Source organism: Pseudooceanicola pacificus (genome assembly GCF_009789075.1).
GTDB classification, from domain to species: domain Bacteria; phylum Pseudomonadota; class Alphaproteobacteria; order Rhodobacterales; family Rhodobacteraceae; genus Pseudooceanicola; species Pseudooceanicola pacificus.
This window is the reverse complement of sequence record NZ_WNXQ01000003.1, coordinates 336828-391765: the sequence shown is the minus strand read 5'-3', so window position 1 is coordinate 391765 and position 54938 is coordinate 336828. Positions and strand designations below refer to the sequence as shown.

55 protein-coding genes (2 of these 55 cut by a window edge) are annotated in these 54938 nt (G+C 67.7%); 24 read left to right on the top strand and 31 right to left on the bottom strand.

Annotated elements, in window-relative coordinates; genetic code table 11:
* Positions 1–63 carry the 3' portion of a Hint domain-containing protein gene (locus GLS40_RS07570; protein WP_235905811.1) on the top strand. 417 nt of this gene lie to the left of the window's left edge, so 63 of the gene's 480 nt are visible here — the last part of the coding sequence; its start codon lies beyond the left edge, outside the window; the stop codon is at positions 61–63.
* Positions 64–414: 351 nt separating this feature from the next.
* Here GLS40_RS07570 and GLS40_RS07565 read toward each other — a convergent pair whose 3' ends face one another.
* Complete coding sequence (locus tag GLS40_RS07565) at positions 415–2007, bottom strand: NAD(P)H-hydrate dehydratase (protein WP_160382132.1); 1593 nt, start codon at positions 2005–2007, stop codon at positions 415–417.
* Positions 2008–2174: 167 nt separating this feature from the next.
* Between GLS40_RS07565 and GLS40_RS07560 the strand changes: the two genes are divergently transcribed.
* The 3 genes from GLS40_RS07560 to GLS40_RS07550 all read left to right on the top strand — a co-directional run bounded on the left by GLS40_RS07560 (position 2175) and on the right by GLS40_RS07550 (position 5356).
* Positions 2175–2513 carry a P-II family nitrogen regulator gene (locus GLS40_RS07560; RefSeq protein ID WP_160382131.1) on the top strand — a complete coding sequence of 113 codons (339 nt, stop codon included), beginning with the start codon at positions 2175–2177 and terminating at the stop codon, positions 2511–2513.
* Positions 2514–2543: 30 nt separating this feature from the next.
* Positions 2544–3950 (top strand): type I glutamate--ammonia ligase, encoded by a 1407-nt coding sequence (glnA, locus tag GLS40_RS07555; RefSeq protein ID WP_160382130.1) that lies wholly within the window; start codon positions 2544–2546, stop codon positions 3948–3950.
* Between the two features lie 398 nt (positions 3951–4348).
* Entirely contained in the window at positions 4349–5356 is a 1008-nt protein-coding gene (locus tag GLS40_RS07550; protein ID WP_160382129.1) for a hypothetical protein, read from the top strand.
* A gap of 4 nt (positions 5357–5360) precedes the next feature.
* Here GLS40_RS07550 and GLS40_RS07545 read toward each other — a convergent pair whose 3' ends face one another.
* On the bottom strand, positions 5361–6116 hold the full coding sequence (locus GLS40_RS07545; RefSeq protein ID WP_160382128.1) for a heme-dependent oxidative N-demethylase family protein: 756 nt from the start codon (positions 6114–6116) through the stop codon (positions 5361–5363).
* Positions 6117–6289: 173 nt separating this feature from the next.
* Here GLS40_RS07545 and GLS40_RS07540 point away from each other — a divergent pair, with 173 nt between their 5' ends.
* Positions 6290–7546, top strand: coding sequence for a bifunctional alpha/beta hydrolase/OsmC family protein (locus GLS40_RS07540; protein WP_160382127.1), 1257 nt, complete (start codon positions 6290–6292; stop codon positions 7544–7546).
* On the opposite strand, the gene GLS40_RS07535 is transcribed toward GLS40_RS07540, so the two are convergent.
* A complete protein-coding gene (locus GLS40_RS07535; protein ID WP_160382126.1) occupies positions 7543–8247 on the bottom strand; it encodes a rhomboid family intramembrane serine protease in 705 nt (234 codons plus the stop codon). The two genes, GLS40_RS07540 and GLS40_RS07535, sit on opposite strands and share 4 nt — an antisense overlap.
* Before the next feature lie 113 nt (positions 8248–8360).
* Between GLS40_RS07535 and trpS the strand changes: the two genes are divergently transcribed.
* The 3 genes from trpS to GLS40_RS07520 all read left to right on the top strand — a co-directional run bounded on the left by trpS (position 8361) and on the right by GLS40_RS07520 (position 11647).
* Complete coding sequence (trpS, locus tag GLS40_RS07530) at positions 8361–9401, top strand: tryptophan--tRNA ligase (protein ID WP_160382125.1); 1041 nt, start codon at positions 8361–8363, stop codon at positions 9399–9401.
* A 385-nt stretch (positions 9402–9786) separates the two neighbouring features.
* The gene (locus GLS40_RS07525; protein ID WP_160382124.1) at positions 9787–10278 is read left to right on the top strand and encodes a VOC family protein; all 492 of its coding nucleotides are present in this window, start codon (positions 9787–9789) and stop codon (positions 10276–10278) included.
* Between the two features lie 499 nt (positions 10279–10777).
* Positions 10778–11647, top strand: a complete 870-nt coding sequence (locus GLS40_RS07520) for a branched-chain amino acid aminotransferase (RefSeq protein WP_160382123.1) — start codon at positions 10778–10780, stop codon at positions 11645–11647.
* Between the two features lie 103 nt (positions 11648–11750).
* Here GLS40_RS07520 and GLS40_RS07515 read toward each other — a convergent pair whose 3' ends face one another.
* Entirely contained in the window at positions 11751–12464 is a 714-nt protein-coding gene (locus GLS40_RS07515; protein ID WP_160382122.1) for a GNAT family N-acetyltransferase, read from the bottom strand.
* A gap of 193 nt (positions 12465–12657) precedes the next feature.
* On the opposite strand from GLS40_RS07515, the gene GLS40_RS18100 reads away from it, so the two are divergent.
* Together GLS40_RS18100 and GLS40_RS07510 are read left to right on the top strand one after the other, a co-directional pair.
* Positions 12658–12783 carry a hypothetical protein gene (locus GLS40_RS18100; protein ID WP_268892936.1) on the top strand — a complete coding sequence of 42 codons (126 nt, stop codon included), beginning with the start codon at positions 12658–12660 and terminating at the stop codon, positions 12781–12783.
* Between the two features lie 92 nt (positions 12784–12875).
* The gene (locus tag GLS40_RS07510) at positions 12876–13352 is read left to right on the top strand and encodes a hemerythrin domain-containing protein (RefSeq protein WP_160382121.1); all 477 of its coding nucleotides are present in this window, start codon (positions 12876–12878) and stop codon (positions 13350–13352) included.
* Positions 13353–13433: 81 nt separating this feature from the next.
* Here GLS40_RS07510 and GLS40_RS07505 read toward each other — a convergent pair whose 3' ends face one another.
* Positions 13434–15089 (bottom strand): NAD+ synthase, encoded by a 1656-nt coding sequence (locus tag GLS40_RS07505; RefSeq protein ID WP_160382120.1) that lies wholly within the window; start codon positions 15087–15089, stop codon positions 13434–13436.
* Positions 15090–15265: 176 nt separating this feature from the next.
* Here GLS40_RS07505 and GLS40_RS07500 point away from each other — a divergent pair, with 176 nt between their 5' ends.
* Positions 15266–16741: an MORN repeat-containing protein gene (locus GLS40_RS07500; RefSeq protein ID WP_456238984.1), complete on the top strand. Its 1476-nt coding sequence runs from the start codon at positions 15266–15268 to the stop codon at positions 16739–16741.
* A 277-nt stretch (positions 16742–17018) separates the two neighbouring features.
* Here GLS40_RS07500 and proS read toward each other — a convergent pair whose 3' ends face one another.
* On the bottom strand, positions 17019–18356 hold the full coding sequence (gene proS / locus GLS40_RS07495; protein WP_160382119.1) for a proline--tRNA ligase: 1338 nt from the start codon (positions 18354–18356) through the stop codon (positions 17019–17021).
* A gap of 274 nt (positions 18357–18630) precedes the next feature.
* Here proS and GLS40_RS07490 point away from each other — a divergent pair, with 274 nt between their 5' ends.
* The 3 genes from GLS40_RS07490 to GLS40_RS07480 all read left to right on the top strand — a co-directional run bounded on the left by GLS40_RS07490 (position 18631) and on the right by GLS40_RS07480 (position 22699).
* On the top strand, positions 18631–19776 hold the full coding sequence (locus GLS40_RS07490; RefSeq protein ID WP_160382118.1) for an AI-2E family transporter: 1146 nt from the start codon (positions 18631–18633) through the stop codon (positions 19774–19776).
* Position 19777: 1 nt separating this feature from the next.
* Complete coding sequence (locus tag GLS40_RS07485; RefSeq protein WP_160382117.1) at positions 19778–20452, top strand: DnaA/Hda family protein; 675 nt, start codon at positions 19778–19780, stop codon at positions 20450–20452.
* Between the two features lie 72 nt (positions 20453–20524).
* A complete protein-coding gene (locus GLS40_RS07480; protein WP_160382116.1) occupies positions 20525–22699 on the top strand; it encodes an RNA degradosome polyphosphate kinase in 2175 nt (724 codons plus the stop codon).
* Between the two features lie 65 nt (positions 22700–22764).
* Here GLS40_RS07480 and GLS40_RS07475 read toward each other — a convergent pair whose 3' ends face one another.
* Complete coding sequence (locus tag GLS40_RS07475) at positions 22765–23187, bottom strand: VOC family protein (protein WP_160382115.1); 423 nt, start codon at positions 23185–23187, stop codon at positions 22765–22767.
* A gap of 157 nt (positions 23188–23344) precedes the next feature.
* Here GLS40_RS07475 and GLS40_RS07470 point away from each other — a divergent pair, with 157 nt between their 5' ends.
* On the top strand, positions 23345–24889 hold the full coding sequence (locus GLS40_RS07470) for a Ppx/GppA family phosphatase (protein WP_160382114.1): 1545 nt from the start codon (positions 23345–23347) through the stop codon (positions 24887–24889).
* Here GLS40_RS07470 and GLS40_RS07465 read toward each other — a convergent pair.
* The 5 genes from GLS40_RS07465 to GLS40_RS07445 form a co-directional block, all read right to left on the bottom strand.
* Positions 24886–25248 carry a hypothetical protein gene (locus tag GLS40_RS07465; protein ID WP_160382113.1) on the bottom strand — a complete coding sequence of 121 codons (363 nt, stop codon included), beginning with the start codon at positions 25246–25248 and terminating at the stop codon, positions 24886–24888. The two genes, GLS40_RS07470 and GLS40_RS07465, sit on opposite strands and share 4 nt — an antisense overlap.
* Before the next feature lie 37 nt (positions 25249–25285).
* A complete protein-coding gene (locus GLS40_RS07460) occupies positions 25286–26311 on the bottom strand; it encodes an endonuclease/exonuclease/phosphatase family protein (RefSeq protein ID WP_160382112.1) in 1026 nt (341 codons plus the stop codon).
* On the bottom strand, positions 26311–27006 hold the full coding sequence (locus GLS40_RS07455) for a molecular chaperone DjiA (RefSeq protein WP_160382111.1): 696 nt from the start codon (positions 27004–27006) through the stop codon (positions 26311–26313). Before GLS40_RS07455 ends, GLS40_RS07460 begins: the two co-directional genes overlap by 1 nt.
* Positions 27007–27660: 654 nt before the next feature.
* Positions 27661–29793: a methylmalonyl-CoA mutase gene (gene scpA, locus GLS40_RS07450; protein WP_160382110.1), complete on the bottom strand. Its 2133-nt coding sequence runs from the start codon at positions 29791–29793 to the stop codon at positions 27661–27663.
* Complete coding sequence (locus GLS40_RS07445) at positions 29756–30730, bottom strand: hypothetical protein (RefSeq protein ID WP_160382109.1); 975 nt, start codon at positions 30728–30730, stop codon at positions 29756–29758. The genes scpA and GLS40_RS07445 overlap by 38 nt, the downstream gene beginning before the upstream one ends.
* A gap of 184 nt (positions 30731–30914) precedes the next feature.
* Between GLS40_RS07445 and GLS40_RS07440 the strand changes: the two genes are divergently transcribed.
* Positions 30915–31397 (top strand): DUF4174 domain-containing protein, encoded by a 483-nt coding sequence (locus tag GLS40_RS07440; RefSeq protein ID WP_235905810.1) that lies wholly within the window; start codon positions 30915–30917, stop codon positions 31395–31397.
* Positions 31398–31512: 115 nt separating this feature from the next.
* Here GLS40_RS07440 and GLS40_RS07435 read toward each other — a convergent pair whose 3' ends face one another.
* From GLS40_RS07435 to GLS40_RS07405, 8 genes are all read right to left on the bottom strand, one after another.
* A complete protein-coding gene (locus tag GLS40_RS07435; RefSeq protein ID WP_160382108.1) occupies positions 31513–32304 on the bottom strand; it encodes a hypothetical protein in 792 nt (263 codons plus the stop codon).
* Between the two features lie 3 nt (positions 32305–32307).
* Positions 32308–34308, bottom strand: coding sequence for an acetyl-CoA carboxylase biotin carboxylase subunit (locus GLS40_RS07430; protein WP_160382107.1), 2001 nt, complete (start codon positions 34306–34308; stop codon positions 32308–32310).
* Between the two features lie 153 nt (positions 34309–34461).
* Complete coding sequence (locus GLS40_RS07425; protein WP_160382106.1) at positions 34462–34677, bottom strand: hypothetical protein; 216 nt, start codon at positions 34675–34677, stop codon at positions 34462–34464.
* A gap of 358 nt (positions 34678–35035) precedes the next feature.
* Positions 35036–35392: a hypothetical protein gene (locus GLS40_RS07420; RefSeq protein ID WP_160382105.1), complete on the bottom strand. Its 357-nt coding sequence runs from the start codon at positions 35390–35392 to the stop codon at positions 35036–35038.
* An 84-nt stretch (positions 35393–35476) separates the two neighbouring features.
* The gene (locus GLS40_RS17830; RefSeq protein WP_202075984.1) at positions 35477–35620 is read right to left on the bottom strand and encodes a hypothetical protein; all 144 of its coding nucleotides are present in this window, start codon (positions 35618–35620) and stop codon (positions 35477–35479) included.
* 214 nt (positions 35621–35834) lie between these two features.
* A complete protein-coding gene (locus GLS40_RS07415; RefSeq protein WP_235905809.1) occupies positions 35835–36188 on the bottom strand; it encodes a DUF6497 family protein in 354 nt (117 codons plus the stop codon).
* Positions 36189–36231: 43 nt separating this feature from the next.
* The gene (locus GLS40_RS07410; RefSeq protein ID WP_160382103.1) at positions 36232–36579 is read right to left on the bottom strand and encodes a hypothetical protein; all 348 of its coding nucleotides are present in this window, start codon (positions 36577–36579) and stop codon (positions 36232–36234) included.
* Positions 36580–36589: 10 nt separating this feature from the next.
* Positions 36590–38122 carry an acyl-CoA carboxylase subunit beta gene (locus GLS40_RS07405; protein ID WP_160382102.1) on the bottom strand — a complete coding sequence of 511 codons (1533 nt, stop codon included), beginning with the start codon at positions 38120–38122 and terminating at the stop codon, positions 36590–36592.
* Between the two features lie 186 nt (positions 38123–38308).
* On the opposite strand from GLS40_RS07405, the gene GLS40_RS07400 reads away from it, so the two are divergent.
* Positions 38309–39538, top strand: a complete 1230-nt coding sequence (locus GLS40_RS07400) for a multidrug effflux MFS transporter (protein WP_160382101.1) — start codon at positions 38309–38311, stop codon at positions 39536–39538.
* Between the two features lie 74 nt (positions 39539–39612).
* Positions 39613–41013, top strand: coding sequence for a helix-turn-helix domain-containing protein (locus GLS40_RS07395; protein ID WP_160382100.1), 1401 nt, complete (start codon positions 39613–39615; stop codon positions 41011–41013).
* Here GLS40_RS07395 and GLS40_RS07390 read toward each other — a convergent pair.
* Positions 40998–41249 (bottom strand): YdcH family protein, encoded by a 252-nt coding sequence (locus tag GLS40_RS07390; protein WP_160382099.1) that lies wholly within the window; start codon positions 41247–41249, stop codon positions 40998–41000. The genes GLS40_RS07395 and GLS40_RS07390 overlap by 16 nt on opposite strands.
* A 175-nt stretch (positions 41250–41424) precedes the next feature.
* On the opposite strand from GLS40_RS07390, the gene GLS40_RS07385 reads away from it, so the two are divergent.
* Positions 41425–42537 carry a mandelate racemase/muconate lactonizing enzyme family protein gene (locus GLS40_RS07385; RefSeq protein WP_202075982.1) on the top strand — a complete coding sequence of 371 codons (1113 nt, stop codon included), beginning with the start codon at positions 41425–41427 and terminating at the stop codon, positions 42535–42537.
* A 102-nt stretch (positions 42538–42639) separates the two neighbouring features.
* Positions 42640–43428 carry an SDR family oxidoreductase gene (locus GLS40_RS07380; RefSeq protein ID WP_160382098.1) on the top strand — a complete coding sequence of 263 codons (789 nt, stop codon included), beginning with the start codon at positions 42640–42642 and terminating at the stop codon, positions 43426–43428.
* 175 nt (positions 43429–43603) lie between these two features.
* Here the strand turns inward: GLS40_RS07380 and GLS40_RS07375 are convergent, their stop codons facing one another.
* The 3 genes from GLS40_RS07375 to GLS40_RS07365 all read right to left on the bottom strand — a co-directional run bounded on the left by GLS40_RS07375 (position 43604) and on the right by GLS40_RS07365 (position 45804).
* A complete protein-coding gene (locus GLS40_RS07375; RefSeq protein ID WP_160382097.1) occupies positions 43604–44164 on the bottom strand; it encodes a hemerythrin domain-containing protein in 561 nt (186 codons plus the stop codon).
* A 40-nt stretch (positions 44165–44204) separates the two neighbouring features.
* A complete protein-coding gene (locus GLS40_RS07370) occupies positions 44205–45122 on the bottom strand; it encodes a DMT family transporter (protein WP_160382096.1) in 918 nt (305 codons plus the stop codon).
* A 76-nt stretch (positions 45123–45198) separates the two neighbouring features.
* A complete protein-coding gene (locus GLS40_RS07365) occupies positions 45199–45804 on the bottom strand; it encodes a LysE/ArgO family amino acid transporter (RefSeq protein WP_160382095.1) in 606 nt (201 codons plus the stop codon).
* A 95-nt stretch (positions 45805–45899) separates the two neighbouring features.
* On the opposite strand from GLS40_RS07365, the gene GLS40_RS07360 reads away from it, so the two are divergent.
* The gene (locus GLS40_RS07360; RefSeq protein ID WP_160382094.1) at positions 45900–46820 is read left to right on the top strand and encodes a LysR family transcriptional regulator ArgP; all 921 of its coding nucleotides are present in this window, start codon (positions 45900–45902) and stop codon (positions 46818–46820) included.
* 144 nt (positions 46821–46964) lie between these two features.
* Here GLS40_RS07360 and GLS40_RS07355 read toward each other — a convergent pair whose 3' ends face one another.
* Positions 46965–47705: a YebC/PmpR family DNA-binding transcriptional regulator gene (locus tag GLS40_RS07355; RefSeq protein ID WP_160382093.1), complete on the bottom strand. Its 741-nt coding sequence runs from the start codon at positions 47703–47705 to the stop codon at positions 46965–46967.
* A 228-nt stretch (positions 47706–47933) separates the two neighbouring features.
* Between GLS40_RS07355 and GLS40_RS07350 the strand changes: the two genes are divergently transcribed.
* Positions 47934–48548: a MarC family protein gene (locus GLS40_RS07350; RefSeq protein ID WP_160382092.1), complete on the top strand. Its 615-nt coding sequence runs from the start codon at positions 47934–47936 to the stop codon at positions 48546–48548.
* 170 nt (positions 48549–48718) lie between these two features.
* On the opposite strand, the gene GLS40_RS07345 is transcribed toward GLS40_RS07350, so the two are convergent.
* The 6 genes from GLS40_RS07345 to GLS40_RS07320 form a co-directional block, all read right to left on the bottom strand.
* Entirely contained in the window at positions 48719–49672 is a 954-nt protein-coding gene (locus GLS40_RS07345; RefSeq protein WP_160382091.1) for a 2-hydroxyacid dehydrogenase, read from the bottom strand.
* Positions 49669–50007, bottom strand: a complete 339-nt coding sequence (locus GLS40_RS07340) for a tRNA-binding protein (RefSeq protein WP_160382090.1) — start codon at positions 50005–50007, stop codon at positions 49669–49671. The genes GLS40_RS07345 and GLS40_RS07340 overlap by 4 nt, the downstream gene beginning before the upstream one ends.
* Positions 50000–50815 carry a pyrroline-5-carboxylate reductase gene (gene proC, locus GLS40_RS07335; protein ID WP_160382089.1) on the bottom strand — a complete coding sequence of 272 codons (816 nt, stop codon included), beginning with the start codon at positions 50813–50815 and terminating at the stop codon, positions 50000–50002. Before proC ends, GLS40_RS07340 begins: the two co-directional genes overlap by 8 nt.
* Before the next feature lie 34 nt (positions 50816–50849).
* The gene (locus GLS40_RS07330) at positions 50850–51350 is read right to left on the bottom strand and encodes a type III secretion system chaperone family protein (protein ID WP_160382088.1); all 501 of its coding nucleotides are present in this window, start codon (positions 51348–51350) and stop codon (positions 50850–50852) included.
* A gap of 309 nt (positions 51351–51659) precedes the next feature.
* Entirely contained in the window at positions 51660–52814 is a 1155-nt protein-coding gene (locus GLS40_RS07325) for a diguanylate cyclase (protein WP_160382087.1), read from the bottom strand.
* Positions 52815–53277: 463 nt separating this feature from the next.
* Complete coding sequence (locus GLS40_RS07320) at positions 53278–53523, bottom strand: accessory factor UbiK family protein (RefSeq protein ID WP_160382086.1); 246 nt, start codon at positions 53521–53523, stop codon at positions 53278–53280.
* A 93-nt stretch (positions 53524–53616) separates the two neighbouring features.
* On the opposite strand from GLS40_RS07320, the gene lgt reads away from it, so the two are divergent.
* Together lgt and GLS40_RS07310 are read left to right on the top strand one after the other, a co-directional pair.
* On the top strand, positions 53617–54510 hold the full coding sequence (lgt, locus tag GLS40_RS07315; protein ID WP_160382259.1) for a prolipoprotein diacylglyceryl transferase: 894 nt from the start codon (positions 53617–53619) through the stop codon (positions 54508–54510).
* Positions 54507–54938: the 5' end (the start) of a class I SAM-dependent methyltransferase gene (locus GLS40_RS07310; RefSeq protein ID WP_160382085.1), read on the top strand. Its footprint extends 645 nt past the window's final position; only the first 432 of its 1077 coding nucleotides appear in the window; it begins with the start codon at positions 54507–54509; its stop codon lies beyond the right edge, outside the window. The genes lgt and GLS40_RS07310 overlap by 4 nt, the downstream gene beginning before the upstream one ends.

Genomic DNA, 54938 nt, shown 5'->3' with positions numbered 1-54938 from the left:
CACGTGATCTATGCCGGTGGCATGGAACTGGCCGCTCCTGCCCCCGCAAGCGCTCCCGCCTGACCCGCATACCCACGGAATTCTGAACCAGGGCCGTCCTTCGGGGCGGCCTTTTCCATTGCGGGCAGATCGCAATGCCTGACGCGGATACCCGGCGGCACTCCACGGCGCGCAGCGCCCGGCCCGGATACCCGGCGGCGCTCCACGGCGCGCACCCCTTCGACAGCGCCCCCTGCGGCGGCCCAGGACACGCAACGCCTTGGGCCAAGCCCCGGCGACGCGTCAAGGCGCGCAGCGCCCGGCCCGGATCCCCGACGGCAGTCCAAGACACGCAACGCCCTGCCCGGATCCCCGGCGGCGCCCAGGGCGCGCAAGACCGGGCGGGCCTGCACCGGGACCGCGCGGGATGCCGCCTCAGCCCGCGACCCGGCGGAACACCTCGGGGAGCATGTCGGGCAGGTCCTCGGCGATCAGACCGGGGCCAAAGGCGCGGGCGGCCTCCACATGCAGCCAGGCGGCGGCCTCGGCCACGCAGATCAGCTCGGGCGCGCTGGCGGGCGCGGCAAGCCCCGCGATCAGCCCCGCCAGCACATCCCCCGCCCCCGCCGTGGCCAGCCAGGGCACCGCCCGGTCATAGACCGCCGCATGCAGGCTCGCCGCGCCATCGGGCCGGGCGATCACGGTGTCGGCCCCCTTCAACAGCACCACGCAGCCGGCCCGGGCCGCCGCATGGCGCACCGCCTCGACCTTGGACATCCCCGCGCGCGCCGACAGGGCAAGGTCCGGGAAAAGCCGCCCGAACTCTCCTTCATGCGGCGTCAGGATGCAGCGCGGGTGCAGCAGCGCAAACAGCGCGTCCGGAGCCGGGGCAAAGCTGGTCAGCGCATCGGCGTCCAGCACCACCGCCGGATCCCGGCCCGCCCGCGCGCCCGCCCGTCTGGCGCAGACCGCAGCGACAAGGCTGCGGGTCCGCTCGCCCACCCCAAGCCCGGGGCCAAGGCAGAGCGCCGTCACCCGGTCATCCACCAGCGCCTCGAACGCCTCGGCGTCGCGGCAGGCGCGCAGCATCACCGCATCCATCCGGGCGGCGTTTTCCTGCAGGGCGGCGGGCGGGCAAAGCATGGTGACCAGCCCCGCCCCGGCCCTGAGCGCGGCGCGCGCGGCCAGCCGACCGGCCCCGCCGCGCCCGACACCGCCTGCCAGCACAACCGCGTGACCGAAATCGTATTTGTGCCCCGTGGCGGCCAGCTTGGCGATCGCAGCGCCGGGAAAGACCCGCAGCCCGGGGCCGGTGTCCGCCGTCACAGGTTCGGCCAGACGCAGCGATCCCGCCGCCGGGGGCGATCCGGCCAGATTGCCCCCCGATCCGCCCAGCCCGATATCGGCGCAGACAAGCTGCCCGCAGACCGCCGGCCCGGCGCCCAGGTAGTGCCCGGGTTTCGCAGTGTGAAAGGTCACGGTCAGATCCGCCAGGAACACGCCCTGCCCGCCCGGGATCGCCCCGGTGTCGAGGTTCAGCCCGCTTGGCGCATCGACCGCCACGCGTTGCACCTGGTCGCCGCCCCGGGACGGGCGCGCTACCGCCTCGGCCACCGCCTGCGGCAGGGGGCGGGTCAGCCCGGTGCCGAACAGCGCATCGACCACCAGGTCGACCCCGCCCTCGCAGGGCCCGAGCGGCGCGACCGGACCGGAGGCGGCCCAGAGGTCATGCATCCGCCGCGCATCCGGCGGCAGGCGCGCGGCGTCACCGAAGATCTGCACCGTGACCGCCCAGCCCAGGTCGCGCAGCCGGCGCGCGATGACAAAACCGTCGCCCCCATTGTTGCCCGGCCCGCAGAGGACCAGCGCCGCATGGGCCCCTTCGGACAGGGCGGGCCAGCGTTGGAATACCGCCGCCACGACCGCCCGGCCGGCACGTTCCATCAGCGCCAGGCCTGTGGTCCGGCCGGCGGCGATTGCCGCCTCTTCGGTGGCCCGCATCTGCGCCGCGGTCATCAATTCGGTCATTTCCGCCCCGTTTTCACATTCCGCCCAAATAACGGGCATGATGCGGAAAGTTTCACCGCACCCCGGCGGGCCTCAAGACACTTGCCGTATGCCTGACGATAGCCAATTGTGGCGGATATGCGAAAGTGGTCTCACGACTGCCGACAGGTCTGGCGAGGAGTTCCGACATGAAAAAAATCGAAGCAATCATCAAGCCTTTCAAGCTTGATGAAGTCAAAGAGGCGCTTCAGGACGTGGGCGTGCAAGGCCTGTCAGTGATCGAGGTCAAGGGCTTCGGTCGCCAGAAGGGGCACACCGAACTGTACCGCGGCGCCGAATATGTTGTCGATTTCCTGCCCAAGGTGAAAATCGAGGTGGTTCTCGACGACGACCAGGTGGATGGTGCGATCGAGGCGATCATCGACGCCGCCAAGACCGAGAAGATCGGCGACGGCAAGATTTTTGTCAGCCCGGTTGAACAGGCCATTCGCATCCGTACCGGCGAGTCCGGTTCGGATGCACTTTGATTGAACGTTCCTAAAGGAAGGGAAAAGGGAATGAGCACAGAGAAGCTCTTGAAGCTTATCAAGGACGAGGGTGCCGAATACGTCGACATCCGCTTCACCGACCCGCGCGGCAAGCTGCAGCACGTCACCGTGATGTCCGACCAGGTCGACGCTGACTTCCTTGAGGAAGGCTTCATGTTCGACGGCTCGTCGATCGAGGGCTGGAAGTCGATCGAGGCATCGGACATGAAACTGATGCCCGACACCGAAAGCGCCTATGTCGACCCGTTCTACGCTGAAAAGACGATCTGCATCCATTGCTCGGTCGTGGAACCCGACACCGGCGAACCCTACGAGCGTGACCCGCGCGGCACCGCCCAGAAGGCCGAAGCCTACCTGATCTCTTCGGGTGTGGGCGACAGCGCGTTCATGGGTCCGGAAGCCGAATTCTTCATCTTCGACAACGTCAAATACGCCGTCTCGATGAACAAGGTCTCCTACGAGGTCGACGCGCTGGACGGCGCGTGGAACACCGACACCGACTACGAGATGGGCAACACCGGCCACCGTCCCGGCGTCAAGGGCGGCTATTTCCCGGTCAACCCCGTGGACGATGCGCAGGACCTGCGTTCGGAAATGCTCTCCACCATGAAGCGCATGGGCATGAAGGTCGACAAGCACCACCACGAAGTAGCCTCGTGCCAGCACGAGCTGGGCCTGATCTTCGGCACGCTGACCAAGCAGGCCGACGAGATCCAGAAGTACAAGTACGTGATCCACAACGTGGCCCAGGCCTATGGCAAGTCGGCGACCTTCATGCCGAAGCCGATCAAGGGCGACAACGGCACCGGCATGCATGTGAACATGTCGATCTGGAAGGACGGCAAGCCGCTCTTCGCAGGTGACAAATATGCCGATCTGTCGGACGAGGCGCTGTGGTACATCGGCGGCATCCTGAAGCACGCCAAGGCGCTCAACGCCTTCACCAACCCCGGAACCAACTCGTACAAGCGCCTGATCCCCGGCTTCGAAGCCCCGGTCCTGCGCGCCTATTCGGCACGGAACCGGTCGGGCTGCGTGCGTATTCCGTGGTCGGAATCGCCCAAGGCCAAGCGCGTCGAAGCGCGTTTCCCCGATCCCTCGGCAAACCCCTACCTGGCGTTTGCGGCCCTCATGATGGCCGGTGTCGACGGCATCAAGAACAAGATCGATCCGGGCCCTGCCATGGACAAGAACCTGTACGACCTGCCCCCCGAGGAGCTGGCCGACATCCCGACCGTCTGCGGCTCGCTGCGCGAGGCCCTGGACGAGCTGCAGAAGGACATGGACTTCCTGCTGGCCGGCGACGTGTTCACCAAGGACCAGATCGAAGGCTACATCGCCCTGAAAATGGACGAGATCGAGATGTACGAGCACACGCCGCACCCGGTCGAATACGCGATGTACTACAGCTGCTGATCCCGGCGTTCCGGCCCCGCCGGAGCATCGCGACAGACCAATCGGGGCGCCTTTCGGGGCGCCCCTTTCATTTGGGCAGCGCGTGAACAATCCCGCCCGCCCCCGCCCAGGGTCGCCCGGCCGTCAACGGTGAGGGGAGATTCTCCGGGTCATTTCGCGCCGCGTCGCCACAGTCTCTGGCCCGGGACAGCGCCTGAAACGGGAAATTTTCCTGCAAAACGGGGCTGTTTTTGCGGGATCCGGCCGAATTGTGACCTACGGGTCCGAATTGCGGCGAAATTGCGCGGGGCTGCCCCGAAATGACCCGAATGCCTGCGAGAAAATTGCTTGGGCAGCACAGTTTGTCCGCATTTCGGTGGCACGGTCGCAGCATGGGACAGAACACCGGAACCGTGCACATGACCACCGCAGCTCAGGACTTTCAGGCAGGCCTCATCTTCACCGACGAGACCGACGTGACCATCGAACTTCTCACCGGCCCGATCCAGGTGGCGCTCGATACTTTTGGCGAGACGGTGCGGGCCGAAGCCGATGTGAGCTTTGACCGGGTGGTGATGATCGGCCGCAGCTTTGCGGTCGAGGCGCAGATTTTCGACGCGCCCGATGCCGATCCCGACATGCTGAAGATGCTGACCGAATGCAGCCGGGACAATCCCCTGGTGGACGATGCGACGCGTCAGGCCGTGTCCGCGCCGACCTCCTGGGTGCATGTGACCGTGCGTGCCCTGTCCGACAGCGACGACATGCCCCGCGGCACCGCCCAGGCGATGCTGGCCGAAATCATCCACCACTATGTCGAGGTGACCGGCGCGCCCTTCGTCCAGTGGCTGAACCGCGACACCATCCTGCGGGCCGACCGTTTCATCAACGCCTTCCAGCCGATCCGCATGCGCAAGGCCGAATGCAACCGCCTGGCCGCCCTGCAGGCCGAAGGCACCGTCGCCACCCCGCGCCGCGTCCGCCCGGCCACGGCGCCTGCGCGCCGCACCACCCCCTTTGTCGCGTCGCCCTTCGCCGGGCCGGTCAAGGCTGGCGAAACCGATGCCACCACCATCGCCGCCGGCGCATGGGTCCGCTACGAGGATACCGCAGCCGAAACCCCCGATGTCGAGGACAAGGCCACCAGCGACCTGCGCAGCCTGGCCGCCGTCTTCCGCACCGAGCCGGTGATCTTCGATGACGAAAACGGCAAGCGCACCCCGATCGAGGCACGTCTGGCCACCTGGACCGTCAATGCCTCGGTTGCCGTCTTCTCGCCGCCCGTGGGCGCCGCCCTGCTGGTCTACAACCTGCTGCGGGGCGAGAACTTCCGCGTCTCGATGCACACGCTGACGCTGGTCACCGCCTCCATCGGGCTGGGCGTGCACCAGACGATGGCCAGCACCCTGGCCGCCCTGGCGTTCTGATCGCTCACTCCCCGGTGCTCTCCTCGGGCGCGCGGGTGACAAAGGTATGGATGCCGAACACAACCGCATCCGTTTCAGGCAGGCGCCACAGCGTCTGCCTTTCGCTTCTGAGGAACTTCATCTTTTCCCGCCCCGCGCGGGCCGGATCGCGGGGGTCCTCCTCGCGCCGGGGCTGGAACAGCGCGGGGTTGGCATAGGGCAGGTAGTTGTAGCGCCACAGCGGCTTGCCCGCGCGGATGCCGTCGAACAGGCGCTGCACCCGTTTGGCGACATCCGCGTCATAGACCGCGACGGGCCGGTGGATGCGGATCAGCGGCATCATGAACTTCTGCTCCAGCGTCCAGGCCGAGGGGAAACACAGCACCGCGCCGGTCAGCACATGTTCCGCGCCCCGCTTTTGCAACAGGCAGAAATCCTCCTGCACCAGCAGGGCCAGGGTGCCCAGCGGATCCTCCGGATCCACCGCCACCGTCCGGCCATCGGGCCGCGTCACCTGTCCCGCCCCCACGGCAAAGCCGCTGGCGCCGCGCAGGAAATCCAGCACCGCCGCCAGCAGTTCGCGCGCCGCCGGCATGGCCTCGGGCGCCAGGCGCAGCACGGCGTCGCGCCGCTCGGCCAGCAGGCGGGCGCGTTCGGCCATCTGGATGGCATAGGCCTCGTCGACCAGCAGCCACTCCGCCGGGTCCAGCGGCTGGATGCCCGGCAGGCGGCGGTGGTCATGGGCGGCATAAGGGATGGCGTTCTGCAGGATCTCGGTCATGCGTCAGGATTGCCGTCAAAGCGCGGCGCTGTCCATCGCCGGGGCGCGGCGCCGGGCCCCCTGCCCGATCCGCGGGCACATCGCAGTCCGTCACCTTGCCGTGACGTTGCACCCTGCCCCCTTGCCCCATGCGCGCCCGAAGGCCACTGATCTTGGAAAAAGGAGCCCAGCCGATGCCCAGCTCGAAGATCCAGTTCCCCGGCCATGACGGCCACCCCCTGGCAGCCCGGCTGGACCGGCCCGAGGGGCCGCAGCTGGCGACCGCGCTGTTTGCCCATTGCTTCACCTGTTCCAAGGACATCGCCGCCGCGCGCCGGATCTCGCAACGGCTGGCGGCCATGGGCATCGCGGTCCTGCGGTTCGATTTCACCGGGCTGGGCCATTCCGGCGGGGAATTCGCCAATACGACGTTTTCCTCCAACGTGGGCGATCTGGAACGTGCCGCCGACTGGCTGCGCGACGAGGGCATGGCCCCGACCCTGCTGATCGGCCATTCGCTGGGCGGGGCGGCGATCCTCAGGGCGGCGCAGGCGATCCCCTCGGCGCGGGCCGTGGTCAGCATCGCCGCGCCCTTCGATCCCGCGCATGTGACGCATAATTTCGGCGACGCGCTGGACCGGATCGAGACGGAGGGAGAGGCCCTCGTGCCCCTTGGCGAGCGCAGCTTTGTCATCCGGCGGTCCTTTGTCGACGACATCCGCGCCGCCTCGCTGGGCGAGGCGATTGCCGGGCTGCGCCGCGCCCTGCTGATCCTGCATGCGCCGCGCGACGCGGTGGTCGGCATCGACAATGCCCAGCGGATTTTCGAGGCGGCCAAACATCCCAAGAGCTTTGTCACCCTGGACGATGCGGATCACCTGGTCAGCAATGCCGCCGATGCGGAATACGCGGCCGAGGTCATCGCCGCCTGGGCCGGGCGCTACATCCCGCTGACCCCGCCCGCCCCGCCGCCCGGCGCACCCGAAGGCATCGTGCGCGTGGCCGAGGCCGACCCGGACGGGTTCCTGCAGGATGTGAACGACGGCCCCTTTCACCACCTGCTGGCAGATGAGCCCGAGGCCTATGGCGGCACCAACCGGGGCATGTCGCCCTATGGCTTTCTGGCCGCCGGGCTGGGGGCCTGCACCTCGATGACGATCCGCATGTATGCCCGCCGCAAGGGCTGGCCGCTGGAGCATGTGCAGGTCGACGTGAGCCACGACAAGGTCCATGCCCAGGATGCCGGGACCACCGCCGACACCAAGGTCGACGTCTTCCGCCGGGTGATCCGGCTGGAGGGGCCCCTGTCCCCCGACCAGCGGGCCCGCCTGCGCGAGATCGCCGACCGCTGCCCGGTGCACCGCACTCTGGAGATGGCCTCGGAGGTGCGCACCGAGCTGGCCGAGGCGCCCCGCCCCGCGGCCGAGACGGAGCCGCAGGGCTGCCCCTAGCCTTCGCGCCGCAGCCGCGCGACCAGGGCCCTGAACCCGCCGGGCACCAGCACCGGCGCCAGCACGAAACCGGCGATGAAGCCGCCGATATCCGCGATCCAGCCCTGCGTGGCGCCAAAGATCAGCCCGAACAGCAGCTGCAGCCCCATCAGCACGCCGATCAGGGTAAAGGCCCGCAGCTGCTGCTGCCCATAGGCCCTGAGCCGCACCCAGAGCGCCCAGGTGAAGGCCCCGATCAGCCCGTAGACCGGCGGGAAGGCCCCAATCAGGGGAAAGTCCTCGGTCGCGAGCAGGCCGTAGAGCAGGGCACCCAGGATCGCGGCGGCAAAGAAGATCACCAGCACCGCAAGCGAGCCCATGATCTCGCCCACCCATTTCCCGAGCGCCAGCAGCATCGCGCAGGAAAACAGCGTCGAGGTAAAGACCGGGTGGATGAAGGGATAGGTGACGAAGCGCAGCAAATGCTCGCGCGGCCAGAAATGCTGCTCCAGCATCCACTGGAAGACCTGCGCCGAAAAGCCGTAATCGCGGATCGCCTGCAGGCGCCAGCCCACGGCACCGGGGCCGCCGACAATGCCGTTGGCGCCAAGGGTCAGGGCCGCCTCGACCCCGATGATCGCCAGGAACAGCAGCCAGACCGCCGGGGGCAGCGGGTTCACCGCGCTTTCAAAGCGCGGGGGTTCGCCGTCGGGTAGTGCCATTGCTGCTGCCTTTCCTGTGCCGCGCGGCCGGGCCGCGGGGGCGCGTCGCTTGACGCCCTCATGCCGCATGGGTAAGCGAGGTCCGTCCGGAATTCCAGTGAGCGGAGCGACGCATGTCAGAAGATCAGGCCAGCCAGACGGCGACGACGTTCACCCCGCGGGTGTTTTCGGGGATCCAGCCCTCGGGCGGGCTGACACTGGGCAACTACCTGGGCGCCATCCGCCGCTTTGTCGACATGCAGAACGAGGGCATCCAGACGATCTATTGCATGGTCGACCTGCATGCGATCACCGTCTGGCAGGATCCGGCCGCGCTGCGCCGCCAGACGCGCGAGCTGGCGGCGGGCTACATCGCCGCGGGCCTCGACCCGGCCAGGTCGATCCTGTTCAACCAGAGCCAGGTGCCCGAACATGCGCAGCTGGCCTGGATCTTCAACTGCGTCGCCCGGATGGGCTGGATGCAGCGGATGACCCAGTGGAAGGACAAGGCGGGCAAGAATTCGCAGAACGCCTCGCTTGGCCTCTTTGCCTATCCGGCGCTGATGGCCGCCGACATCCTGATCTACCACGCCACCCATGTGCCCGTGGGCGAGGACCAGAAACAGCATGTCGAGCTGACGCGCGATATCGCGGCCAAGTTCAACCATGATTACAAGGTCGATTTCTTCCCCATGACCGAGCCGGTGATCGAGGGCACGGCGACCCGCGTCATGTCCCTGCGCGACGGGTCCCGGAAGATGTCGAAAAGCGATCCCTCGGACATGAGCCGGATCAACATGACCGACGATGCCGACACGATCTCGCAGAAGATCCGCAAGGCGCGCACCGATGCCGATGCCCTGCCCTCCGAGACCGACGGGCTGAAGGACCGGCCCGAGGCGCGCAACCTGGTCAGCATCTATGCGGCGCTTTCGGACATGACGATGGCCGAGGTTCTGGCGGATGTCGGCGGCAAGCAGTTCTCGGAATTCAAGCCGATGCTGGCCGAGCTTGCGGTGGCCAAGCTGGCGCCGATCTCCACCGAAATGGCCCGCCTGATGCAGGCGCCCGAGGAAATCGACGCGATCCTGGGCCGCGGCGCCGCCGACGCCCGCGCCATCGCCGCGCCGATCCTGGAAAAGACCTACGAGATCGTGGGGATGGTCCGCAGCTGAGGCCGCGGTGAGTCGGGGCCAAAGGGGCACGGCGGGTCGAGGGGCGACGGGGCGCGGCCGGCGGGCCGAAACGTCGGGACGCTGACCGGCGGGGTCCCGGGGCAGGCCCGGGACACCGGATGGCGGGGGCCGCACCGCACACCGCCGCACCGTATGCTGCCCCGGCCTTGCGCCGGGGCCCCGCCGATCCCTGGCCCGCGCCCGGCAATCCGCCAGGCACACCGCCGCACCGCACGCTGCCACGCCCCGGCCTTGCGCCGGGGCCCCGCCGATCCCTGATCCGCGCCCGGCAATCCGCTCAGCCATGCACAGATGGCCTGCGCCCATGATCCTTTGCCCGCCGCTACGCCGTGCCTAGATTGGTGCAAAGCAAGGGAACAGCATCATGACACAGCCAGTCCACCCGCAAACCCGCATCGGCCATATCCACCTGAAGGTCGCCGACCTCGACCGCGCCATCGGCTTCTATTCGGGCGTCCTCGGCTTCGAGCTGCAGCAGAGATACGGCCCCCAGGCCGCCTTTCTGTCGGCCGGCGGCTATCACCACCACATCGGCCTCAACACCTGGGAGAGCAAGGGCGGTTCCCCGGCCCCGCACGGGCACACCGGGCTCTACCATACTGCCTTCCTCTACCCCGACCGCGCCCAGCTTGCCGACGCCCTGCGCCGGGTGGTGCAGGCCGGCATCCCCATCGACGGCGCCGCCGATCACGGGGTGAGCGAGGCGATCTACCTGCGCGACCCCGACGGCAACGGGGTGGAGCTCTACCGCGACCGGGCCGAGGCCGACTGGCCCCGCAATGCCAAGGGCGAGCTGAAGATGGTCAACACGCCGCTCGACCTCGACGCCCTGCTGGCCGAGGCCCCCGCCGCCTGACCCCAACCGCGTCCCGGGCCTGCCCCGGGACCCCGCCGGGACCCCGCGCGCCGCCTTCGGGAAAATGTCGCGCGGCTGTCACACGGGCGTTTCACAGGCTCCATAGGGTCCGGCGCAAATCACCGTCCCTCTGCGAGAGCCAAGAGATGACCCGCCGGCCACTGCCAACCATCGCATACCAGCTCCCCGCCCCGGGTGCCGTGACGCTGGACCCGGCCCGCGGCACTGCCGGGCCGGGCGATTGCGCGCCAGGCCACGGCGCCTTTTGCCTCGCCCGCCCGAGGAGCGCCCTGGCCCTCGCACTTTTCCTCACCTGCGGCGGTGCAGGCCCAATCCACTGACCTTTCCGGAATTTCCCCCCCAAGACCCTTTTCCATGACCTGTTTTTTGGTGACGCCCCCGGCCCCCCGCGGCCGGGGGCACTTTACCTGTCCCCCCGCTGGGCAAGTCGGTTCACGTCTGCCATAAGGTTGCGCGACACGAGACGAGGGGAGCGATCATGGCCACCGGCACCAACCTGCGCACATATTTCCAGGGCACATGGCACGAGGGCGACGTGCCGGTGATGAAGGCCGCCGATCACGGGTCATGGCTGGGCACCACGGTGTTCGACGGGGCGCGGATGGTGAACGGGCTGGTGCCCGACCTCGACGCCCATTGCGCCCGCGTCAACCGCTCTGCCGAGGCGTTGATGATCACCCCCTCGGTGGCGACCGAGCAGATGATCGCCATCATCCGCGACGGGCTGTCACGCTATCCCGCCGGTGCCCCGGTCTATATCCGCCCGATGTACTGGGCGCTGGAGGGCGGCGACATGGGCGTGGCCCCCAAGGAGGGCGGCGAGACCGGTTTCTGCGTCTCGCTCGAAGAGATCCCGATGGCCCCGCCCGAGGCCGCGACCACCCTCACCCGCACCCGGTTCCGCCGCCCGACGCTGGACTGCGCGGTGACAAATGCCAAGGCCGGCTGCCTCTATCCCAACAACGCCCGGATGCTGGTCGAGGCGCGCCGGAAGGGGTTCGGCAATGCCCTGGTCGCCGATGCCATGGGCAATGTGGCAGAAACCGCCACCGCCAATGTCTTCATGGTCAAGGATGGCGAGGTCTTCACCCCGATCGCCAACGGCACCTTCCTGGCCGGGATCACCCGCGCGCGCCACATGGCCAACCTGCGCGCCGACGGGGTGAAGGTGCATGAAAGCGTGCTGTCCTTCGCCGATTTCGAAGCCGCCGACGAGGTCTTCCTGTCGGGCAACTTGATGAAGGTCACGCCCGTCACCGCCTTTGACGATGTGCAATACCAGGTCGGGCCGGTGACCCGCCGGGTGCGCGACCTTTACTGGGACTGGGCGGCCGGCTCGCCCCTCTGACCCCGGCGCACGGGCCCTGGCGGGGCGGGCTGCCGCCCCTTCGGCATGATCAGAGGGGGGCGCTGTCCGGGAACTCGCCCCGCAGGCGCGGCGCCCCGGCAGCTCAGAGCGACGGGTCGATCATCTTGAGCACCGGCGCGGTCCAGTCGGACAGGCTGCGTTTCTGCCGGCCCTCGCCGTCGAAATTCGACGGGTCCAGCCAGGCCTCGAATCCCGCCTTCAGCTCGGGCCATTCGCTGTCGATCACGGCCAGCCAGGCGGTATCGCGGTTGCGCCCCTTCACCACCAGAGCCTGGCGAAAGATCCCCTCGTAGGAAAACCCATAGCGCTGCGCGGCCCGGCGCGACGGGGCGTTCAGCGCGTTGCACTTCCATTCGTAGCGCCGATACCCCGCCTCGAAGGCCCAGCCCATCATCAGGGCCATGGCCTCGGTCGCGGCGCGGGTGCGCTGCAGGCAGGGGGCGAAGTTGATGTTGCCGACCTCGATGGACCCCGCCTCCGGGGCGATGCGCAGGTAAGAGGCCATGCCGCCCCATTGCCCGGTTTCCTTGTCGCGGATGGCCAGGAACAGCGGATCGCTGCCCGCTTCGCAGCTGGCGATCCAGTCGCGAAAGCCTTCAAACGAGTCGAATGGGCCCGCGAACATGTAATCCCACAGCCAGTCATGGCCCTGGAACGCCTCCCACAGCGGGGCGGCGTGATCGGCGGCGCTGAGCGGGACGAGTTCGCCATAGCGCCCGTCCAGCCGCAGCGCACCGGGTGCGGGCGGCGGGGTCCAGTTCTCGACAATGGCTCCGACCGGGCGGTCCTGGGACATCGCTGCCTCCTTTCGGCTTGTGCGCTGGCGGAGACTAGCACCTTGGCCGCCGGGCGAAAGGCCCATCCGGCTGGCAGGATTCTGCCCATCCGGCCCCTTGCCCGAGGTGCAGCGCAGGTTTTCCCAATTGGTGCCGCAATGCCCCGGCACAACCGCACCCGTGAGGTAACGAGGCAGAAACGGAGCAGACCGCATGAGCGACAGCGCGCAATCCACGGGCCGGGCCCGGGGATTTCCCATCCCGGGCATCGACTGGGTGATTTTCCTGACGGGCATTGCCGTATTTGTCCTGGCCGTCGCAGGGCTTGCCACGACCTGACCCTGCCGGCCTGCCCCGGTGCGCCCCGCGCCGGGGAACCCGCCGCCCTTCCCGATGGTTCGACTCCCGAGACCATCGGAAAGGACAGTCCCATGACATCGATCTACGACGCGATTCGCGCGGACCATGACCGCCACCGCGAGCTGCTGGAGCGCATCGACGACACCAGCGGCGACAGCGCCGAGCGCAAGACAGCCTGGCGGGCCTTCTACCAGGACGTCAAAAGCCATTCGGCCGCCGAGGAAGAAACCTTTTATTCCAAGCTGATGCAGCAGACCTGGGGCCAGGATGCGGCGCGCCATTCGGTGCATGAGCACGCCGAGATGGACGAGATCATGGAAGAGCTGCGCGGGATGGACATGTCCTCGCCCGGCTGGATCCAGCGCTTCCGCACGCTCAAGCACGATTACGAACATCACATGGAAGAAGAGGAAAACGAGGTTTTCGCCCGCGCCAGGAAAGTGATCGGCGCCGAAAAGAACGAGAGTTTCGGCGCGCGGTTCCAGACCCGCAAGGCGCAGGAGCTGGAACTGATCGAGGCCAAGCGCGAGGACGCGCTGGAGGATTGAGGCCCGGGGGCGATGCCAGTTACGGCAGCGCAACCGGCAGGTCCGGGGTCAGGACCCGGTGATCCTGGGCCCGCAAGGCCCCTACCTGTCGCGCCAGCCGTTCACGATGGGATAGCGCCGGTCCAGCCAGAAGGCGCGCTTGGTCAGCCGCGTGCCGGGCGCGGACTGGAACCGCTTGTATTCGCTGAGGTAGATCAGCCGTTCGACCCGTTTGGCATCCTCGTGGGCGTAGCCCGCCGCGACACAGTCCGACACCGAACCGTCCAGGTCGATCAAGATGGTCAGGATCGCGTCCAGCACAGGGTAATCGGGCAGCGAATCGCTGTCCTTCTGATCCTCGCGCAGCTCGGCCGAAGGGGGCTTGGTGATGACCCGTTCGGGAATCACGGCGCCTTCGGGGCCCATCATCCAGGGCCGGTGATTGGCATTGCGCCAGCGGCACTGTTCAAAGACGCGGGTCTTGTAGAGATCCTTGATCGGGTTGTAGCCGCCCGCCATGTCGCCGTAGATCGTGGCATAGCCGACCGCGACCTCGGACTTGTTGCCGGTGGTCAGCAGCATCTCGCCGAACTTGTTGGACAGGGCCATCAGCAGCAGGCCGCGCAGGCGGGACTGGATGTTTTCCTCGGTCAGGTCGGGCTTGAGCCCCTCGAACATCGGCGCCAGCGCCTCGGTCACCGCGGCGCGGGGGCCCGAGATCGGCACGAAATCGTAATGGCAGCCCAGGGCCTCGGCCACCGCCTTGGCATCCTCCAGCGAATGCTCCGAGGTGTATTCCGACGGCAGCATCACGCAGCGCACGTTCTGCGGGCCAAGCGCATCGCTGGCGATGGTTGCCACGATGGCGCTGTCGATCCCGCCCGACAGGCCCAGCAGAACCTTGCCGAACCCGCATTTGCCGCAGTAATCGCGCAGGGATTCGACCATCGCGCGGTAATCCTGTTCCCACTCGTCGGGAATATGGGCCATCTCGCCCTGTTCGATGCGCCAGCCCTCGGCGCCGCGGACCAGGTCGATATGGGTGATCTGCTCGTCAAAGACCGGCATGTGGAACGCCAGCCCTCCGCCGGGGTTCAGCCCGAAGGAGCCACCGTCGAACACCTGATCGTCCTGCCCGCCGACCATGTTCAGATAGATCAGCGGCAGCCCGGTTTCGACCACGCGGGCAACCATATGGTTGAACCGGGTGTCCATCTTGTCCCGGTAATAGGGCGAGCCATTGGGCACCAGCAGGAATTCCGCCCCCGTTTCAGCCAGGGTCTCGGGCACCTCGGGGTGCCAGGCGTCCTCGCAGATCGGCGATCCGACACGGGTATTGCCCACGGAATAGGGCCCGCCCAGGGGGCCGCTGTCGAATATGCGCACCTCGTCGAACACCGTTTCGTTCGGCAGGTTGTGTTTCAGCACCCGGCTGACGACCTTGCCGCCCCGGCAGATGTGATAGGCGTTGTAAAGCTGCGCGCCCTCGATCCACGGCCCGCCCACGGCCAGCGCGGGACCATCGGCACAGGCGGCGGCCAGATCCTCGATCGCGGCGATGGCATGCTGGTGAAAGGCGGGCTTTTCCACCAGATCCTGGGTGTTGTAGCCGGTCACGAACATCTCGGTGCAGGCGACGAGGTCGGCCCCGGCGTCGCGCCCGGCCTCCCAGGCCGCGCGGGCCTTGGCGACGTTGCCGGGAATGTCACCCACTGTCGGGTTCAGCTGCGCCAGCGTGATGCGGAACCTGTCGGCCATGCGATCTGCCCTTCTGCCTGTCCCCGCCTGATTAGCGGCCATGACGCGGAAGGGAAAGCCGGTTTGCCCGAAAGACGTTGTAAGGGCCGTTCCCGTCATTTAGGTTTTCGGCACCTGCCCGCCGGGATGCAAAGATCCGGGCCGGGCCGTGACTCAGGTGCCCCGGGGGAGCAGCGATGAAGGACAGGCAATCGACGCTGAAGGCGGCCCTCCTGTGCGGCCTGGTGCTTGTGTTCGGGATGGACGTGGCGCTGGCGCAGTCCGGCGACGTGCAGACCAAGCAATACGAGGACGGCGGCGTATACGAGGGCACGTTCCTCAACGGATTGCAGCATGGCACCGGCAGCTACCGCCTGCCGAACGGCTATGAATATTCCGGCGAATGGGTCGAGGGCGAGATCAAGGGCAAGGGCGTCGCGCGCTTTCCCAACGGATCGGTCTACGAGGGCGAATTCGCCAAGGGCAAGCCGGACGGGTTCGGCAAGATCGTCTTTTCCGACGGCGGCACCTACGAAGGCGAGTGGTCCGAGGGCAAGATCATGGGCCGGGGCGTGGCCACCTATGCCAACGGCGTGCGCTACGAGGGCGGGTTCCGCAACGCGATGCACCACGGCCGCGGCCGGATGGAAAGCCCGGGCGGCTATGTCTACGAAGGCGACTGGGTGAACGGCGTCAAGGAAGGGCGCGGCACGATCACCTATCCCGACGGCGCGGTCTACGAGGGCGACATCGTGCGCGGCGCGCGCGAGGGCCAGGGCACGCTGACCATGCCCGACGGGCTGACCTATACCGGCACCTGGAAGGACGGCCAGATCAACGGCGAGGGCAAGCTGACCCAGCCCAATGGCGATGTCTACGAGGGCGAGCTGGTGTCCGGCCGCCGCGAGGGCCAGGGCAAGGTCACCTATGCCAATGGCGATATCTACGAGGGCGAATTCCACGACGACCAGCGCCACGGGCTGGGCACCTTTACGGGCGTGGACGGCTATACCTACACCGGCACCTGGGTCGCCGGGCGGATCGAGGGCGAGGGCAAGGTCACCTATCCCGACGGCTCGGTCTACGAGGGCCAGTTCCGCGCCGACCTGGCCGACGGCACCGGCAAGATCACCTATCCCGACGGCGCCACCTACGAGGGCGCCTGGAAGGCCGGCGTGATCGAGGGCGAAGGCGTCGCCACCTATCCCAACGGGCTGACCTACGAGGGCAGTTTCAAGGATGCCAAGAACGACGGCTTCGGCGTGATGACCTATCCCGACGGCTACCGCTACGAAGGCAACTGGGTGGCCGGCCAGCGCGAGGGCGAGGGCAAGGCCACCTATCCCGACGGCACGGTCTACGAGGGCACGTTCAGGAACGGCCAGCGCGACGGCACCGGCACGATCCGCATGCCCGACGGTTTCCTCTACGAGGGCGAGTGGAAGGCCGGAGAGATCTCGGGCCAGGGCGTGGCGACCTATTCCAACGGCGATGTCTACGAGGGTGATTTCCTCGACGGGCGGCGCCAGGGCAACGGCACCATGCGCTATGCCTCGGGCGAGCGGATCTCGGGCGAATGGGACAACGGCACGCCGGTGAGTGACGAGGACGATGCCGGTACCCGCCCGGCGCTGGAAGGCGCCAGCGAAACGCCCGTGGCGCCCGCCGACTGAGCCGGAAGGCCAGGCGCCGCCGGCCTGTGCCCGTGGCGGCGGATTGCCCCTGCCGGGGGTGTGTCCTGCCCGCAGGAGACGGGGACAGCCTGAGGGGACATCGCCACAAGGCGTAAAACCCGTGCAACTGAGTGCGGACCGACGCAGTGCAAACCGGAGCGCCTGCGGCGCACACGATGTTTTGCGAAGGCCCTGCGGGCCTTCGCGGTGCCTCCGGCGGGCATATTTTCGGCAAGAGGAAGGGGCCGGGTCGGTGCCCTGCCCCCCTCGCCTGCGGTCAGAGGCCCTGGTAGATTTCGGCGATGCGGGCGACGGCCTGTTCGGGCGGCATCTCCTCGCTTTCGCCGGTGCGGCGCGAGGTCAGTTCGACCACGCCGTTCTTGAGCCCGCGCGGGCCGACGGTGATGCGCCACGGCAGGCCGATCAGGTCCATCGTCGCGAATTTGGCCCCTGCCCGCTCTGTCGTGTCGTCATAGAGCGGGTCGAGGCCGAGGGCGGTGAAGCTGTCGTGCAGCGCATCGCAGGCGGCGTCGCAGTCCGCATCGCCCTGGCGCAGGTTCACGATGCCGACGTGGAAGGGCGTGACGCCCTCGGGCCAGATGATGCCCTTGTCGTCATGGTTGGCCTCGATGATCGCGCCCAGCAGGCGGCTGACGCCGATGCCGTGCGAGCCCATGTGCACCGGCACCTTGCCGCCATCCGCCGTCTGGACCGTGGCGCCCATCGGTTCGGAATACTTGGTGCCGAAGTAGAAGATCTGGCCGACCTCGATCCCGCGGGCGACGCGGCGGCGATGTTCGGGAACCTCGTCGAACAGCGCCGCGTCATGGGTCTCGTCGGTGCGGGCGTAGCGCGAGGTGAACTCCTCGAGCACGGCGCGGCACTGGTCGTGGCTGTCATAGTCGATGTCGCGGTCGCCGAATTTCAGGTCGGTGATCTCGCTGTCGTAAAAGACTTCGCTCTCGCCGGTTTCGGCCAGCACCAGGAATTCATGGGTGTCGTCGCCCCCGATGGGCCCGCTGTCGGCGCGCATCGGGATCGCCTGCAGGCCCATGCGCTCGTAGCTGCGCAGGTAGCTGACGAGGTGGCGGTTATAGGCGTGCAGCGCGTCCTCTTTCGTGAGGTCGAAGGTATAGCCGTCCTTCATCAGGAACTCGCGCCCGCGCATCACGCCGAAGCGGGGGCGAACCTCGTCACGGAACTTCCACTGGATGTGATAGAGCGTCAGCGGCAGGTCCTTGTAGGAGCGCACGTAGGAGCGGAAGATGTCGGTGATCATCTCCTCGTTGGTCGGGCCGTAGAGCATCGGCCGGTCGTGCCGGTCCCGCAGACGCAGGAGTTCCGGGCCATAGGCGTTGATGCGGCCGGATTCCTCCCACAGCTCGGTGGATTGCAGCGTGGGCATCAGCAGCGGGATATGCCCGGCGCGCTGCTGTTCCTCGTGCACGATCTGCTCGACCCGTTTCAGGACCTTGTAGCCCATCGGCAGCCACGAATAGATCCCGGCGCTGGCCTGCTTGATCATCCCGGTGCGCAGCATCAGCCGGTGGCTGACGATCTGGGCCTCGGCGGGGGTCTCCTTGAGCACCGGCAGGAAGTAGCGGGATAGACGCATCGCGGGCCCTTTCTGGCATCACTCCATCGTGCAGCCGGGTTTAGAAGAGCGGATGCGCCGGTACAACATGGAAATCGCCTGTCCCGGCCCCCGCGCGGCGGGCGCGGACACGGGCCGCCGTGCGGGCAGGCGGCCCCCCCGGCTGGCAGGGGCATCCGCCGGGGACCGGCTCGACGGGCCGGCGCCGCGCTGAAAGTCGCCCAGCCCCCCGGCCTTGCCTCTTGAATCGGCGGACGAAGCCCACCATCAAGGAGGGGGACAGAAGGATGCGCGCATGGCCCTGCCGGTACGGGAGCAACTGAAATACTGGGGGATCGCCACGGTGATCTTCTTTGTCGCCCTGTGGTGGATGGGCGACGTGATCCTGCCCTTCGTCCTGGGCGGTGCGGTGGCCTATTTCCTCGACCCCGTGGCCGACCGGATCGAACGCGCAGGGGCCAGCCGGGCGACGGCGACGGCGATCATCACCCTGTCGGCGGTGCTGATCTTTGCCGTGCTGGCGCTGCTGGTGGTGCCGACCCTGATCAACCAGGCGGTGGCGCTGTTCGACACCGCGCCCAAGCTGTTCCAGGACCTGCAGGCATTCCTGACCGAGCGCTTCCCCGAACTGCTGGACGAGGGATCGACGGTGCGCCAGTCGCTGACCGCCCTGGGCGAGACCATCCAGTCCAAGGGCGGCGAGTTGCTGAACACGGCGCTGTCCTCGGCGGCGACGCTGATCAACATCGTGATGCTGTTTGTCATCGTGCCGGTCGTCGCCTTCTACCTGCTCTACGACTGGGACAACATGGTCGCCCGGATCGACGACCTGCTGCCGCGCGACCATGCGCCGACCATCCGCTACCTCGCCGGGGAAATCGACCGGACGCTGGCCAGCTTCATCCGGGGCATGGGCACGGTCTGCCTGTTGCTGGGCGCCTATTACGCCGTTGCGCTGATGATCGTGGGGCTGCAATTCGGGCTGGTGGTGGGCGCCATCGCGGGGCTGGTGACATTTATCCCCTATGTGGGCGCGGTGTTCGGCGGGGCGCTGGCGATCGGGCTGGCGCTGTTCCAGTTCTGGGGGGACTGGGTGTCGATCGGGCTGGTCGCCGGCATCTTCGTGCTGGGCCAGGTGATCGAGGGCAACGTGCTGACGCCCAAGCTGGTCGGGTCCTCGGTCGGGCTGCACCCGGTCTGGCTGATCTTTGCCCTGTCGGTCTTTGGCTCGCTCTTCGGCTTTGTCGGGATGCTGGTCGCGGTGCCGGTGGCCGCGGCGATCGGGGTTCTGGCCCGCTTCGTGCTGCAGAAATACAAAAGCAGCCTGCTCTACCGCGGCGTCTCGGGCGAGGACAGCGCCGCGCCGATCCCCGCCTCGGACATGCCGGTCGATCCCGCCGCCCGTCAGGCGGGCGAAGCGACGGAGCGGGACGCCTCCTGACATGGCCCGCCAGCTGAGCTTCGACCTCCCCGTGCGCAAGGCCCTGGAGCGCGAGGATTTCTTCGTCGCCCCGGCCAATGCGCTGGCGCTGGCGATGATCGACGCCTGGCCCGGCTGGCCCGGCTCCAAGCTGCTGCTGATCGGGCCGCCCGCCTCGGGCAAGACGCATCTGGCCCATGTCTGGGCCGAACGCGCCGGGGCGCGGGTGATCGCTGCCAGCGCGCTGCGGCACGAGGATATCCCCGCGCTGGTCACCGCCCCGGTCGCGGTCGAGGACGTGCCCGACATCGGCGGCGACGCGGCGGCGGAACAGGCGCTGTTCCACCTGCACAACCTGGTGCTGGCCGAGGGGCATTCCCTGCTGATGACCGCCGACCGCCCCCCGGCCCGCTGGCCGCTGACCCTGCCCGACCTGCTCAGCCGCGCCGCCGGTGCCCAGGCCGCCACGCTGGAGCCGCCGGACGACGCCCTGCTGGTTGCTGTGCTGGCGAAACTCTTCGCCGACCGCCAGATCGTGCCGGGGCCGGATGTGATCCCCTATCTGGTGCGCCGGATCGACCGGTCCTTTGCCTCGGCCCGGGCCGCCGTCGACGCGCTGGATGCCCAGTCCCTGGCTGAGGGGCGCGCGGTCACACGTCCGCTGGCCGCGCGGGTTCTGGATTCGCTGGAACCTTGATCGCGCGGTGCCTATGTTGAGCCCATGAAGGATCGTCACGAAACCGATACGCGCCGGGGGCAGAAGGACCGCATGAGAGATGCGGATTTCCTGCACGCGCCCCTGCCTGCGCCGGTGGCCATGCCCGAGTTGGACCTGACGGGGCCGGCGCGGTTCTTCAACCGTGAACTGTCGTGGCTCGGCTTCAACTGGCGGGTGCTGGAAGAGGCCGAGAACCTGCGCGTGCCTCTGCTGGAACGCCTGCGATTCCTGTCGATCAGCGCCACCAACCTCGACGAATTCTATACCGTCCGCGTGGCCGGCCTGCGCGAGCTGGCCAAGGCGGGCAACACCACCCCCGCTGTCGACGGGCTGACACCGGCGCAGCAGCTGGTGCTGATCAACGAGGACGCCCGCCGCCTGATGGAACGTCAGCAGACCGTGTTCCGCGGACTGCGCGAGGAAATGCAGGCCGCCGGCATCTCGATCCTGGGCCGGGCCGATCTGGGCGAGGCCGAGCTGGATCACCTGAGCGACGTGTTCCTGCACAAGGTCTTTCCCGTGCTTTCGCCGCTGGCCATCGACCCGGCGCATCCCTTTCCCTTCATCCCCAACCTCGGCTTCTCTCTGGCCCTGATGCTGGAGCGCAAGCGCGACCGGCGCACGCTGCAGGCGCTGCTGCCGATCCCGCATCAGATCGCCCGCTTCGTGCCGGTGCCCTCTTCGGACGGCACCCAGCGGGTCCTGCCGCTGGAAGAACTGCTGCTGGTGCATGTCGACCGGCTGTTCCCCGGCTACCGCGCGCTTGGCAGCTGCACCTTCCGCGTGCTGCGCGACAGCGACCTGGAGGTCGAGGAAGAGGCCGAGGACCTGGTGCGCGAGTTCGAGACCGCCCTCAAGCGCCGCCGCCGGGGCGAGGTGGTGCGGATGAAGATCTCCGCCGGCGCGCCCGAGGCGCTGAAATCCGTCATCATGCGCGAGCTGCATGTGGGCGAGGACGAGGTGATCGAGGTCGACGGCATGATCGGCGTGGCCGATCTGAAGGAGCTGGTGCTGGACAGCCGCACCGACCTGCTGTGGCCCGCCTTCACCCCGCGCGTGCCCGAGCGGGTGCAGGATCACGACGGCGACATGTTCGCCGCGATCCGGCAGAAGGACATGCTGCTGCACCACCCTTACGAGACCTTTGACATGGTGGTCCGCTTCCTGCAGCAGGCCGCCAATGACCCGGACGTGGTGGCGATCAAGCAGACGCTCTACCGCACGTCCAAGAACTCTCCCATCGTCGAGGCGCTCTGCGAGGCGGCCGAGGACGGCAAATCGGTCACCGCGCTGGTCGAGCTGAAGGCCCGGTTCGACGAGGCCGCCAACATCCGCCAGTCGCGCCGGCTGGAACGGTCGGGCGCGCATGTGGTCTATGGCTTCGTCGACTGGAAGACCCATGCCAAGATCAGCACCGTGGTCCGCCGCGAGGGCGACAACCTGGTGACCTATACCCATTACGGCACCGGCAATTACCACCCGATCACCGCGCGCATCTACACCGACCTGTCGTTCTTTACCTGCGCGCCGGAACTGGGGCGCGACGCGACCAAGGTGTTCAACTACCTCTCGGGCTATGCCCTGCCCGAGGGGCTGGAGAACCTGACGATCTCGCCCCACTGGATGAAGGCCCGCCTGATCGAGATGATCGGGGCCGAGGCGGATCATGCCCGCGCGGGCCGCCCGGCGCGGATCTGGGCCAAGATGAATTCGCTGATCGAACCGCAGGTGATCGACGCGCTTTATGCCGCCAGCCAGGCCGGGGTGCGGATCGACCTGATCATCCGGGGCATCTGCGGGCTGAGGCCGGGGATCGCGGGGCTGTCGGAAAACATCCGGGTGAAATCCATCGTCGGGCGGTTCCTGGAACATTCGCGCATCGTCTGTTTCGGCAACGGCCACGGTCTGCCGCATGACAAGGCGCGGGTCTTCATCTCCTCCGCCGACTGGATGAGCCGGAACCTCAACCGCCGTGTGGAAACCATGATCGAGACGGTGAACCCCACGGTGAAGGCGCAGATCGTGCGGCAGATCATTGCCGCGAACCTGGCCGACACGGCGCAGAGCTGGGTGATGCAGCCCGACGGCCGCTTCCTGCGCGCCGCGCCGCCCGCCGAGGGCACGCCGTTCAACTGCCATCGGTTCTTCATGGAAAACCCCTCGCTCTCGGGCCGGGGCTCCGCCGGGGCCAAGGACGTGCCCGAGCTGACCCACGACGCGGGCTGAGGCCCGCCCTGCCCGCCACGATCCGCGCGGTGGCCCGGGCCTGACCCGGGCCCTCGCCGGCGATGTCAGCCCGGCATGGGCGAGGCGGTCATCACCATCCAGCGCGTCCCGAAACGGTCGGTCAGCGTACCGAAGAGCGGGGCAAAGAAAGTCGGTTCCAGCGGCATGCGCACCTCGCCCCCCTCCGCGAGGCGGTCGAAGACGCGGCGCGTCTCGGCATCGTCGGGCAGGTCCACCGCGATGTTGCAGCCGGCCATCGCGGGCGAGGGTTCGGTCCCAAGGTCGTCGCTGGCGTAGATCCAGCCGCTGCCCACCGGCAGGGCGGCATGCATCACGCCCGAAACACCCGGCAACTGGGCGCGGACCTCGTCCGGGGCCGCGTCCAGCGTCATCAGCACCAGCCTGTCGGCCGTGCCGAAGACCTCGGCGTAATGCGTCATCGCCGCGGCGCAGGTTCCGTTGAAAAAGAGATAGGGGACAGGTTGCATGGGTGACCTCCCGAACCATTCAGCATCCGCGCGCAGGCTGGCGAATTCGGTTGCAAATAGCAAGTTCCTTTGCGGCACCGGCCCCCGTGGCGCCGACCCGGTTGACCCCCGCCCGCCCGGCATCACATAAGGGGGCAAGTTCGCAGGGACGGGGACCATGGACGCCACCAACGAAAGCGCAACCCCCGAGTGGGGGCCCTTCGGACGCCCCCTGTTCAACGACCCCGAGGCCCGGGCGCTCAGCCGGGTGGGTGTCGTCGATGTCGGGTCCAACTCGGTGCGTCTGGTCGTCTTCGATGGCGCGGCCCGCTCACCCGCCTATTTCTACAACGAAAAGATCATGTGCGCCCTCGGCGCGGGCCTGTCCGACACCGGCCACCTGAACCCCGAGGGGCGCAAGCGCGCCCTGGCGGCGATCCACCGATTCCAGCTGCTGGCCCAGGGCATGGGGGCAACGCCCCTGACCGCCGTCGCCACCGCCGCCGTACGCGAGGCCAGCGACGGCGCCGCCTTCATCGAGGATGTCGAACGGGTCACCGGGCTGAAGGTCTGGGTGATCGACGGGAGGGAAGAGGCGCGGCTGTCGGCCCAGGGCGTTCTGCTGGGCTGGCCCGGCTCTTACGGGCTGGTCTGCGATATCGGCGGATCCTCGATGGAACTGGCCGAGATCGCGGGCGGCGAGGTCGGCCGCCGCATGACCTCGCCCCTGGGTCCGCTGAAGCTGGCCGACGTCAAGGGCGGCAAGAAGGGCCGGCGCGCCTATATCAAGGCCGAGGTCGGAAAGCTGAAATCCGAGATGGGCGACCAGCCCAACCGCCTGTTCCTGGTCGGCGGGTCATGGCGCGCGATTGCCCGGATCGACATGGAACGGCGCGGCTATCCCCTGCATGTGCTGCATGAATACCGGATGAGCGCCAAGGCCATCCGCGCCACCGCCGAGTTCATCGCCGCCTCTGACCTCGAAGAGCTGCGCGCGCGCTGCAGCATCTCCAAGGAGCGGATGTCGCTGGTGCCCCTCGCCTCGGAGGTGTTGAGCGAGGTGGTGCGCACCTTTCATCCGCGCGATATCGCCGTCTCCTCCTACGGGATCCGCGAGGGGATGCTCTATCAGCAGATGCCCCAGGCCCTGCGCGACCGGGACCCGCTGATCGAGGCCTGCCGCTTTGCCGAGGCGAAGGACGCCCGCCTGCCCGGGTTCGGCAAGACGCTGTACGATTTCATCATGCCGCTGTTCAAATCCAGCCGGCCGGAAATCAAGCGCCTGGTGAAGGCCGCCTGCCTGCTGCATGACGTGACCTGGCGCGCGCATCCCGATTACCGGGCCGAGGTCTGTTTCGACAATGCCACCCGCGCCAATCTGGGCGGTCTGAAACATTCCGAACGCGTGTTCCTGGGCCTGGCCCTGCTGCACCGCTATCGCAACAAGCGCGAAGGCACGCATTTCGAAGAGATGTACGACCTGATCCCGCCCGAAGAGCAGCTTCAGGCCGAAATCCTGGGCAAGGCCATGCGCTTCGGCGCGATGCTCTGGCTGGAACGCGACGCACCCCTGGGCGAAATGCGCTGGTTTCCCAAGAAGAAGAAGCTGGAGCTGCGCCTGACCGAGGCCGCCTGGCCCCTCTTCGGCGAAGTCGCGGCCGCCCGGTTCCAGTCGCTCGCCAGCTCGCTTCAGGCCGAAACCGACATCGTCCTGCGCGGCTAGATCTCGATCTCGCCGCCCGGCGCGACCTCCTCGTAGGGATCGGTCAGTTCGGGCGGCTGTTTCTTGCGCAGGATGATATCGCCGTTCGGCAGGATCTCGGGCGGGTGATAGGCGCTGAAATCCTTGATCTCGCGCATCAGCTGGGCAAAGGCCGGTCCCATCTCGCGGGCGAAATCGCGCAGCTGCGGCTCCACCTCCTCGGCCAGGCCGCGCAGATCCTCCAGCGCGGGCCGCATCTCGGACATCAGCCCCTCGAAGAAGAGCTGCGCGCCACGTTCCATCATCGTGCGTCCGCCGGGTTCCTCGGCATGGACAGGGGCCGCAAGGGCCAGCGGCAGGGCTAGGGCAAGGCGTTTCATGGGCGTCAGGATAGCCCGAAACGCCCCCGCGCCCAAATCACAGTTCGATGTCGAGCGTGACGGGGAAGTGATCGCTGGCGGCAATCAGCGCATCGCGCAGCTCGGGCAGCGCCCAGCAGTCCGGATCGTCGAACGGGTGCCAGATGCGCCAGCGCGGCCCCCGCGACAGCAGGTCGGGCGACAGCATGATGTAATCCAGCAGCGCCTGCAGGTAGCGCCTGTCCGGCTGGATCCAGAACCGCGCCGTGGTGGGCGAGGCGCTCAGCTTGCTGCGCAGGGCGCGGGCGGCATGGGGGTCGTACATTTGCGGCTCGCCCTCGCCGCCCATGATGATCTCGACCGAGGAGCGGCCAAAGAGGTCCTCGTAGACATCCAGCCCCGGCCCGTCGTTCAGGTCGCCCATCACGATCAGCGGATCGCCGGCCTCCAGATGCGCCGCGATGCGCTCCCGCAGCCAGACCGCCTGGGCCAGCTGCTTGCGCCGGTTGGCGATCGACAGCCGCATCACCGCGTCCCGCCCATGCGCCCCGTGCGGGGCCTTGGATTTCAGATGCGCGCCGATGATGCGGAACCGCTGGCCCGCGGCGCTTTGCGCCTCCAACTCCAGCGGCGGCTTGGAAAACCGCACCAAATCCTCGGTCGCATCCACGTCCAGGTCGATCCGGAACACCCCGTCGAACCGGGGCGCCTGGCCCGAACCCTTCTTGCCGGTCGGTGCGCCCACCGGGTCGTGCCGCGGGCTCAGCGCATCCGGGTCGTAGAGCAGCGCGATCTCCTGCTGCGTCTCGTTGGCAAAGCCGATGATCGCCTTGCGCGCGCGGATGTCAAAGCTCGCGGCAAAGCGTTCCAGCGCCACCACGGTCGACCTGTGGGTCCCGGTGTCCGGCGCCTCGATCACCATCACCGCATCGGCGTCCAGGGCAGTCAGCACCGTGGCAATCGCCTCGCCCTGCCGCGCCCGGCTGATGCCGTGACGGGCCGAGGGGGCGTCATCCATCAGCAGCATGTCCTGCGCGTCGAACAGCGCGTTGAACCACTCGATATTCCAGGTCGCCAGGCGCATCAGGCGCCCACGCTTTCCCCGCGCTCGGCCTGAATCTCCTCCCAGGCGCGGTTGATCGCGATCAGGCGCTTCTCGGCCAGCTTCACCGCCTCCTCGGGCACGCCCTGCGACACCAGCCGGTCGGGATGACTCTCGCGCACGGCGCTGCGCCAGGCCCGGCGCACATCGCCCAGCTCGGCCCCGGGCGAGATGCCCAGCACCTCATAGGGATCGCGTTCGGCATCCGGGACAAAGCGCGCCCGCAGGTGGCGAAAGCGCACATCGTCCAGCCCGAAGATCCCGGCCACCGTCGCCAGAAAGGCATCCTCCGCCGGGTGATAGCCGCCGTCCGCCATGGCGATATGGAACAGCCCCTCCATCAGATTGCAGAGCATCCCCTCGTCATCGCGGAACATGCGCCCGATGGCCCGGGCATAATCCTCGTAGCCCGCCACATCCTGCCGGGCCAGGTTGAAGACGCGGGCCGCCTCCTTCTCGTCCTCGGGCGCAATCTGGAACACCTCGCGAAAGGCGCGCACCTCCAGCCGGGTGACCTGCCCGTCGGCCTTGGCCATCTTGGCGCCCAGGGCGATCACGGCGATGGCGAACCCCACGGATTTCTCGCGCGGGCCGCGCAAACGGTCAAAGACGGCCGACAGCCCCTCGCCCTTGGCCAGGGCGGCAATGGCTTCGGCGATGCGGGTCCAGATCGACATGGCTCCAGCCTAAACGCTGCGGCGCGGAATCAAAGCAACTTCTGCGTCAGGACGGGGTCCATCCCCCGCCCCGGCGCGCGCCCCGCCCGGGGCAGACGCCCGGCCCCGACCTAGCCGATGGCGCCATGAAACGCCATGGCCGCCCGGCATGTCGCCGCCGATCCCGGCCTTCATGGCCCCGCACCCCCTCGACCGCCCGCGGCAGGAGAGGCCCTGGCCCCGGCCCACGCCTGTCCAGGCCGGGGATGACACCGCATTTCCTCGCATCCGCATGGCAGCGGGTGGTCGAGGCCCGCTCAAAGCGCGCAAATCTCACCACCGCACCGCCAGGCACGGCCACACCAACCGCGTATCCCGACGCGCCGCGACACAGGCCATCCTCTTCGTCCCTGACGCAAAAGTGACCGCCGCATCGCCCGGAAAACCACCCGGATCACCACGTCACCCCCCGGCCCGAACCACCAGACAAAAGCCCTAGCCCGCCCGCTTCCTCTGGCCGGAAATATCCTCGGGGGGTGAATTGCGCCAAGGGCGCAAGAGGGGGGCAGACAGCCCCCCTCCCCCGCCCGCAGCCAGCACAGCGGCTGCGGGCAACTCTCGTCAGGACCCCGAAAGGACCGCCGCGCCCCGGCCCCGCGCCGGGGCCTGCCGCCCTCAGGCCGCGCGCGCCTCGCGGATCAGTTTCAGGATGTCCTGCGCCGCCGTCGGGATGTTGGTGCCGGGGCCAAAGATCGCCTTGACCCCCGCGTTCTTCAGGAAATCGTAATCCTGCTGCGGGATCACCCCGCCGCAGATCACGATGATATCGCCCGCATCCTTGGCCTTCAGCGCCTCGATCAGCTGCGGCGCCAGGGTCTTGTGCCCCGCCGCCTGGGACGAGATCCCCACCACATGCACATCGTTGTCCACCGCGTCCTGCGCCGCCTCGTCCGGGGTCTGGAACAGCGGGCCCACGTCCACGTCAAAGCCGATATCGGCAAAGGCCGTCGCGATCACCTTGGCGCCGCGGTCATGGCCGTCCTGGCCCATCTTGACCACCAGCATGCGCGGCCGCCGGCCCTCCAGCTCGGCAAAATCCTCGACCGATTTCTGGATCGCGGCAAAGCCCTCGTCGCCCTCGTAGGCCGCGCCGTAGACCCCCGCCAGAGTCTTCACCTCGGCCCGATGGCGGCCGAACACCTTCTCCATCGCCATGCTGATCTCTCCCACGCTGGCCCTTGCACGCGCGGCCTCGACCGCGCCTTCCAACAGGTTGCCACCCTCCGCCGCGCGCCGGCTCAGCTCCTCCAGCGCGGCGGTGCAGGCGGCCTCGTCCCGGCTGGCGCGGATCGTCTCCAGCCGCGCCACCTGGCTCTCGCGCACCTTCACGTTGTCGACATCCAGGATGTCGATCGGGTCTTCCTTGTCCTTGCGGTACTTGTTCACGCCCACGATGACCTCGGTCCCGCGGTCGATCATCGCCTGCCGGGTGGCCGCCGATTCCTCGATCCTGAGCTTGGGCATGCCGCTGGCCACGGCCTTGGTCATGCCGCCCATGCCGTCGACCTCCTCGATCAGCTTCCAGGCCTCCTCGGCCAGCTGGTGGGTCAGGGTCTCGACGTAATAGCTGCCCGCCAGCGGGTCGACCACGCGGGTCACCTGGGTTTCCTCCTGCAGGATCAGCTGGGTGTTGCGCGCGATCCGGGCCGAGAAATCCGTGGGCAGGGCAATCGCCTCGTCCAGGGCGTTGGTGTGCAGCGACTGCGTGCCGCCCAGCACCGCCGACATCGCCTCATAGGCGGTGCGGATGACGTTGTTGTAGGGGTCCTGCTCCTGCAGCGACACGCCCGAGGTCTGGCAATGCGTGCGCAGCATCTTCGAGCGTTCCTGCTTGGCGCCGACCTCGTCCATGATGCGGTACCACAGCAGGCGGGCGGCGCGCAGCTTGGCGGCCTCCATGAAGAAGTTCATGCCGATGGCAAAGAAGAACGACAGCCGCCCGGCGAACTTGTCGACATCCATGCCGGCATCCATCGCCGCCTTCACGTATTCCTTGCCGTCGGCGAGGGTATAGGCCAGCTCCTGCACCAGGTTCGCCCCGGCCTCCTGCATGTGGTAGCCGGAAATCGAGATCGAGTTGAACTTGGGCATCTCGTTGCTGGTGTATTCGATGATGTCCGAGATGATCCGCATCGAGGGTTCGGGCGGATAGATATAGGTGTTGCGGACCATGAACTCCTTGAGGATGTCGTTCTGGATGGTCCCCGACAGCTGCGCCCTGTCGACGCCCTGCTCCTCACCCGCGACGATGAAGCTGGCCAGGATCGGGATCACCGCGCCGTTCATCGTCATCGAGACCGAGACCTTCTCCAGCGGGATGCCGTCGAAGAGGATCTTCATGTCCTCGACCGAATCGATGGCCACGCCGGCCTTGCCCACATCGCCCACCACGCGCGGGTGATCGCTGTCATAGCCCCGGTGCGTCGCCAGGTCGAAGGCGACCGAAACACCCTGCTGCCCGGCGGCCAGGTTGCGGCGGTAGAAGGCGTTGGATTCCTCGGCCGTCGAGAACCCGGCGTATTGCCGGATGGTCCAGGGCCGCCCGGCGTACATCGTGGCCTTCACCCCGCGGGTAAAGGGCGCCATCCCGGGCAGTGAGCCCATATGCGGCAGGCCCGCCGTGTCTTCCTCGGTATAGAGCGGCTTGACCTCGATCCCCTCCAGCGTCTGCCAGTTGAGCGTCTCGGCCGCGCGGCCCTTCAGCTCTTTCTCAGCGATTGCCGACCATTCGTCCTTTTTCGATGCCATCTTGTCCTCTCCGTAGTTCGCCGGGGGGCAGCTGTGCCGCTGCCGCGCCGGTCCCTGTCCATGCGTCGGACCACTGTCCGTCCGCGTCATCCTCTGCCAGGACGGCCATCCCGTCCGCGCCCGCGCGCAGCCAGAACAGATCGTCCATGTAACTTTCCCGCATCCGCGCCTGCTGGCCCGCATCGAAGGGCATCCACCGCCCCTCGCCCGCCGGCAGGGCCTGCGGGTCGCGGCCCCTGTCGCGCAGGATCCCGCGCAAGCGGGCCAGGTCGGGTGCCCGGTTCAGCCAGTTGCGCGCGTGGGTCATGGGCGCCAGCAGGCTGCCCCCGGTCATGTGCCACAGCCGCTGTTCGGGCTGCGCGCCATGTGCCTCGTGCGTCATCACCAGGATCGGCACGCCCGGCGCGGCACAGGCGATATCCGAGATCACGTCGCGCCAGCTGCGGTCGGCCGCAACCAGCCTGGCCAGCTGCTCGGGCCCCGGCACCCCGTGGCCCCGCGCCAGCGCAAAGGCCATGCAGGAGGCCCAGTAGTAATCCGGCGAGCGGATCGACAGCGCGATCCGCCCCGTGCGCCCGCCAAAGGCCGCCAGGTAGCGCCCGATGCGCATACCCGCATGGGGGTAGAGCGTCCCGGCCCGCAGGTTGGCGCGCGGGGCGCCCAGCATGTTCTCTTCGGTCACGATCAGCTGCCGCATGCCCTGCTGGGCCGCGCGGTCCAGGTGCAGCCCGATCCGCCCCGCCGCCCGGGCGAACTGCCGCTCCGGCGGCAGCAGGCCCGGCAGCGGCACGATGCCCGACAGCAGCCCGTTGCGCGTGCGTTTCGGCCCCCACCAGGCGATCCCGTTCCGGGCCAGATGGTCGGTATTGTCCTGCAGATAGGTCTGGAAGGTGGTCGTGGCGGTGCGATGCGCCCCGATATGCAAAGTGATGTCCAAGGGTCCGCGCCTCCGTCGGGGAAAGATACCCCGCCGGTCGTGGCGCCGGAGAGGCCTTGATGCGCCGCATCATCGCGCCCCCTCCGTCACCACGGGATTAACCCTCGGTTTTTCTGCACATTTGCCGGGCATTTGAGTAGTATTCGGCTGAGCCGCGCCTATATCCAAGCGGACAGGAGAGACGATGCCCGCATTCAGATCCTTGGCCCGCATGTTGCCCGTCGTCTTTGCCGGCGTGCTGTCGCTGAGCGCAGCCGCCATTGCCGATGCCGCCACCGAACCCAGCTTTGACGAGATATTTTCGGAATCCGGCGAGCAGACGCTGGAGCAGTTCATCTGGGAAAAGCGCCCGCTGGTGATCTTTGCCGACAGCGCCTCGGACCCGCGGTTCATCCGCCAGATGGAATCGCTGCACGCCCGCCCGGGCGAGCTGGCCGAACGCGACGTGGTGGTCATCACCGACACCGATCCCGCCGGCGAAAGCCCGTTGCGGCAAAAGCTGCGTCCGCGCGGCTTCATGCTGGTGCTGGTGGGCAAGGACGGGCAGATCAAGCTGCGCAAGCCGCAACCCTGGGACGTGCGCGAGATCTCGCATTCCATCGACAAGACGCCGCTCAGGCAGGACGAAATCCGCGAACGCCGCGCCCTGCGCAATGCCGGGCAATAGCGGTTCGCGTTGCGGATCCGGGGCGGATACCCTATATTGAGGATACGCGGGGCATCCTGCCCCATGCGAAGCCAAGGAAAGGAGACGGTCATGGAACGCGATCCCAACATTCCGTTCACTCCGATCCCGGTGACTGGCCGGACCGGGCCGCAGCCCGGCTACTGACCGACCGGATCAGCGCATCCGCCGCCGGTGCGCCGCCTTCCGCAAAGGCGCGGATCAGGCTGGTCGCATAGGTGCCGAAGGCGAGCGCCTGTTTCTTCATCTCGACATAGTCGCTGTACATCGCGATCCGGCGATCCTGCGACAGCGTCTTGAACGCATCCCCCCGCATGTCCTCGGCCAGGGCCGAGATCGCCTTGACCTGGCTGTAATAGGCCACGATGGCGTCGATGGTCTGCCGGGGCAGAACGTCGATGCGGTCGATGATCGCGTCGTAGACGTGATCGTTGTGCTCCTTCGGGATGAAGGGCACGAAATCCGGATCGCCCTGCATCCGCCCGATCAGCCGCTCCGCGTAGCCGTCGATCGCCTCGGCCGACCAGAGCGTGTTCAGGTTGTTGCCGATCTCGGCATAGATCGCCTTGTGGTAATCCCGCAGCCGTTCCGCCCGCTGGCGCGAGCGGCCAATCTCGGTGAACATGGCCGTGGTCAGCCAGCCCATAGCGATGACCAGCCCGGCGATCAGCGCCTGCCACAGGCGGTCCTCCAGGTCGATGGTGCGCGCGATCAGCACCAGCGGCAGGCCCAGGATGATGCAGATCGGCAAGGCGATGCGGAACAGGAACTGCACCAGGATCCGGCGCGAGGTGCCCGCATCCGGCCCGGCAAAAAGCGCAACCCCAAGCGCGGCGAGGGCCAGAAGGCCCGCACCCGCCCAGAGGCTATAGGGCTGCGCTTCGGTCATGGCCTATTCGAACTCCATGATCACTTCGTCCACCGCAAGGCTCTGCCCCGGTTCGGCGTTGATCTGGCTGACGATGGCCTTTTTCTCGGCGCGCAGGATGTTTTCCATCTTCATCGCCTCGATGGTGCAGAGCGGCTGGCCCTCCTGGACCTCCTGCCCGACCTCGACGTCGATCTTCACCACCAGGCCCGGCATCGGGCAGAGCAGCAGCTTCGACGTGTCGGGCGGCAGCTTTTCGGGCATCAGCTCGGCCAGGGCGGCCTGGCGCGGGTTGCGCACATGGACCTTCAGATCGGCCCCGCGCGACCGGATGCGGAACCCGCCCGAGATCTTGCCGACCTTCAGCACCAGCGGGGCGCCGCCGACGGTCATCTCGGCCAGGGTCTTGCCCGGGGTCCAGTCGCCTTCGACCCGCAGGGTGGTGCCGTCCTCGAACTGCACCGTGGCGCCCTTGGGATCGCTCTTCACATCGGTCGAGAAGCTTTCGCCCTGCAGGCTCACGACCCATTTGTCGCCGACCTTGCGCTCGTGATTGTCCATCCGGCCCGAAATGCGGGTGCGGCGGATTTCGCTGACCTTGTTCATCGCGGCACAGGCGGCGGCGATGCGGCGCAGGTCGGCGCCGGGCAGCGCGACCCCTTCGAATCCCTCGGGCCATTCCTCGGCGATGAAGGCGGTGGTCATCTCGCCGCTGACGAATTTCGGATGATCCATCACCGCGGCCAGGAACGGCAGGTTGTGCCCGATCCCCTCGACCTCGAAGGTGTCGAGCGCCACGCGCATCGCTTCGATCGCCTCGCCCCGGGTCGGCGCCCAGGTGCAGAGCTTGGCGATCATCGGGTCGTAATACATGCTGATCTCGCCGCCCTCGTAGACGCCGGTGTCGTTGCGCACCACATGGGTGACCTCGGCCACCTCGGCGGGCGGGCGATAGCGCGTCAGCCGCCCGATGGAGGGCAGGAAGTTGCGGTACGGATCCTCGGCATAAAGCCGGTTCTCGATGGCCCAGCCGTTGATCCTGAGGTCGTCCTGGGTGATCGTCAGCGCCTCGCCATTGGCGACGCGGATCATCTGCTCCACCAGGTCGACCCCGGTGATCAGCTCGGTCACCGGATGTTCCACCTGCAGGCGGGTGTTCATTTCCAGGAAATAGAAGTTCTTGTTGCCGTCGACGATGAATTCCACCGTCCCGGCACTGGCATAGCCCACGGCCTTGGCCAGCGCGACGGCCTGCTCGCCCATGGCCTTGCGGGTGGCCTCGTCCAGGAAGGGGCTGGGCGCCTCCTCCACCACCTTCTGGTTCCGGCGCTGGATCGAGCATTCGCGCTCATGCAGGTAGATGCCGTTGCCATGAGTGTCGCAGAGCACCTGGATCTCGATATGGCGGGGCTGGGTGACGAACTTCTCGATGAAGATCCGGTCGTCGCCAAAGGAACTCGCGGCCTCGTTCTTGGAGGACTGGAAGCCCTCGCGCGCCTCGGTGTCGTTCCAGGCGATACGCATGCCCTTGCCGCCACCGCCGGCCGAGGCCTTGATCATCACCGGATATCCGATCTCGCCCGAGATCTTCACCGCTTCCTCGGCATCCTCGATCAGACCCATGTACCCGGGCACGGTGCTGACACCGGCCTCCTGCGCGATCTTCTTCGAGGTGATCTTGTCGCCCATGGCCTCGATCGCCTTGACCGGCGGGCCGATGAAGGCGACGCCCGCGGTTTCCAGCGCCTGGGCGAATTTCGGGTTCTCGGAGAGGAAACCATAGCCGGGATGCACTGCCTGGGCGCCGGTCTGCGTGACGGCGGCCATGACCTTGTCGATCACGATATAGGACTGGTTGGCCGGCGGCGGGCCGATATGCACCGCCTCGTCCGCCATCGCGACATGCAGGGCGTTGCGGTCGGCGTCGGAATAGATCGCCACCGTCGCGATCCCCATCTTGCGGGCGGTCTTGATCACCCGGCAGGCAATCTCGCCCCGGTTGGCGATCAGGATCTTGTTGAACATCTCCGGTCCCTTTCCCGTTGTCCGGGGGTCTCGGCCCCCGCTGTCCCATGTGTCATGCGCCGCGCTGCCGCGCCGGCCAAAGAAAAACCACCGCGGCGCAGGGCCACGGTGGTGGAATGTCGTCTGGAAAGCGGCCCGCGGGCCGCAGCTGCATCAGCCGCAGCGATGCGGGAATTGCCGGCAATAGGCGACATTGGCCGTAGCGCCGATGACGGCGCCGGCGGCCAGGCCACGGGTCCCCTCGCCCAGGACCGCGCCGCCGACCGCACCCGCGCCGGCGCCGACCAGCGCCTGGTTGCCGAAGGTGTCGCCGCAGGCCGAAAGCCCCGCGCAAATCCCGCCCAGCAAGAGCAATTTCCTGAACCCCATGTCGCCTGTCCTCTGACCGCTGCGCCGCCTTTGAAAGCAACGTGTAGCGGCAGGTTCGGTTCCCACAAGCAGACCGTTCGGGCAGTGCGATTTTTCGCCGAAAAATCATACCGTTGCGCGAGAAGTCGCCGCAGCATGGCACGGCGCGCGCGCAAAAAGACGGGCGGCCGATCGTTGGGGAGATCGGGCCGCCCTGAAGGGGAAGGGTAACGGTATAGACACGCTGCCACGGCGCACGAATGCGGCGATGTGGCAGCAAGGGTCATGCTCTCGCGCCGGGCGCGACTCGCCAAGCGAAACCGCGCGCGGGGCGGGAAATCGGCCAAAGATCGCCAAAGCTCCGGAAGGCGCGGCAAATTCATGCCGAATCCTCGTCCATCAGCCCCGGAAAGGCCGCGCGGACGGCCCGCGTGTCGATCATCAGCAGCGCGTCGTAGCTGGCGGGGTCAAAGGGATCCTCGGCCGGAATCACCTCGCGCCCGAACAACCAGCTCAGCCGGCCGGCGTCGAGGTTGCCGCGTTCGAAGGGCTCTTCGCCGAAATGCTCCCACAGGGCGCGCAGAAAGGCCTCGTCGGCCCGGCGGTCGGGCGGGCGCCGGTCGGCATAGCGTTCCCGGCGCTGCAGCGGCGTCACGCCGCGCGGATTGCCGCGGCGGATGGTGAACTGGAAATCGGTGCCCGGCAGGCGCGATGGAAATCCACGGTGTTTCAGCATGACGCCACCCCCTGCCGCCCGGGGCGCGCGCATGAAAGGGGGTCCGGCCTGACGGCCGGACCCCGTGTCAGTCCGTCAGGACACTTACTTGAACTTGCCGGTGTAGACGGGCTCGACCGAAATCGGTTCGGGCGCGACCACGACATATTCTTCCTCTTGCTTGGCACAGGCCGCAGTGGTTGCGGCAACGACGGCCAGGGCGAGGATGCTCGTAAGGGTTTTCGACATCTGCTTCTCCTGTCTCTCTGACAGCCCGAACGGAGCTCCGAGGAGCCCCCCTGTCCGACCTGCCTGGCACCGGCCGCTTTTGTGCGGCCTGCGCTCAGAGTACAGGAAATAGGGCCCCGGATATACGCGGCAAACCCGGCCCCGGGGCGCTGTGACTCGAAAGCCTCAACGCCGATGGCGCATGAATTTCGACCCGCAAGATATTGTGGCATTGTCACAATCCTTCCCAGATGCAGCTTCCGTCCCGGATCGCATAGACCTCGAAGAACTGCGTCACCTCCGGGTCCGACTCGCCGAAATCCAGCGCCGCCGAGGCCAGCGAGATCACCGCCTTGTCCACCGCGGGCTCGGCGGTTCGCGACCAGGGCACGACCTGCTCGGCGCAGAGCGCGGGAAAATCCGCCTCCACATCGGCAAAGTCGTGCCCGGCCAGATCGTCGGCGACGTAGCGGAATCGCGCCCAACGGGTTCCGTCGAACTGCTCTTCCACCAGCACCTCCTGCAATCGCAGCGACAATCCGGAGGGCACGGGCGGGGACTCCTCCTGCCCCCACGCCGTGGCCGCCATCCCCAAGAGGACCCCTCCCACTGCGGCTAAACCTGTCGTCACCTTAGGCATCTGCCCGTCTCCGTGCCTGCGCCACCCAGCGGGCGCGATGCGCCGGGCTCTCCAGCAGCGCGGCGATCCGCGCGCCCGTTCCGTCCGGCACCGGCCCCGCCACGCGCCCGCCTGCGATCACCCGCAGGCCCGTGCCCACCGCTTCGACCCGCACCACGGGGGAAAAGCCCCGCAGATCCCGCAGCGCGCGCCACAGGTCCTGGCGCACCTGATGGGCGAGCGCCGCCTTGCGCCCGTCGGGCAGCAGCGTCTCGGCGCTGACGTCAAGGCGGGGCGGCAGCCGGCGCGTCAGCACCAGCGCCCCCTCCTCGCGCAGGATATGCCATCCCCGGCGGGCCATCGGCTGTGCCTCAGAGCGGGATGTTGTCGTGTTTCTTCCAGGGATTCTCGAGCTTCTTGTTGCGAAGGCTCGCGAAGGCCCGGCTGACCCGGCGGCGGGTGGAGCGCGGCTGGATCACCTCGTCGATGAAGCCGCGTTCGGCCGCGACGAAGGGATTGGCAAAGCGGTCCTCGTAATCCCGGGTGTGCTGGGCGATCTTTTCGGCATTGCCCAGGTCGCCGCGATGGATGATCTCGGTCGCGCCCTTGGCGCCCATCACCGCGATCTCGGCGGTCGGCCAGGCATAGTTGAAATCGCCGCGCAGGTGTTTCGAGGCCATCACGTCATAGGCGCCGCCATAGGCCTTGCGGGTGATCACCGTCACCTTGGGCACCGTCGCCTCGCCATAGGCGAACAGCAGCTTGGCCCCGTGCTTGATGACCCCGCCGTATTCCTGCCCCGTCCCGGGCAGGAAGCCGGGCACATCCACGAAGGTCAGGATCGGGATTTCGAAGCAGTCGCAGAACCGCACGAACCGCGCCGCCTTGCGCGAGCTGTCGATGTCGAGGCAGCCGGCCAGCACCATCGGCTGGTTCGCCACCACGCCCACGGTCTGTCCCTCAAGCCGGATGAAGCCGGTGATGATGTTCTTGGCGTAGTTTTCCTGGATCTCGTAGAAATCGCCTTCGTCCGCGACCTTCAGGATCAGCTCCTTCATGTCGTAGGGGGTGTTGGCATTGTCGGGGATCAGGGTGTCGAGGCTGGTTTCGATCCGCCCCGGCTCGTCGAAGAAGGGCCGCACGGGCGGCTTCTCGCGGTTGTTGAGCGGCAGGAAATCGACCAGGCGGCGCACCTCGGCCAGGGCTTCGACATCGTTCTCGAAGGCGCCGTCGGCGACGCTGGATTTCCGCGTGTGTGTCGAGGCGCCGCCCAGCTCCTCGGCCGTGACCACCTCGTTGGTGACGGTCTTCACCACGTCGGGGCCGGTGACGAACATGTAGCTGCTGTCCTTCACCATGAAGATGAAATCGGTCATCGCCGGGCTATAGACCGCGCCGCCCGCGCAGGGGCCCATGATGACGCTGATCTGCGGGACAACGCCCGAAGCCATGACATTGCGCTGGAACACGTCGGCATAGCCGGCAAGCGAGGCGACGCCTTCCTGGATGCGCGCGCCGCCGGAATCGTTCAGCCCGATCACCGGGGCGCCGTTCTGCACCGCCATGTCCATGATCTTGCAGATCTTCTGCGCGTGGGTTTCCGAGAGCGAGCCGCCGAAGACAGTGAAATCCTGGCTGAAGACATAGACCATGCGGCCGTTGATCGTGCCCCAGCCGGTCACCACGCCGTCGCCATAGGGGCGCTGCTCCTGCATGCCGAAATCGGTGCAGCGGTGGCTGACGAACATGTCGAATTCCTCGAAACTGTCCGCGTCGAGCAGCAGCTCGATCCGCTCGCGGGCCGTCAGCTTGCCCTTGGCGTGCTGCGCCTCGATGCGCTTTTCGCCCCCGCCAAGCCGGGCCGTTCTGCGCCGGTCGTCCAGTTCCTGAAGAATGTCTTTCATCGCGTCATCCCCTTGTTGGCCAGGCCTTTCCGAATTGGCGCGACCATAGACATTCTGCGCGCGCAAACAAAGCGGAACATGGCAAATTTGCAAACAATTGGCAGATGCGATTTTGCAAACTGCAAAACTGCAAACTGCATGTAACCAGCATGGACTTTCACGCCTCCCCCGCATACGGCATCCGGAATGGAAAATCACCCCCCGGTCCGGTATCTCGACAGGCTGTCGCCGCCGCATCTTTCGACGCTGATCCTGATCACGGGTCTGGCGGCAATGTCGATGAACGTGTTCCTGCCCTCGCTGCCGAACATGGTTGTCTGGTTCGACGCGCCCTATCATCTGGTGCAGCTGTCGGTGGCCGGTTTCCTTGCGGCCAATGCCGTCTTGCAGGTTTTCATCGGCCCGGTGGCGGACAAATTCGGGCGCCGGCCGGTGATCCTGGCGGGGCTGGCGATCTTTTGCCTCGCGACCCTGGGCTGCCTCTTGGCGCGCGACATCGGAACCTTCCTGCTGTTCCGCATGATCCAGGCCTCGGTCGCGGTCTGCATGGCCTTGTCCCGGGCCGTGGTGCGCGACATGAACGCGCCGGACCGGGCGGCCTCGATGATGGGCTATGTGACGATGGGCATGGCGCTTGTCCCGATGCTGGCCCCGGCGGTTGGCGGCATGCTCGACAGCATCTTCGGCTGGCGCGGGTCGTTCTGGCTGATGCTGGCGTCGGGTCTGGCGATCCTTGCGCTGACCTGGGCCGATCTGGGCGAAACCGGCAGCAAGAGCGGCAACAGCCTGATGCAGCAGTTCGGGGAATACCCGGAACTTCTGACCTCGCCGCGCTTCTGGGGCTATTGCCTGGCGGCCGCGTTTTCCTCGGGCGCCTTCTTTGCCTATCTGGGCGGAGCGCCTTTCGTGGCCAGCAATGTCTTCGGGCTCAGCCCCGCGGCCTTCGGGCTGTGGACCGGGATTCCGGGGATCGGATATTTTGCCGGCAATTTTGTCACCGGGCTGGTGGCCACCCGCATCGGGGTCAACCGGATGATCATGTGCGGATCGGCAACTGTGGCCGCAGGCATGATCGCGGCGCTTGCCCTGTCCTATGCCGGGCTGGGCGGGCCGGCGGTGTTCTTCGGCTCGATGTTCCTGGTCGGCGTGGGCAATGGCATGACGATCCCCTCGGCCAATTCGGGGATGCTTTCGGTCCGGCCGCATCTGGCGGGCACGGCGGCGGGCCTGGGCGGGGCGATCATGATCGGCGGCGGGGCCGGCCTGTCGGTCCTGGCCGGGCTTGTGCTGCAGCCGGGGCGCGGGGAATATCCCCTGATCTGGCTGATGTTCGCCACCGCCATCGCGGGCGTCTGTTCGATCATGCTGGTTATCTGGCGGGAACGCCAGATCGGCATCAGCCTCGACGGGCGCTGACAGCGACACCACTTGTTAACCCGGATTTGCAAAGTTAGCATTGCCAACTGCAACTTTGCAAATCGGAGGCCGCGATGGCCGCACACAAGCTCTATGTCGGGGCCAAGCTGCGCGAGACGCGGCAGAAACTGGGCCTGACGCAAAAGGACTTTGCCGGCAAGCTGGGCGTCTCGCTGCCCTATCTGAACCAGATGGAGAACAACAACCGCCCGGTCTCGACCTCGGTGGTGCTCTCGCTTGCCCAGCAGTTCGGTTTCGACGTGACAGAGCTGTCGACCGGGGACAGCGAGCGCCTGATCAGCGACATGCGCGAGGCGATGGCCGACCCGGTGCTGGCCGATATCGCCCCGCCGCTGGCGGACCTGCGGCTGACCGCGTCGAACGCCCCCGCCCTGGCGCGCGCCTTCCTGCACCTGCATCGCGCCTATCGCCAGACGCATGAACGCCTCGCCTCGCTGGACGAGGCACTGGGGCGCGAGGATGCCCGCACCCAGCCTTCTCCCTGGGACGAGGTGCGGGACTTCTTTCATTATTGCGACAACTATATCGACGCGGTCGACCGCGCCGCCGAACGCTTTGCCCAGCCGGTCGGCGGGGCCGGCAACATCCGGGTCAAGGCGGTGAGCGCGCTTGGCCACCGGGGCATCGAGGTGTCGTTCACCGACAGCGCCCGCCTGCGCCATTTCGACCCCGACACCGGCCAGCTGGAGATCAGCCTGCGCGCCGCGCCGGAAACCCAGACCTTTCAGCTGCTGCTGCAGGTCGCGCTGCTGGAACAGGACAAGCTGCTGGAGGCGACGCTGGATTTCGCCCGCTTCCAGTCCGACACCGCCCGCTCCATCGCCAAGATCGGGCTGGCGAACTATTTCGCCGGGGCCGCGCTGATGCCCTATACCTCGTTCCTGAACGCCGCGCAGGAGGTGCGCCACGACCTGGAAGTTCTGGCGATGCGCTATGGCGCCTCGATCGAACAGGTCGCGCACCGGCTCTCGACGCTGCAACGCCCCGGCGCCAAGGGGGTGCCCTTCTTCTTTGTCCGGGTCGACCAGGCGGGCACTATCACCAAACGCCATTCGGCCACCCGGCTGCAGTTCGCCCGCTTCGGCGGCGCCTGCCCCTTGTGGAACGTGCACCGCGCCTTCGAGACGCCGGGCCGCTTCCTGCGCCAGCTGGCCGAGACGCCGGACGGGGTGCGCTATGTCAACCTGGCCCGCGATGTCAGCAAATCCGGCGGCGCCTTCGGGGCCCCGGTGCGCCGCTATGCCATCGCGCTTGGCTGCGAGGTCGCCCACGCGCCGCAGCTGGTCTATGCCGACGACCTGGACCTGTCGAAACCCCGCGCCTTCGAACCCATCGGCATCTCGTGCCGGATCTGCGAGCGCACCGATTGCCACCAGCGTTCGGTGCCCCCGCTGGAGCGGCGCCTGGCCATCGACCCGAACGCCCGCGGCGTCCTGCCCTACGAGGTCGGCTGAGCCGCCTTCAGCGCGGCAAAGATCGCATCCTTCAGCGCGGCACGCTCCTTGCGCAGCGTGATGACCGTCAGGTCGTCCATCGGTTCGACATTGGTTTCGGCGCGGTGAATCCGGCCGTTGATCGCGTGGTAGTCCCCGGCCAGCCGGGCAAAATGCGCGTCCGAGGTCTTGAGCGCGGTGATCGCGGCGGCGAAGTCGGGAAAGTCCTCGTGCAACTCGTGCGGGGTGTTGGACATGGTGTCGATCCTTCCGGTCCTGTGGATGCCCGCAGTCTGTCCCGCCCCGGGCCGCCCCGCCTTGACGCGGATCAAGCGCCATGCGCGACCGCCGCACGCGCCCGGTATTTTTCCGACCGGAAATGTCGCGATCCGGCGTGCAACCGGCACGGTCCCGGAGAATCCTGCCCGCATCATGAAAATCACCGCGCTCCGCACCCGCCCCCTTACCCTGCCGCTGGCCCAGCCCTATCACTGGACGCAGGGCATCCGCAGATCCTTCTCGGTGAACCTGATCGAGCTTGAGCTTGAAGACGGCACCATCGGCATCGGCGAGGCCACCGTCGCCCCGGATCAGCAGGCCTCGGTCCTGATCCTGCAGAGGCTGGCCGAAAAGCTGGTGGGCGAAAGCGTGTTCGACGCCGCGCCGATCCGCGACCGGATCCTCAGGGAAAGCTACATGGCCTTTGGCGCGAACACGAACCGCGCCGCGAACCAGATGCTGGCGGGCATCGACTTCGCCCTCTGGGACGCGCAGGGCAAGTTGGCCGGGCGGCCGGTGACGGCGCTTCTGGGCGGGGCGCACCGGCGCAAGGTGGGGTATTTCTTCTTCCTGCAGGGCGACACGCCCGAAGAGCTGGCAAACCACGCGGCCGAAGGCGTCGCCGCGGGCGAGCGTGTGTTCTACCTCAAGGTCGGGCGGGTGAACGAAAAGGCCGATCTGGATATCGTCAGGGCCGTCCGGGCCGAGATCGGCGATGCCCGCCTGCGGCTGGATGCGAATGAGGGCTGGGACCCCTACCGCGCCGTGCGCATGTGCCGCCTGCTGGAGAAATACGACATCGACTTCATCGAACAGCCGACCCCCTCCTGGTCGCTGGAGGCGCTGCGCCATGTGCGCGAGTCGGTCGGTATCCCCATCGTCGCGGATCAGGCGGCCTTTACCCTCTACGACGTTTACGAAATCTGCCGCATGCGCGCCGCCGACATGATCTGCATCGGCCCGCGCGAGGTGGGTGGCATCCAGCCCATGCTCAAGGCCGCCGCGGTGGCCGAGGCGGCGGGCCTGTCGATCTGCATCCATTCGAGCTTTACCACCGGCATCACCACCTGCGCCGAGCACCAGATTGCCCGGATGATCCCGAACCTCGACGACGGCAACCAGATCATGTGGCAGCTGGCGCGTGACAACATCGTCGCCGCGCCCGGGCTGGCGCCGGTGAACGGCTGGCTCGACCTGCCCGATGCGCCGGGGCTGGGCTTCTCGCTGGCGGATGACGTGGTGGGCGCGGTGACCAACGCGGGCTGATCGTCGTGCGAAAATAATTTCCGCAATATCGCGGCCCGCGCTTGACGCCCGGCCCGTCCTCCATGACATCTTGGCCGTCAGACCAACGGAGGAGGAAGGTTCATGGACATCGCCACGCTGTTTTCGCTCAAGGGCAAGGTCGCCCTGATCACCGGCGGCTCGCGCGGGCTGGGCAAGAGCTTTGCCAGGGCCTTTGTCGCCTCGGGGGCCAAGGTCTACATCTCGTCCCGCAAGGCCGAGAACTGCTTTGCCACTGCGGAAGAGATCGGCGAGGGCTGCATCGCCCTGCCCGGCGACGTGGCCGACATGGCGGGCATCGACGCCCTGGTCGCCGCGATCAAGGAGAAGGAGGATCACCTCGACATCCTGGTCAACAACGCAGGTGTGGCCTGGGGCGAGGATTACCTCGATTTCCCCGAAAAGGGCTGGGACAAGACGATGGACGTCAACCTCAAGGCGCCCTTCTTCCTGACGCAGAAGCTGCACGGCATGCTGACGGCCAGGGCCACGCCCGGGGATCCGTCCAAGGTGATCAACATCGCCTCGATCGACGGGCAGCGGCTGAACCCCTGGGAAACCTATTCCTACCACGCCTCGAAGTCCGGGCTGATCTACCTGACCCGCCGGGTCGCGGCGCGGCTGATCAAGGACAATGTGGTGGTCAATGCCATCGCGCCGGGGGCCTTTGCCTCGGACATGAACCGCGCGGCGCGCGATCACGCGGACGAGGTCGGCCAGCGCATCCCCTCGGGCCGGATCGGCACCGAGGAGGACATCTCGGCCGCCGCTCTCTACCTCGCGGCGCGCTCGGGCAATTACGTGGTGGGCCACACGCTGACGGTTGACGGCGGCCTGGTCAACGCGGCCATCGGCAGCTCGATCGACGCCTGATCCGCGCGCCCCTGCCCGCCACCTGCGCTCCGTGCCCCGGCCACCGCGCCGGGACCCCTCTGGCCCAAGCACACCGCGCCCTGCCCCCATGCACACCGCGCCCCGGCCACCTGCGCACCGCGCCCCGGCCAACGCGCCGGGGCCCCGCCGTGCAGGCGTCAGCCTCCGCGCCGCCTCACTCGGTGTCGGCGCCGTATTCCAGGATGACGGGCACGATGATCTCTTCCTCATCCTCCAGATGGCGGTTCAGGAAGACCTTGAAGTCGCGCTGATGGCGCAGCAGCAGGTCTGCCGCGACCTTTTCGTCCTCGCCCGCCGCCAGCCGCTTCAGCACCGCGTTCGAGGCCTCGGCCAGCCCGTGGATATGCCCGTCGAGCGCATGGTGATCGCGGTCGAGAAGCTCGAAGGCCTGTTCCAGCCGGCTGTCCAGCGGCAGGAACTGCGGGAAATAATGCTGATCCTCGATCATGTGGTGATGATGCAGCTGGTTCAGGAAGAACGAGGTATAGCGCTGCATCTCGTGCCCGTAGCGCGGATCGTGCCGGTCGAGGTGGCGTTCGGACCCGTCGATCAGCGTGTCGAGCACCTGGCGAAAATTCAGGTGCCGCTCCAGCCAGAAGGCCGTCAGCCCGCCGAAATTCGGGTGCCCGGTCCAGATCTCGCGCGGGTAGAGGTCGGCCAGCACGCGCAGATGCTCGGGCAGGCCCTTGCGGGTATCGAGGGAAAGATCATCCATGCCGCGTACCTAAGCCGGGCCGGGGCGATTTGCCAGTCCCTCAGCCCTTGGTCGCGCCCGGTGGGGGCGTGATGCTCTTGCGCCGCACCATCTCCTCGCGCCAGGTGATGAAAGACACGGCGGCGATGATCATGCCGCCCCCCAGGATGACATAGGGATCGACCGCCTCGCCAAAGGCGAAGACTCCCAGGGCCACCGCCCAGACCAGTTGCAGGAAGGTCACCGGCTGGGTCACCGTGATCGGCGCGGCCCGCAGCGCCAGGGTCATCACGTAGTGCCCGGCCGTCGCCACCACCGCGACCCCGAACAGGACTGCCACGGTGGTCCAGTCGGGCGTGACCCAGACCAGCGCGGCCGCCGGGGCCAGCCCGATCGAGACCGACAGCGACAGCATCGTCACCACCACCATCGGCGGCAGTTCGTCGGACAGCTGTTTGGCGATCATGTAGCTGGCGGCAAAGACCAGCGCCGTGCCCATCATCGCGAAATGACCCGGCAGCACCTCGCGCACGCCGGGGCGCAGGATGACAATGGCCCCGACCAGCGCCACGACAACGGCCATGATGCGCCGCATCGCCAGCCGTTCGCCCAGAAAGATCGCCGCCCCGATGGTCACGAAAACGGGCGAGAGGAAATTGATCGCCGTGACATCGGCGATCGGGATCACCGCCATCGCGTAGAACCACGTCCCCACGCCCATCGAATGCAACAGGCCGCGGCCCGCGATCATCCGCCACTGGCGGGGTGTGATCCTGGCGTTGATCACCGGGCGGATCATCGGGATCAGCAGGATCAGCCCAAGCGAATAGCGCAGGAATGCCGCCTCGGCTGCGGGCACCACGGGACCCACGTATTTGACGCCGGCATTCACGGCGATGAACAGGATCCCGGCGAACAACATCCACAGGATGCCGGCAACAGGGCGTGCGGAAGCGGCACTATTGGATGCGATCGTCATGCATCCATCCGTGGCACGAAGCGGCGGACACCACAAGGCGCTTCCAACCTGCCGGCTGGCAATGATGCCTTTGCGCTCATACCCCTGCGAGCAGCCCCGCCGCGATCCACCACATCACGCAGCCGATCCCCGCGTCCAGCCAGCGCCAGGCCGCGGGCCGGGCAAAGAGCGGCCGCAGCAGCCGCGCGCCATAGCCAAGCGCGGCAAAGAACACCGCCGATGCCGCCATGCCGCCCAGGGCAAAGGCGGTCCGGTCCTCCCACCGGGCCGACACCGCGCCCATCAGCACCAGCGTGTCGAGGTAGACATGCGGATTGCCCCAGGTCAGCGCGAGGCAGACCGCCAGCGTCCTGCGCAGCGACACCGGCGCCGCCCCCTCGCGCGCCCGCAGCGCGGCCCCGCCCCGCAGGGCCGAGCGGAAGGCGATGGCGCCATAGACCAGCAGGAAGGCCGCGCCGCCCCAGAGCATCATCGGCCCCAGCCAGGGCGCCCGTTGCGTCAGCACGCCGAACCCTGCGACCCCCGCCGCGATCAGCACCGCATCCGACAGCGCGCAGGTCAGCACCACCGCCAGCACATGGTCCCGCCGCAGCCCCTGGCGCAGGACAAAGGCATTCTGCGCCCCGATGGCCACGATCAGCGACAGCCCCAGGCCAAAGCCCGCCATCCATGCCTGTGTCATGCCCCTGTCCCTCCCTGGTTGCCGAGTGGTCCTAGGGGGTGGCGCGTGATAAGGAAAATGAATTGATCTGATCAGGCATAATCCAGACTTATCCCATGTTCGACTACAACCAGCTGGCCGCGCTGGCGGCGATCATCCGTGTCGGCTCTTTCGACGGGGCCGCCGCCGCGCTTGGCATCACCCAGCCCGCGGTGTCGCAGCGCCTGCGCGCGCTGGAGGATCGCCTGGGCCAGCCCCTCGTCCTGCGCGGCCAGCCCTGCACCGCCACCCCCGCCGGTCAGCGCCTCGCCCGCCACGCCGAAGAGGTCGGCCTGATGGAGGCGCAGCTGACCGCCGCCCTGGGCCCCGGCCCCGAGGCCGGGCCGAGGTTCCTGCGCATCGCGGTGAATGCCGACAGCCTGGCCAGCTGGATCGTGCCCGCCCTCGCGGCGGCGCAGGAGGCGGTGCCGGGTCTGCTCTTCGACCTGGCCGTCGACGATCAGGACCATTCCGCCGACTGGCTGCGGCGGGGCGAGGTTTCGGCGGCGGTCACCGGCACCGCGCGCCCGCCGCATGGCTGCGAGGCCCATCCCCTGGGCGTGATGCGCTACATCGCCTCCGCCAGCCCCGGCTGGATCGCCCGCCACTGCCCGGATGGCGTGACAGGCGCCGTGATGCGCCGCGCCCCGGCGATGACCTATGACGAAAAGGACCGGCTGCAGCTGATGTGGCTGGACAGGACCTTTGGCCCCGGCCGCGCGCCGCCGCAGCACTACCTGCCCTCGACCCATGCCTTCATCCACGGGGCCGAGGCCGGGCTGGGCTGGGGCATGAACCCCGAAATGCTGATCGGCGCGGCGCTGGAGAGCGGACGCCTCCGCCCGCTGCTGCCCGACACGCCGCTGGACGTGCCGCTCTACTGGATGACGCCGCGCCACCTGTCCGACACCCTGCGCCCGGTCACCCGCGCGATCCGTGCCACTGCGCAACGGATGCTGCGCCAGCCGCCCCGGTCGGACCCGGCCGGCCCCGCCTGACCCCCGGCGCGATCCCCGGCCCCCCGAGCCGTAGCTCCCCGGGCCGTAGCTCCCCGGCCCGCCCCCCGGACAGGCAAAGGCCCGGCGCATGTCGGCGCCGGGCCCCGTTCAATCCGCCCCGGCCGGACCCGGGGGGCAGCAGGTTCAGAGCTGGTCCATCACCTCGTCCGAGGCCTCGAAATTCGCGGTGACGCGCTGCACGTCATCGTCGTCTTCCAGCGCATCCAGCAGCTTCATCAGCTTCTGCATGCCCTCCAGGTCCATCTCGGTGGTGGTCGTGGGCTTCCAGATCAGCTTGGTCGAGTCGCTCTCGCCCAGCTCGGCCTCCAGCGCGGTGGCGACCTCGTTCAGGTCGGTATCGGCGCAATAGATGATATGCCCCTCGTCCGAGCTTTCCACATCCTCGGCCCCGGCCTCGATCGCGGCCATCATCACCGTATCCGCGTCACCCGCCGCGGCGGGATAAGCCACCTCGCCCTTGCGCTCGAACATGAAACCGACCGACCCGGTCTCGCCCAGGTTGCCGCCGTTCTTGGAAAAGGTCGAACGCACGTTCGACGCGGTCCGGTTGCGGTTGTCGGTCATCGCCTCGACGATCACCGCCACGCCGTTGGGGCCATAGCCCTCGTAGCGGATTTCCTCGTATTCGTCGCCTTCGCCCGCGACGGATTTCTTGATCGCCCGGTCGATCACATCCTTGGGGACCGAATTCGACTTGGCTTCCTTCACCGCCAGGCGCAGGCGCGGGTTCTTGTCGGGGTCGGGATCGCCCATCTTGGCGGCGACGGTGATCTCTTTGGACAGCTTCGAGAACAGCTTGGAGCGCGCCGCGTCCTGCCGCCCCTTGCGGTGCTGGATATTCGCCCATTTGGAATGGCCTGCCATGGATCTCTCTCCGGCTGAGTTCCGATTTGACGGCTTCTATATGTCACCGCCCGACCCTGCCGCAAGCCCGCGCAGAGGCGCTTTTCGACAGGTCCCGCCGCATTCTGCCGCAGATCGCCCCTGCGGCGCGCCAGTGCCGTTGTCCCGACGCGCCAAACGTGGTTTTGAGGGGCCGGAGCCGCCCCGCTCCGCCCCAGCCCACCTCCGGACCCAAAGGCCCGCCCGCAGATGACCAGCGAGCTGTTCGAGCAATTCGTCATCCTCTGGGTCGTGATCGACCCGATCGGCACGATCCCCGTCTTCGTCGCCGTCACCGCCGGGCGTCCGGCAGCCGAACACCGCAAGATCGCCGCCGAGGCGGCACTGATCGCGGCGCTGGTGCTTGGCTTCTTCCTGGTGCTGGGGCAGTTCCTGATCGACGCGCTCGGAATCTCGCTGCCCGCCTTCCAGATCGCCGGGGGGCTGGTGCTCTTCCTCTTCGCGCTGACGATGATCTTCGGCACCCACGACGGCGGCATGGGCCTGCGCGAGGGCGACTATCCGGCGATCTTCCCCCTGGCGGTGCCCTCCCTCGCCTCGCCGGGCGCGATGCTGGCCATCGTGCTGCTGACCGACAACAACCGCTTCTCGGTGCCGGAACAGGCCGCGACGGCGGCGGTGATGCTGGCGGTGATCGCCTTCGCCTTCCTCTTCATGCTGGCCGCCGGGCCGATCCTGCGCACCATCCGCCGTTCGGGCGCCGCGATCGTCAGCCGGGTCATGGGCATAATCCTCGCCGCCGTGGCCACCGACAACGTCATCGAGGCCATCCGCCAGCTCATCGCCACCTGGCATGCCGTCTGACCACCCGGCCCCCGGGCACATCATCGCCGGACCTGGCGCCCCCCGCCCGCTTCCTCTGGCCGGAAATATCCTCGGGGGGTGAATTGCGCCAAGGGCGCAAGAGGGGGGCAGACAGCCCCCCTTCCCCTGCCGAGGCGCCCGCGGCGCCCGGCCATCATGCGCCCCCGCCGTCAGTTGACCGCGTTCGGCACCTCTTCCCCGGCAAAGAAGGCGCGCAGGTTCTCCACCGCCATCAGCCCCATGTCCTCGCGCACTTCCAGCGCGGCGGTGCCCAGATGCGGCAGCAGGGTCACGGTCTCCATCCCGCGCAGCGCCAGCGGCACGGCGGGTTCGAACTCGTAGACGTCCAGCCCCGCGCCGGCGATCCGGCCCTGCTGCAGGGCAGCGATCAGCGCCGCCTCGTCCACCACATCGCCCCGGGCGATATTGACGAAGATCGCCGTCCGCCTCATCGCGGCAAACAGCTCCGCCCCGATCAGGTGATGCGTCTCGGCCGCGCCGGGCACGGCCACCACCACGATATCGGCCCGCGTCGCCAGCTCGGCGAGAGAGACCTGGCGCGCCGGGAACTCCACCCGTTTCGGCGAGCGGTTGTGATAGAGCACCTCCATCCCGAACCCGAAATGGCAGCGCCGCGCGATCGCCTGGCCGATCCGCCCCATGCCGATGATGCCCACGGTCTTGCCGGTCACGTGCAGGCCCAGCATCTGGGTCGGGTGCCAGCCCTCCCACCGGCCGGCCCGGACCATGCGCTCGCCCTCGCCCGCGCGGCGGGCGGTCATCAGGATCAGCGTCATGGCGGTATCGGCAGTGGCATCGGTGACGGCGCCGGGCGTATTGGTCACGGTGATCCCGGCCCCGCGCGCGGCAGCGGCGTCGATGTGATTGAAGCCCACGCCGAAATTGGCGATGATCTTGCAGCGCGGCGCCTCGAAATCGGCAAAGACGCGGGCGTCGAAGACGTCGCCCAGCGTGGCGAGGATGCCGTCATGCAGCACCAGCCCCGCCCGCAGCTGCGAGCGTTTCATCGGCGTGTTGGTGTCGCGGACCTCGATCTCGAAATGCTTCTCGGCCTCGGCCAGCACCCGCCTGGGCAGCGGGCGGGTGATCAGGATGCGCGTCATTGCATCCGCTCCCCTGGGGGCACCTCGGTATCCGGCGACAAGAGCACGATGGCGCCCTCGGCATCCGCGACCCCCAGCACCAGCACCTCGGACATGAACCGGCCGATCTGGCGGGGGGGAAAGTTCACCACCCCCATCACCGTCTTTCCGACCAGGCTTTCGGGCGTGTAATGCACCGTCACCTGGGCCGAGGTTTTCCTTTCCCCGATCTCGGGGCCGAAATCGATCCACATCTTGATCGCGGGCTTGCGCGCCTCGGGGAAGGGCTCGGCCCGGATCACGCGGCCGGCGCGGATGTCGACGGCCAGGAAATCGTCAAAGGTGATCTCAGCCATCGGACAGCTCCCTGGCACGGGCGGTGGCGGCGGCGACGGCGCGCTCCAGCAGCGCGGGGAAGCCGGTTTCGCCGTCCATCAGCACCTCCAGCGCGGCCTGGGTGGTGCCGTTCGGGCTGGTGACGTTCACGCGCAGCTGCGCCGGATCCTCGGCGGCCTGTTCGGCCAGCGCCCCTGCCCCGGCCACGGTAGCCTTGGCCAGCTGCATCGCCAGATCCTCGGGCAGGCCCTGGGCGGCTCCGGCGGCGGCCAGCGTCTCGATCAGGTGGAAGACATAGGCCGGACCCGACCCGGAAACCCCGGTGACCGCGTCGATCTGGGCCTCGTCCTGCAGCCGGACGACCTGGCCCACGGCGCGCAGCAGCGCCTCGGCCATGTCCAGATGGGCGGGGGTGGTGCTGGCATTGCCGACGATGGCGGTGATCCCGCGCGCGATGGCGGCGGGCGTGTTGGGCATGGCCCGCACGATGGGCGAGGCCGCGCCGAACGCGCCTTCGAACCGCGCGATGGGTGTCCCCGCGGCCACCGAAACGAACAGGGTCTGCCCCCCGCCCATGGCCCGCAGGGCGGGCAGCGCGTCACCCATCATCTGCGGCTTGACCGCAACCAGGGCAATCGCCGGAGAGGCCGGCACCGCCCCGTTGATCGCGACCCCGGTGCCCTGCAGCCAGTCCGAGGGGTTCGGGTCGATCACATGGACCGAAGCCGGGTCGAGCCCGCCCGCCAGCCAGCCGGCCAGCATCGCCGATCCCATCTTGCCGCAGCCCAGAAGCACAAGGCCGCGGCCGGAAATATCGTCGAAATTCATCTGTTACCCCCGGCGCCTGCGTCGGGGGCAAGGTTTACGCGCGCCCGTAGGCCTCTGCAATGGCGACCTGCAGCGCGTCGCGGGGGGACTTGCCGCCCCAGGCCTGCAGCTGGAACGCGGGGTAGTAGCGTTCCGACCCGGCGACAGCCGCATGGATCAGCGTGTCGATCTGGTCGGGGCTGGCGACCTGCCCGCCGGTGAGCACCAGCCCGTAGCGAAAGACCATCAGCTTGTGCTCGCGCCAATAGGTGAAGGAGCCGCCCCAGCACTGATCGTTCACGTCGTTCAGCAGTTCGTAGAGGCCCGGCAGGCTTTCCTCGGGCGGCTCCATCTCGAAGGTGCAGACCATGCGCAGGGTCTCGTCATAGCCCGACCAGGCCAGGGTGATGGAATAGGTCCGCCACTGGCCCTCCACCGCCATGGCGATCTGGTCGTCGCCGATACGGTCGAAATCCCAGTCGTTGCTCTCGGCCAGGTGTTCGACGATGTCGATAGGGTGAAGGTCTTCCTGAAGGAACTGCTCGGACAAGCTCATGGCGCCACCTCTTTCGTTGTGTAGCGCGGAGGAGCATCAGCGCCCCCAGCGCTAGGTGCCTGCTCAAGGAACAGGGGCGATTTCCCTTGTTCCTTACCAGATATGGTGCGGCGGCCGATAGAAGCTGTAAAGCGATTTGTTGTGGGTAACCGCAATAAGTTGTGGATTTCACGGAAGGGACACAAACCATTGCGTCTTGCGCCCGCTTTTGGCGCAGTTGCCCCGGACCGGCGGCGCAGACGCGAAAAAGGGCGCGATTCCCGCGCCCCTCCGGTCATGGTCTTGCCTGTGCTGCCCCGGGGGGCCGCGTCAGCCCGATGGCGTCTCGCTCACCAGATAGGGGCCGGGCATCGCGCCGCTGGCGGGTCTGCTACCCCGCACGGGATAGGGAATGGTCGCCGCGACCACCCGGTTGCGGCCCGTGTCCTTGGCGACATAGAGCAGCGCATCGGCGGCCTTCATCGCCTCGGACAGGTCCGGCAGGTCGGTGCGGTAATGCGCGACACCCACGCTGATCGTCACCTCGCGCTCGGGCGCGTCGACGATGATCACGTTCTCGCAGACCGCCTGGCGCAGCTTGTCGGCCTTGCGATGCGCCGTATCGCGGGTGACGTCCTGCAGCAGGATCAGGAATTCCTCGCCGCCGACACGGGCGAAGATGTCGCCGGGGCGCAGGCGCGAGCGGATGGTCTGGACCGTGTCGGCCAGCACGTCGTCGCCGACGCCGTGGCCGTAGTTGTCGTTGACCTGCTTGAAGTGATCCAGGTCGAACAGCAGCAGCGCGGCCCCCTTGGGTGTCCCCAGCGCGCGGGTCGCGGAGTAGCGCCGTTCCAGCCCCTGGCGGTTCAGGCTGCCGGTCAGGAAATCGGTATCCGCCTTTTCCGTCAACAGGCGTTCCTTGCGGGCCCGCTCGCGTTCGCGGTTGATCAGCGTGCCAAAGACGGTGGCCGCAACGATGTTGAAGACGATGAAGGCGGGGAGGGTCTCGACCACGTTCTGGAACCCGCTCTGAGTGGGCAGAAAGAACATGGCCCCGAAGGAGAGCGAGATATGTGCGCCGATGATGGTGAAATGGTAGGACTTCATCACATCGGGGCGCAGGCGCTTGAGCACCCACATCAGGCCCAGCAGACCCGCGATATACATCGAGATGACCCCGTAGATCGCACCCGGCCCGCCAATGGCCAGACGGGCGGCGGCCCCGACGACAAAGGCGATCCCCGCGCCGATCGGGCCCGCAAAGACCCCCGCGAAGCCGATGAAGAGGTTCCGGCAGTCCATGAAGTTACCGGGGGCCAGCTGGAGCGGTTCCATCATGCCCGCAGCGGCGCCGAACCCGAAGGCAAGACCCAGCAGGGCATGACGCTGCCAGCGCGGTAGATGGACGCGTTGGACCAGCCCGTAGAGGACCGCGACCATCGCCATCAGCCCCGTACCGTTGATCGTCGTCAGCACCGCATCCATCTGCCTCATCCTTTCCGGATCATCGCCTTTTGTAGAAAATCGCAGTGAAATTTGCGGTTTTGAGGGCGTGGAAAGGGCCGGGCCCACGACAGGCGGAAACTTGCCATCGGCCTGTTTTCCAGTGAATCAGCGCATGCTGCGGCGCAGAAATGTGCCGGGCTGGACGGTTTCGTGGCTCAATTGTGGCGATTGTATACACAGGCGCAGGGCAACCGCAGGGCTGCGCCCCGGTTCGCCGTGGCGGTTGCGATGTGAGCGCTCACATCCCGCGCATACCGGCGAATCCGGCCCGGATGGCTGGATCCGATGCGGTCATCCGAGTCGGGCGCGGCCGACATCGGCGCGGAGCGAACATCGGCGCGGGGCGGACGTTGGGGAGCCCGCCCCGCATCCCGCCGACGCGGCGAGGGACAAGCCGCGGCGGCGATCTGGTTCATGATGACGTGGAAAAGCTAAGACCGGGTTACCCCTGCTTGGCCTCCAGCGCGGCGATGCGCGCTTCTAGCGCGGCATTCTCCTCGCGTGCCTTCTGCGCCATCGCGCGGACGGCGTCGAATTCTTCGCGCGTGACCAGATTGCGGTCGGCCAGCCAGCGGTCGATCATCGAATTGAACGCGGTCTGCGCCTCGTCCTTGGCGCCCTGGGCGACGCCCATGGCATTGGTCATAAGCTGCGACATGTCGTCGAAAAATCGCGAGCGGGTCTGCATGTCGGTCTCCATCTCAGGGTTGCCCTCTATATGGGCGTCTTGACGCACGGTCGCAAGGTTGACTTCACCCCCGGGGCCGACACATTTGGCGCCATGCTGGCCGCGATCCCCTTTCCCGACATCTCGCCCGAGATCGTTTCGTTCACCCTGCTCGGGATCGAATTCGCCCTGCGCTGGTATGCCCTGGCCTATATCGCCGGAATCATCCTGGGCATCGCCCTGGCGCGCAGGGCGCTGAAGCGTCCCGCCCTCTGGCCCAACGGCACCGCCCCGATGACTCCGTCGCAGCTGGAAGATTTCATGCTGTGGATCGTGCTGGGCATCGTGCTGGGCGGGCGGCTGGGTTTTGTCCTGTTCTACCAGCCCGCCTATTACCTGGCCCATCCGGCCGAGATCCCGCTGCTGTGGCAGGGCGGCATGGCGTTTCACGGCGGCATGCTGGGCGTGGTCGTCGCGGCGCTGATCTGGTGCCGCCGCAATGCGGTGCCGCTCGGCTCCTGCGCCGACATGCTGGCGCTTGGCACGCCCATCGGGCTGGGGCTGGGGCGGATCGCGAACTTCATCAACAACGAGCTTTGGGGCCGTCCGACCGATGTGCCCTGGGGCGTGATCTTTCCCGGCACCGCCGCGCAGGACTGCCCCGGCGTGATCGGTCCCTGCGCCCGCCACCCCTCGCAGCTTTACGAGGCCGGGCTGGAGGGGCTTGTCCTGGGTCTGATCCTCGTCATCGCCGCCTGGCGGTTCGGGGCGCTGCGGCGGCGCTGGCTGCTGACGGGGCTGTTCCTGGCGGGCTACGGGATCGCGCGGTTCATCGTCGAATTCTACCGCCTGGCGGATCAGCAGTTCATCACGCCCGACAATCCCTTTGGCCATGTGCTGCGGCTGACCGACAGCATCGGCATCACCATGGGCCAGCTGCTATCGCTGCCGATGGTTGTCGCCGGCGTCGCGATCGCGGGATATGCCCTGTCGCGCCCCCGGGCATGAGCCTTGCCGACCACCTGATGGCGCGGATCGCCGCCGAGGGGCCGATGAGCCTGGCCGACTACATGGCCGAATGCCTGCTGAACCCGGTGCATGGCTATTACACAACCCGCGATCCGCTGGGGACTGCGGGCGATTTCACCACCGCGCCCGAGATCAGCCAGATGTTCGGCGAGATGCTGGGCCTCTGCCTGGCGCAGTGCTGGCTGGACCAGGGGCGGCCCGCACCCTTCGTGCTGGCCGAGCTGGGACCGGGCCGGGGCACGCTGATGGCCGATATCCTGCGCGCCACCCGGGGCGTGCCCGGCTTTGCCGAGGCCGCGCGGATCGTGCTGGTCGAAGCCTCCCCCGCCCTGCGCGCCCGCCAGGCCGAAACGCTGCGCGAGGCCGCGCCCGGGTGGATCGACAGCGCCGACGCCCTGCCCGACGAC

Coding starts and splice junctions, on each gene's coding strand:
- GLS40_RS07565 (WP_160382132.1), bottom strand. CDS start 2,007: ATGACCGAATTGATGACCGCGGCGCAGATGCGGGCCACCGAAGAGGCG.
- GLS40_RS07560 (WP_160382131.1), top strand. CDS start 2,175: ATGAAAAAAATCGAAGCAATCATCAAGCCTTTCAAGCTTGATGAAGTC.
- glnA (WP_160382130.1), top strand. CDS start 2,544: ATGAGCACAGAGAAGCTCTTGAAGCTTATCAAGGACGAGGGTGCCGAA.
- GLS40_RS07550 (WP_160382129.1), top strand. CDS start 4,349: ATGACCACCGCAGCTCAGGACTTTCAGGCAGGCCTCATCTTCACCGAC.
- GLS40_RS07545 (WP_160382128.1), bottom strand. CDS start 6,116: ATGACCGAGATCCTGCAGAACGCCATCCCTTATGCCGCCCATGACCAC.
- GLS40_RS07540 (WP_160382127.1), top strand. CDS start 6,290: ATGCCCAGCTCGAAGATCCAGTTCCCCGGCCATGACGGCCACCCCCTG.
- GLS40_RS07535 (WP_160382126.1), bottom strand. CDS start 8,247: ATGGCACTACCCGACGGCGAACCCCCGCGCTTTGAAAGCGCGGTGAAC.
- trpS (WP_160382125.1), top strand. CDS start 8,361: ATGTCAGAAGATCAGGCCAGCCAGACGGCGACGACGTTCACCCCGCGG.
- GLS40_RS07525 (WP_160382124.1), top strand. CDS start 9,787: ATGACACAGCCAGTCCACCCGCAAACCCGCATCGGCCATATCCACCTG.
- GLS40_RS07520 (WP_160382123.1), top strand. CDS start 10,778: ATGGCCACCGGCACCAACCTGCGCACATATTTCCAGGGCACATGGCAC.
- GLS40_RS07515 (WP_160382122.1), bottom strand. CDS start 12,464: ATGTCCCAGGACCGCCCGGTCGGAGCCATTGTCGAGAACTGGACCCCG.
- GLS40_RS18100 (WP_268892936.1), top strand. CDS start 12,658: ATGAGCGACAGCGCGCAATCCACGGGCCGGGCCCGGGGATTTCCCATC.
- GLS40_RS07510 (WP_160382121.1), top strand. CDS start 12,876: ATGACATCGATCTACGACGCGATTCGCGCGGACCATGACCGCCACCGC.
- GLS40_RS07505 (WP_160382120.1), bottom strand. CDS start 15,089: ATGGCCGACAGGTTCCGCATCACGCTGGCGCAGCTGAACCCGACAGTG.
- GLS40_RS07500 (WP_456238984.1), top strand. CDS start 15,266: ATGAAGGACAGGCAATCGACGCTGAAGGCGGCCCTCCTGTGCGGCCTG.
- proS (WP_160382119.1), bottom strand. CDS start 18,356: ATGCGTCTATCCCGCTACTTCCTGCCGGTGCTCAAGGAGACCCCCGCC.
- GLS40_RS07490 (WP_160382118.1), top strand. CDS start 18,631: ATGGCCCTGCCGGTACGGGAGCAACTGAAATACTGGGGGATCGCCACG.
- GLS40_RS07485 (WP_160382117.1), top strand. CDS start 19,778: ATGGCCCGCCAGCTGAGCTTCGACCTCCCCGTGCGCAAGGCCCTGGAG.
- GLS40_RS07480 (WP_160382116.1), top strand. CDS start 20,525: ATGAGAGATGCGGATTTCCTGCACGCGCCCCTGCCTGCGCCGGTGGCC.
- GLS40_RS07475 (WP_160382115.1), bottom strand. CDS start 23,187: ATGCAACCTGTCCCCTATCTCTTTTTCAACGGAACCTGCGCCGCGGCG.
- GLS40_RS07470 (WP_160382114.1), top strand. CDS start 23,345: ATGGACGCCACCAACGAAAGCGCAACCCCCGAGTGGGGGCCCTTCGGA.
- GLS40_RS07465 (WP_160382113.1), bottom strand. CDS start 25,248: ATGAAACGCCTTGCCCTAGCCCTGCCGCTGGCCCTTGCGGCCCCTGTC.
- GLS40_RS07460 (WP_160382112.1), bottom strand. CDS start 26,311: ATGCGCCTGGCGACCTGGAATATCGAGTGGTTCAACGCGCTGTTCGAC.
- GLS40_RS07455 (WP_160382111.1), bottom strand. CDS start 27,006: ATGTCGATCTGGACCCGCATCGCCGAAGCCATTGCCGCCCTGGCCAAG.
- scpA (WP_160382110.1), bottom strand. CDS start 29,793: ATGGCATCGAAAAAGGACGAATGGTCGGCAATCGCTGAGAAAGAGCTG.
- GLS40_RS07440 (WP_235905810.1), top strand. CDS start 30,915: ATGCCCGCATTCAGATCCTTGGCCCGCATGTTGCCCGTCGTCTTTGCC.
- GLS40_RS07435 (WP_160382108.1), bottom strand. CDS start 32,304: ATGACCGAAGCGCAGCCCTATAGCCTCTGGGCGGGTGCGGGCCTTCTG.
- GLS40_RS07430 (WP_160382107.1), bottom strand. CDS start 34,308: ATGTTCAACAAGATCCTGATCGCCAACCGGGGCGAGATTGCCTGCCGG.
- GLS40_RS07425 (WP_160382106.1), bottom strand. CDS start 34,677: ATGGGGTTCAGGAAATTGCTCTTGCTGGGCGGGATTTGCGCGGGGCTT.
- GLS40_RS07420 (WP_160382105.1), bottom strand. CDS start 35,392: ATGCTGAAACACCGTGGATTTCCATCGCGCCTGCCGGGCACCGATTTC.
- GLS40_RS17830 (WP_202075984.1), bottom strand. CDS start 35,620: ATGTCGAAAACCCTTACGAGCATCCTCGCCCTGGCCGTCGTTGCCGCA.
- GLS40_RS07415 (WP_235905809.1), bottom strand. CDS start 36,188: ATGGCGGCCACGGCGTGGGGGCAGGAGGAGTCCCCGCCCGTGCCCTCC.
- GLS40_RS07410 (WP_160382103.1), bottom strand. CDS start 36,579: ATGGCCCGCCGGGGATGGCATATCCTGCGCGAGGAGGGGGCGCTGGTG.
- GLS40_RS07405 (WP_160382102.1), bottom strand. CDS start 38,122: ATGAAAGACATTCTTCAGGAACTGGACGACCGGCGCAGAACGGCCCGG.
- GLS40_RS07400 (WP_160382101.1), top strand. CDS start 38,309: ATGGAAAATCACCCCCCGGTCCGGTATCTCGACAGGCTGTCGCCGCCG.
- GLS40_RS07395 (WP_160382100.1), top strand. CDS start 39,613: ATGGCCGCACACAAGCTCTATGTCGGGGCCAAGCTGCGCGAGACGCGG.
- GLS40_RS07390 (WP_160382099.1), bottom strand. CDS start 41,249: ATGTCCAACACCCCGCACGAGTTGCACGAGGACTTTCCCGACTTCGCC.
- GLS40_RS07385 (WP_202075982.1), top strand. CDS start 41,425: ATGAAAATCACCGCGCTCCGCACCCGCCCCCTTACCCTGCCGCTGGCC.
- GLS40_RS07380 (WP_160382098.1), top strand. CDS start 42,640: ATGGACATCGCCACGCTGTTTTCGCTCAAGGGCAAGGTCGCCCTGATC.
- GLS40_RS07375 (WP_160382097.1), bottom strand. CDS start 44,164: ATGGATGATCTTTCCCTCGATACCCGCAAGGGCCTGCCCGAGCATCTG.
- GLS40_RS07370 (WP_160382096.1), bottom strand. CDS start 45,122: ATGACGATCGCATCCAATAGTGCCGCTTCCGCACGCCCTGTTGCCGGC.
- GLS40_RS07365 (WP_160382095.1), bottom strand. CDS start 45,804: ATGACACAGGCATGGATGGCGGGCTTTGGCCTGGGGCTGTCGCTGATC.
- GLS40_RS07360 (WP_160382094.1), top strand. CDS start 45,900: ATGTTCGACTACAACCAGCTGGCCGCGCTGGCGGCGATCATCCGTGTC.
- GLS40_RS07355 (WP_160382093.1), bottom strand. CDS start 47,705: ATGGCAGGCCATTCCAAATGGGCGAATATCCAGCACCGCAAGGGGCGG.
- GLS40_RS07350 (WP_160382092.1), top strand. CDS start 47,934: ATGACCAGCGAGCTGTTCGAGCAATTCGTCATCCTCTGGGTCGTGATC.
- GLS40_RS07345 (WP_160382091.1), bottom strand. CDS start 49,672: ATGACGCGCATCCTGATCACCCGCCCGCTGCCCAGGCGGGTGCTGGCC.
- GLS40_RS07340 (WP_160382090.1), bottom strand. CDS start 50,007: ATGGCTGAGATCACCTTTGACGATTTCCTGGCCGTCGACATCCGCGCC.
- proC (WP_160382089.1), bottom strand. CDS start 50,815: ATGAATTTCGACGATATTTCCGGCCGCGGCCTTGTGCTTCTGGGCTGC.
- GLS40_RS07330 (WP_160382088.1), bottom strand. CDS start 51,350: ATGAGCTTGTCCGAGCAGTTCCTTCAGGAAGACCTTCACCCTATCGAC.
- GLS40_RS07325 (WP_160382087.1), bottom strand. CDS start 52,814: ATGGATGCGGTGCTGACGACGATCAACGGTACGGGGCTGATGGCGATG.
- GLS40_RS07320 (WP_160382086.1), bottom strand. CDS start 53,523: ATGCAGACCCGCTCGCGATTTTTCGACGACATGTCGCAGCTTATGACC.
- lgt (WP_160382259.1), top strand. CDS start 53,617: ATGCTGGCCGCGATCCCCTTTCCCGACATCTCGCCCGAGATCGTTTCG.